This window comes from Pseudomonas macauensis, assembly GCF_047902425.1.
Lineage (GTDB): Bacteria > Pseudomonadota > Gammaproteobacteria > Pseudomonadales > Pseudomonadaceae > Pseudomonas.
The window spans coordinates 2,189,673-2,243,951 of record NZ_CP138377.1; the positions used below are offsets into that span (position 1 = coordinate 2,189,673).

56 protein-coding genes (1 of these 56 cut by a window edge) are annotated in these 54,279 nt (G+C 65.6%); 35 read left to right on the forward strand and 21 right to left on the reverse strand.

Features of this window, described 5'->3' with window-relative positions; all coding sequences use genetic code 11:
- On the reverse strand, positions 1-588 hold the 5' portion of the coding sequence (locus SD196_RS10415; RefSeq protein WP_416311401.1) for an alpha/beta hydrolase. Its footprint begins 456 nt before the window's first position; only the first 588 of its 1,044 coding nucleotides appear in the window; its start codon is at positions 586-588; its stop codon lies off the left edge, out of view.
- 109 nt (positions 589-697) lie between these two features.
- Between SD196_RS10415 and aroC the strand changes: the two genes are divergently transcribed.
- The 6 genes from aroC to SD196_RS10445 all read left to right on the forward strand — a co-directional run bounded on the left by aroC (position 698) and on the right by SD196_RS10445 (position 5,313).
- Positions 698-1,789 (forward strand): chorismate synthase, encoded by a 1,092-nt coding sequence (gene aroC, locus SD196_RS10420; protein WP_370601270.1) that lies wholly within the window; start codon positions 698-700, stop codon positions 1,787-1,789.
- Positions 1,790-1,847: 58 nt separating this feature from the next.
- Positions 1,848-3,011, forward strand: a complete 1,164-nt coding sequence (locus tag SD196_RS10425) for an MFS transporter (protein WP_416311732.1) — start codon at positions 1,848-1,850, stop codon at positions 3,009-3,011.
- The gene (locus SD196_RS10430; protein WP_416311402.1) at positions 2,995-3,618 is read left to right on the forward strand and encodes a methylthioribulose 1-phosphate dehydratase; all 624 of its coding nucleotides are present in this window, start codon (positions 2,995-2,997) and stop codon (positions 3,616-3,618) included. Before SD196_RS10425 ends, SD196_RS10430 begins: the two co-directional genes overlap by 17 nt.
- Positions 3,619-3,646: 28 nt before the next feature.
- The gene (locus tag SD196_RS10435; protein ID WP_416311403.1) at positions 3,647-4,192 is read left to right on the forward strand and encodes a 1,2-dihydroxy-3-keto-5-methylthiopentene dioxygenase; all 546 of its coding nucleotides are present in this window, start codon (positions 3,647-3,649) and stop codon (positions 4,190-4,192) included.
- A gap of 176 nt (positions 4,193-4,368) precedes the next feature.
- Positions 4,369-5,052, forward strand: a complete 684-nt coding sequence (mtnC, locus tag SD196_RS10440; RefSeq protein WP_416311404.1) for an acireductone synthase — start codon at positions 4,369-4,371, stop codon at positions 5,050-5,052.
- A 72-nt stretch (positions 5,053-5,124) separates the two neighbouring features.
- Positions 5,125-5,313 carry a PLD nuclease N-terminal domain-containing protein gene (locus SD196_RS10445; protein ID WP_275611971.1) on the forward strand — a complete coding sequence of 63 codons (189 nt, stop codon included), beginning with the start codon at positions 5,125-5,127 and terminating at the stop codon, positions 5,311-5,313.
- Positions 5,314-5,655: 342 nt separating this feature from the next.
- Here SD196_RS10445 and SD196_RS10450 read toward each other — a convergent pair whose 3' ends face one another.
- Positions 5,656-6,183 (reverse strand): dihydrofolate reductase family protein, encoded by a 528-nt coding sequence (locus SD196_RS10450; RefSeq protein ID WP_416311405.1) that lies wholly within the window; start codon positions 6,181-6,183, stop codon positions 5,656-5,658.
- 66 nt (positions 6,184-6,249) lie between these two features.
- Between SD196_RS10450 and SD196_RS10455 the strand changes: the two genes are divergently transcribed.
- Positions 6,250-6,828, forward strand: coding sequence for a helix-turn-helix domain-containing protein (locus SD196_RS10455; RefSeq protein WP_275607752.1), 579 nt, complete (start codon positions 6,250-6,252; stop codon positions 6,826-6,828).
- Between the two features lie 24 nt (positions 6,829-6,852).
- Positions 6,853-7,386 carry a methylated-DNA--[protein]-cysteine S-methyltransferase gene (locus tag SD196_RS10460; RefSeq protein WP_416311406.1) on the forward strand — a complete coding sequence of 178 codons (534 nt, stop codon included), beginning with the start codon at positions 6,853-6,855 and terminating at the stop codon, positions 7,384-7,386.
- Here the strand turns inward: SD196_RS10460 and SD196_RS10465 are convergent.
- Positions 7,383-7,859 carry a methylated-DNA--[protein]-cysteine S-methyltransferase gene (locus tag SD196_RS10465; protein ID WP_275607750.1) on the reverse strand — a complete coding sequence of 159 codons (477 nt, stop codon included), beginning with the start codon at positions 7,857-7,859 and terminating at the stop codon, positions 7,383-7,385. The genes SD196_RS10460 and SD196_RS10465 overlap by 4 nt on opposite strands.
- A 2-nt stretch (positions 7,860-7,861) precedes the next feature.
- Positions 7,862-8,767 (reverse strand): DNA-3-methyladenine glycosylase family protein, encoded by a 906-nt coding sequence (locus tag SD196_RS10470; RefSeq protein ID WP_275607749.1) that lies wholly within the window; start codon positions 8,765-8,767, stop codon positions 7,862-7,864.
- 181 nt (positions 8,768-8,948) lie between these two features.
- On the opposite strand from SD196_RS10470, the gene speE reads away from it, so the two are divergent.
- The 3 genes from speE (at position 8,949) to SD196_RS10485 (ending at position 13,279) form a co-directional block, all read left to right on the forward strand.
- The gene (gene speE, locus SD196_RS10475) at positions 8,949-9,809 is read left to right on the forward strand and encodes a polyamine aminopropyltransferase (protein WP_275607748.1); all 861 of its coding nucleotides are present in this window, start codon (positions 8,949-8,951) and stop codon (positions 9,807-9,809) included.
- A 325-nt stretch (positions 9,810-10,134) separates the two neighbouring features.
- Complete coding sequence (locus tag SD196_RS10480; RefSeq protein ID WP_275607747.1) at positions 10,135-12,210, forward strand: LTA synthase family protein; 2,076 nt, start codon at positions 10,135-10,137, stop codon at positions 12,208-12,210.
- 283 nt (positions 12,211-12,493) lie between these two features.
- Entirely contained in the window at positions 12,494-13,279 is a 786-nt protein-coding gene (locus SD196_RS10485; protein WP_275607746.1) for a sulfite exporter TauE/SafE family protein, read from the forward strand.
- Positions 13,280-13,334: 55 nt separating this feature from the next.
- On the opposite strand, the gene SD196_RS10490 is transcribed toward SD196_RS10485, so the two are convergent.
- A complete protein-coding gene (locus SD196_RS10490; RefSeq protein ID WP_416311407.1) occupies positions 13,335-14,351 on the reverse strand; it encodes an AraC family transcriptional regulator in 1,017 nt (338 codons plus the stop codon).
- 122 nt (positions 14,352-14,473) lie between these two features.
- On the opposite strand from SD196_RS10490, the gene SD196_RS10495 reads away from it, so the two are divergent.
- The 7 genes from SD196_RS10495 to SD196_RS10525 all read left to right on the forward strand — a co-directional run bounded on the left by SD196_RS10495 (position 14,474) and on the right by SD196_RS10525 (position 20,783).
- Entirely contained in the window at positions 14,474-15,949 is a 1,476-nt protein-coding gene (locus SD196_RS10495; protein ID WP_416311408.1) for a flavin-containing monooxygenase, read from the forward strand.
- Complete coding sequence (locus tag SD196_RS10500) at positions 15,933-16,880, forward strand: alpha/beta hydrolase (protein ID WP_416311409.1); 948 nt, start codon at positions 15,933-15,935, stop codon at positions 16,878-16,880. The genes SD196_RS10495 and SD196_RS10500 overlap by 17 nt, the downstream gene beginning before the upstream one ends.
- Positions 16,877-17,638: an SDR family oxidoreductase gene (locus tag SD196_RS10505; RefSeq protein ID WP_370601280.1), complete on the forward strand. Its 762-nt coding sequence runs from the start codon at positions 16,877-16,879 to the stop codon at positions 17,636-17,638. Before SD196_RS10500 ends, SD196_RS10505 begins: the two co-directional genes overlap by 4 nt.
- Positions 17,639-17,671: 33 nt before the next feature.
- The gene (locus SD196_RS10510; protein ID WP_416311410.1) at positions 17,672-18,346 is read left to right on the forward strand and encodes a hypothetical protein; all 675 of its coding nucleotides are present in this window, start codon (positions 17,672-17,674) and stop codon (positions 18,344-18,346) included.
- Between the two features lie 100 nt (positions 18,347-18,446).
- On the forward strand, positions 18,447-19,355 hold the full coding sequence (locus SD196_RS10515; RefSeq protein WP_275607740.1) for a DMT family transporter: 909 nt from the start codon (positions 18,447-18,449) through the stop codon (positions 19,353-19,355).
- Between the two features lie 227 nt (positions 19,356-19,582).
- On the forward strand, positions 19,583-19,924 hold the full coding sequence (locus SD196_RS10520; RefSeq protein ID WP_275607739.1) for a ribonuclease E inhibitor RraB: 342 nt from the start codon (positions 19,583-19,585) through the stop codon (positions 19,922-19,924).
- 154 nt (positions 19,925-20,078) lie between these two features.
- Complete coding sequence (locus tag SD196_RS10525; RefSeq protein WP_370601283.1) at positions 20,079-20,783, forward strand: type 1 glutamine amidotransferase; 705 nt, start codon at positions 20,079-20,081, stop codon at positions 20,781-20,783.
- Positions 20,784-21,170: 387 nt separating this feature from the next.
- Here the strand turns inward: SD196_RS10525 and SD196_RS10530 are convergent, their stop codons facing one another.
- From SD196_RS10530 to ydcS, 5 genes are all read right to left on the reverse strand, one after another.
- Positions 21,171-22,595, reverse strand: a complete 1,425-nt coding sequence (locus tag SD196_RS10530) for a gamma-aminobutyraldehyde dehydrogenase (protein WP_275607724.1) — start codon at positions 22,593-22,595, stop codon at positions 21,171-21,173.
- Between the two features lie 38 nt (positions 22,596-22,633).
- Positions 22,634-23,443 carry an ABC transporter permease gene (locus tag SD196_RS10535; RefSeq protein WP_275607723.1) on the reverse strand — a complete coding sequence of 270 codons (810 nt, stop codon included), beginning with the start codon at positions 23,441-23,443 and terminating at the stop codon, positions 22,634-22,636.
- The gene (locus SD196_RS10540; protein ID WP_416311411.1) at positions 23,433-24,344 is read right to left on the reverse strand and encodes an ABC transporter permease; all 912 of its coding nucleotides are present in this window, start codon (positions 24,342-24,344) and stop codon (positions 23,433-23,435) included. The genes SD196_RS10535 and SD196_RS10540 overlap by 11 nt, the downstream gene beginning before the upstream one ends.
- Positions 24,341-25,360, reverse strand: coding sequence for an ABC transporter ATP-binding protein (locus tag SD196_RS10545; protein WP_275607721.1), 1,020 nt, complete (start codon positions 25,358-25,360; stop codon positions 24,341-24,343). Before SD196_RS10545 ends, SD196_RS10540 begins: the two co-directional genes overlap by 4 nt.
- Before the next feature lie 197 nt (positions 25,361-25,557).
- The gene (gene ydcS, locus SD196_RS10550) at positions 25,558-26,730 is read right to left on the reverse strand and encodes a putative ABC transporter substrate-binding protein YdcS (RefSeq protein WP_416311412.1); all 1,173 of its coding nucleotides are present in this window, start codon (positions 26,728-26,730) and stop codon (positions 25,558-25,560) included.
- A 348-nt stretch (positions 26,731-27,078) separates the two neighbouring features.
- Here ydcS and SD196_RS10555 point away from each other — a divergent pair, with 348 nt between their 5' ends.
- The 4 genes from SD196_RS10555 (at position 27,079) to SD196_RS10570 (ending at position 31,329) form a co-directional block, all read left to right on the forward strand.
- On the forward strand, positions 27,079-28,488 hold the full coding sequence (locus SD196_RS10555; RefSeq protein WP_275607719.1) for a circularly permuted type 2 ATP-grasp protein: 1,410 nt from the start codon (positions 27,079-27,081) through the stop codon (positions 28,486-28,488).
- 270 nt (positions 28,489-28,758) lie between these two features.
- Entirely contained in the window at positions 28,759-29,709 is a 951-nt protein-coding gene (locus SD196_RS10560; RefSeq protein WP_416311413.1) for an alpha-E domain-containing protein, read from the forward strand.
- On the forward strand, positions 29,706-30,515 hold the full coding sequence (locus SD196_RS10565; protein WP_275607717.1) for a transglutaminase family protein: 810 nt from the start codon (positions 29,706-29,708) through the stop codon (positions 30,513-30,515). The genes SD196_RS10560 and SD196_RS10565 overlap by 4 nt, the downstream gene beginning before the upstream one ends.
- A 79-nt stretch (positions 30,516-30,594) precedes the next feature.
- Positions 30,595-31,329, forward strand: coding sequence for a peptidase (locus tag SD196_RS10570; protein ID WP_416311414.1), 735 nt, complete (start codon positions 30,595-30,597; stop codon positions 31,327-31,329).
- A 296-nt stretch (positions 31,330-31,625) separates the two neighbouring features.
- On the opposite strand, the gene SD196_RS10575 is transcribed toward SD196_RS10570, so the two are convergent.
- Positions 31,626-32,429: a c-type cytochrome gene (locus SD196_RS10575; protein WP_416311415.1), complete on the reverse strand. Its 804-nt coding sequence runs from the start codon at positions 32,427-32,429 to the stop codon at positions 31,626-31,628.
- Between the two features lie 673 nt (positions 32,430-33,102).
- On the opposite strand from SD196_RS10575, the gene SD196_RS10580 reads away from it, so the two are divergent.
- The 4 genes from SD196_RS10580 (at position 33,103) to SD196_RS10595 (ending at position 38,139) form a co-directional block, all read left to right on the forward strand.
- Positions 33,103-34,308: an acetyl-CoA C-acetyltransferase gene (locus SD196_RS10580; protein ID WP_275607714.1), complete on the forward strand. Its 1,206-nt coding sequence runs from the start codon at positions 33,103-33,105 to the stop codon at positions 34,306-34,308.
- A gap of 15 nt (positions 34,309-34,323) precedes the next feature.
- Positions 34,324-36,468: a 3-hydroxyacyl-CoA dehydrogenase NAD-binding domain-containing protein gene (locus tag SD196_RS10585; protein ID WP_416311416.1), complete on the forward strand. Its 2,145-nt coding sequence runs from the start codon at positions 34,324-34,326 to the stop codon at positions 36,466-36,468.
- 175 nt (positions 36,469-36,643) lie between these two features.
- Complete coding sequence (locus tag SD196_RS10590) at positions 36,644-37,198, forward strand: cysteine hydrolase family protein (protein WP_275607712.1); 555 nt, start codon at positions 36,644-36,646, stop codon at positions 37,196-37,198.
- A gap of 203 nt (positions 37,199-37,401) precedes the next feature.
- Positions 37,402-38,139, forward strand: a complete 738-nt coding sequence (locus SD196_RS10595; protein ID WP_275607711.1) for an amidotransferase — start codon at positions 37,402-37,404, stop codon at positions 38,137-38,139.
- Between the two features lie 183 nt (positions 38,140-38,322).
- On the opposite strand, the gene SD196_RS10600 is transcribed toward SD196_RS10595, so the two are convergent.
- Positions 38,323-39,294: a magnesium and cobalt transport protein CorA gene (locus tag SD196_RS10600; protein ID WP_275607710.1), complete on the reverse strand. Its 972-nt coding sequence runs from the start codon at positions 39,292-39,294 to the stop codon at positions 38,323-38,325.
- Positions 39,295-39,401: 107 nt separating this feature from the next.
- Positions 39,402-39,623 (reverse strand): hypothetical protein, encoded by a 222-nt coding sequence (locus tag SD196_RS10605; protein ID WP_416311417.1) that lies wholly within the window; start codon positions 39,621-39,623, stop codon positions 39,402-39,404.
- 278 nt (positions 39,624-39,901) lie between these two features.
- Between SD196_RS10605 and SD196_RS10610 the strand changes: the two genes are divergently transcribed.
- The gene (locus SD196_RS10610; protein WP_275607708.1) at positions 39,902-40,399 is read left to right on the forward strand and encodes a macro domain-containing protein; all 498 of its coding nucleotides are present in this window, start codon (positions 39,902-39,904) and stop codon (positions 40,397-40,399) included.
- Positions 40,400-40,494: 95 nt separating this feature from the next.
- On the opposite strand, the gene SD196_RS10615 is transcribed toward SD196_RS10610, so the two are convergent.
- Entirely contained in the window at positions 40,495-40,680 is a 186-nt protein-coding gene (locus SD196_RS10615; RefSeq protein ID WP_275607707.1) for a hypothetical protein, read from the reverse strand.
- 177 nt (positions 40,681-40,857) lie between these two features.
- Positions 40,858-41,547, reverse strand: a complete 690-nt coding sequence (locus SD196_RS10620; protein WP_275607706.1) for a crotonase/enoyl-CoA hydratase family protein — start codon at positions 41,545-41,547, stop codon at positions 40,858-40,860.
- Between the two features lie 208 nt (positions 41,548-41,755).
- Between SD196_RS10620 and SD196_RS10625 the strand changes: the two genes are divergently transcribed.
- Both SD196_RS10625 and SD196_RS10630 read left to right on the forward strand, forming a co-directional pair.
- Positions 41,756-43,030, forward strand: coding sequence for a hypothetical protein (locus tag SD196_RS10625; protein WP_416311418.1), 1,275 nt, complete (start codon positions 41,756-41,758; stop codon positions 43,028-43,030).
- 21 nt (positions 43,031-43,051) lie between these two features.
- Entirely contained in the window at positions 43,052-43,336 is a 285-nt protein-coding gene (locus SD196_RS10630; RefSeq protein ID WP_152222548.1) for a GNAT family N-acetyltransferase, read from the forward strand.
- Positions 43,337-43,559: 223 nt separating this feature from the next.
- Here the strand turns inward: SD196_RS10630 and SD196_RS10635 are convergent, their stop codons facing one another.
- Together SD196_RS10635 and SD196_RS10640 are read right to left on the reverse strand one after the other, a co-directional pair.
- The gene (locus tag SD196_RS10635) at positions 43,560-44,636 is read right to left on the reverse strand and encodes a 3-deoxy-7-phosphoheptulonate synthase (RefSeq protein WP_275607704.1); all 1,077 of its coding nucleotides are present in this window, start codon (positions 44,634-44,636) and stop codon (positions 43,560-43,562) included.
- A 179-nt stretch (positions 44,637-44,815) separates the two neighbouring features.
- Entirely contained in the window at positions 44,816-45,235 is a 420-nt protein-coding gene (locus SD196_RS10640) for a PilZ domain-containing protein (protein WP_275607703.1), read from the reverse strand.
- Between SD196_RS10640 and SD196_RS10645 the strand changes: the two genes are divergently transcribed.
- The 5 genes from SD196_RS10645 (at position 45,234) to cysB (ending at position 49,221) form a co-directional block, all read left to right on the forward strand.
- Entirely contained in the window at positions 45,234-45,620 is a 387-nt protein-coding gene (locus SD196_RS10645; protein ID WP_416311419.1) for a thioredoxin, read from the forward strand. The genes SD196_RS10640 and SD196_RS10645 overlap by 2 nt on opposite strands.
- Positions 45,620-46,567 (forward strand): putative 2-dehydropantoate 2-reductase, encoded by a 948-nt coding sequence (locus tag SD196_RS10650; RefSeq protein WP_416311420.1) that lies wholly within the window; start codon positions 45,620-45,622, stop codon positions 46,565-46,567. The genes SD196_RS10645 and SD196_RS10650 overlap by 1 nt, the downstream gene beginning before the upstream one ends.
- A 21-nt stretch (positions 46,568-46,588) precedes the next feature.
- Positions 46,589-47,500: a 5'-nucleotidase gene (locus SD196_RS10655; protein ID WP_275607700.1), complete on the forward strand. Its 912-nt coding sequence runs from the start codon at positions 46,589-46,591 to the stop codon at positions 47,498-47,500.
- Positions 47,501-47,594: 94 nt separating this feature from the next.
- A complete protein-coding gene (locus SD196_RS10660; RefSeq protein WP_416311421.1) occupies positions 47,595-48,080 on the forward strand; it encodes a universal stress protein in 486 nt (161 codons plus the stop codon).
- Positions 48,081-48,246: 166 nt separating this feature from the next.
- Complete coding sequence (gene cysB / locus SD196_RS10665) at positions 48,247-49,221, forward strand: HTH-type transcriptional regulator CysB (protein ID WP_331314069.1); 975 nt, start codon at positions 48,247-48,249, stop codon at positions 49,219-49,221.
- A gap of 50 nt (positions 49,222-49,271) precedes the next feature.
- Here cysB and SD196_RS10670 read toward each other — a convergent pair whose 3' ends face one another.
- The 3 genes from SD196_RS10670 to SD196_RS10680 form a co-directional block, all read right to left on the reverse strand.
- On the reverse strand, positions 49,272-50,456 hold the full coding sequence (locus SD196_RS10670; protein ID WP_416311422.1) for an MFS transporter: 1,185 nt from the start codon (positions 50,454-50,456) through the stop codon (positions 49,272-49,274).
- Between the two features lie 75 nt (positions 50,457-50,531).
- Positions 50,532-50,876 carry a hypothetical protein gene (locus SD196_RS10675; RefSeq protein ID WP_416311423.1) on the reverse strand — a complete coding sequence of 115 codons (345 nt, stop codon included), beginning with the start codon at positions 50,874-50,876 and terminating at the stop codon, positions 50,532-50,534.
- Positions 50,877-50,960: 84 nt separating this feature from the next.
- Entirely contained in the window at positions 50,961-51,695 is a 735-nt protein-coding gene (locus tag SD196_RS10680; RefSeq protein ID WP_331314084.1) for a phosphoadenylyl-sulfate reductase, read from the reverse strand.
- 188 nt (positions 51,696-51,883) lie between these two features.
- Between SD196_RS10680 and thrH the strand changes: the two genes are divergently transcribed.
- Entirely contained in the window at positions 51,884-52,501 is a 618-nt protein-coding gene (gene thrH, locus SD196_RS10685; RefSeq protein WP_275607696.1) for a bifunctional phosphoserine phosphatase/homoserine phosphotransferase ThrH, read from the forward strand.
- Between the two features lie 345 nt (positions 52,502-52,846).
- Here the strand turns inward: thrH and pabB are convergent, their stop codons facing one another.
- Positions 52,847-54,190 carry an aminodeoxychorismate synthase component I gene (gene pabB, locus SD196_RS10690; RefSeq protein WP_416311424.1) on the reverse strand — a complete coding sequence of 448 codons (1,344 nt, stop codon included), beginning with the start codon at positions 54,188-54,190 and terminating at the stop codon, positions 52,847-52,849.
- Between the last annotated feature and the right edge of the window lie 89 nt (positions 54,191-54,279).

Below are 54,279 nucleotides of genomic sequence, written 5' to 3' on the forward strand. Positions count from 1 at the left end.
CTGCAGGGGCGGCGGCAGGCGGCCCTGCAGTTGCTCGCGCAGCACCTCGCCGATGGGGCGGGAGCTGCCGGAGATCGATACCAGCTCGTCGGCGTGGGATCTGGGCGCCGCCAGGCTGGCGATCAGCGCTCCCTCGCTGTGGCCGATCAGCACCTGGCGGCCGAAGCGCGGGTCGCGCGCCAGCCGGTCGCTCCAGGCGATCACGTCGGCGACGTAGCCGTCAACGCTGAGTTCCTCTTCCCGAGGTGCCGCCGGCAGGCTGCGGGCCACGCCGCGCTTGTCGTAGCGCACGCTGGCAATGCCGTTCTCCGCCAGTGCCTCGGCCAGTTTGCGCAGGTAGCCGTTGTTGCCGCCCTCGGGGTTGTTGCCGTCGCGGTCGGTGGGGCCGGAGCCGGCGATCAACAGGGCGACCGGCGGCGGGGTGGCGCTTTGCGGCAGCAGCAAGGTACCGCGCAGCACGCCGTGGCCGGTGTCCAGGTCGTAAGGGCGCTGCAGGATGCTGCTGGGAGCGGCTTGCGCGGTCGAGCCGAGCAGGCTGGCGAACAGGCAGAGGCAGAGGAGGGCGAGGCGGCGCATCGATGACTTCAAGAGACGGGTGATGGCGCTTTGATCCTCAATGTCCGGGAAGGTTCGCAGGGCGGATTGACGCAGGTATACTGCCGGCCTTTTCGATTTCCTGTCTTCCGCGGAGCCTCGCATGTCCGGCAACACCTACGGCAAGCTGTTCACCGTCACCACCGCTGGCGAAAGCCACGGCCCGGCGCTGGTCGCCATCGTCGACGGCTGCCCGCCCGGCCTGGAGATTTCCCTGGAAGACCTGCAGCGCGACCTGGACCGCCGCAAGCCCGGCACCAGCCGCCACACCACCCAGCGCCAGGAAGCCGACGAGGTGGAAATCCTCTCCGGCGTGTTCGAGGGCAAGACCACCGGCACCCCGATCGGCCTGCTGATTCGCAATACCGACCAGAAGTCCAAGGACTACTCGGCGATCAAGGACCTGTTCCGCCCGGCCCACGCCGATTACACCTACCACCACAAGTACGGCATCCGCGACTACCGTGGCGGCGGCCGTTCCTCGGCGCGCGAGACCGCCATGCGCGTGGCCGCCGGCGCCATCGCCAAGAAGGTCCTGGCAGGCATGGGCATCAGCGTGCGCGGCTACATGAGCCAGCTCGGCCCGATCGAAATCCCCTTCAAGACCTGGGACAGCGTCGAAGACAACGCCTTCTTCAGCCCCGACCCGGACAAGGTGCCGGAGCTGGAGGCCTACATGGACCAACTGCGCCGCGACCAGGATTCGGTCGGCGCGAAGATCACCGTGGTCGCCGAAGGCGTGCCGCCGGGCCTGGGCGAGCCGATCTTCGACCGCCTGGACGCGGAACTGGCCCATGCGCTGATGAGCATCAACGCGGTGAAAGGCGTGGAAATCGGCGCCGGCTTCGCCAGCGTCGCCCAGCGCGGCACCGAGCACCGCGACGAGCTGACCCCCGAAGGCTTCCTGTCGAACAATGCCGGCGGCATCCTCGGCGGCATTTCCAGCGGCCAGCCGATCATTGCCCACCTGGCGCTCAAGCCGACTTCCAGCATCACCACCCCCGGTCGTTCCATCGACGTGAACGGCAACCCGGTGGACGTGATCACCAAGGGCCGCCACGACCCGTGCGTGGGCATCCGCGCCACCCCCATCGCCGAGGCGATGATGGCCATCGTGCTGCTCGACCACCTGCTGCGCAACCGCGCGCAGAATGCCGACGTGAAGGTCGGTACCCCGGTCCTCGGCCAGCTTTGAGTGACCTGAACCTCCCGCGAGCCGCCCGGTTCGCGGGAGCGTCACGTGCCTCCCGCCGCTGATGGCTCAGGTTCCCTACTGGCGGCTGTCCAGTTTCTACTTCTTCTACTTCTGCCTGCTGGGTGGGACGGCGCCGTTCCTCGCGCTGTATTTCCATCACCTGGGCTTCTCCAGCGCGCGCATCGGCGAGCTGGTCGCCATTCCCATGCTGATGCGCTGCGTGGCGCCGAACCTGTGGGGCTGGCTGGGCGACCGCAGCGGCCAGCGGCTGGCCATCGTGCGCTTCGGCGCGGTGTGCACGGCGCTGTGTTTCGCCGGCATCTTCCTGGATCACAGCTACGCCTGGCTGGCGCTGGTGATGGCCGGGCATGCGTTCTTCTGGCATGCCGTGCTGCCGCAGTTCGAGGTGATCACCCTCGCGCACCTGAGCGGGCGCACCGAGAGCTACAGCCGCATCCGCCTGTGGGGCTCCATTGGTTTCATCTGCACCGTGGTCGGCCTGGGCTGGCTGTTCGAGCGCGCCAGCCTGGATGCCTACCCGTTGGCGCTGCTGGCAATCATGCTGGGCATAATCGGCGCCAGTTGGTGGGTGCCCAATGCGCAACCGCTGGCGCGCCATGACGAGGCCGATGCCGGCGGCTTCCTCAAGCAACTGCGCAGCCCCGGCGTATTGGCGTTCTACCTGTGCGTATGCCTGATGCAGCTGTCCCACGGCCCGTACTACACCTTCCTGACCCTGCACCTGGAAGCGCTCGGCTACGCCCGTGGCCTGATCGGCCAGCTCTGGGCGCTGGGCGTGGTGGCCGAGGTGTTGCTGTTCCTGGTCATGCCGCGCCTGCTCAAGCGCTTTTCCCTACGCCAGGTGCTGGCGGCAAGTTTCCTGCTGGCGGCCTTGCGCTGGCTGCTGCTGGGCACGCTGGCCGGGCACCTGCCGGTGCTGCTGTTCGCCCAGTTGCTGCATGCTGCCACCTTCGGCAGCTTCCATGCCGCCGCGATTCATTTCGTCCAGCGCAGCTTCCAGGCCCGCCAGCAGGGACAGGGCCAGGCGCTCTACGCCGCGCTGGCGGGGACGGGCGGTGCGCTGGGTGCGCTTTACTCCGGCTACAGCTGGGGTAGCCTTGGCCCGGCCTGGACCTTCGCCATTGCGAGCGTGGCCGCGCTGGCCGCCGCCTTCATCATCTGGACCCGTCTGAACGAGGACCCGCATGAACGACACCCGTGAACAGCTGACCCAGCAGATCATCGAAGCCGGGCGCTTCCTCTACGGCCGCGGTTGGTCGCCGGCCACCAGCAGCAACTACTCGGCGCGCCTGGCGGCTGACCGCGCGCTGCTCACCGTCTCGGGCAAGCACAAGGGCCAGCTCGGTATCGACGACGTGCTGGAAACCGATCTGGCCGGCAACAGCCTGGAGCCGGGCAAGAAGCCCTCGGCGGAAACCCTGCTGCATACCCAGCTCTATGCCTGGCGCCCGGAGATCGGCGCGGTGCTGCACACCCATTCGGTGAATGCCACCGTGCTTTCGCGTCTCACGCCCGGCGATCGCCTGGAGCTGGAAGACTACGAACTGCAGAAGGCCTTCGCCGGCGTCACCACCCACGAAGGCCGCGTCACCGTGCCGATCTTCGACAACGACCAGGACATCGCCCGCCTGGCTGCCAAGGTGCAGCCCTGGCTCGACGCCCATCCCGACTGCCCCGGTTATCTGATCCGTGGCCACGGCCTGTACACTTGGGGACCGCGCATGAGCGACGCGCTGCGCCAGATCGAAGCCTTCGAGTTCCTCTTCGAGTGCGAGCTGAAGGTGCTGAGCCTGCGTGGCGCCCGCTGAACAACCTTGAGAATCGAGTAGCCCGACCATGAGCAGCCTGACCGTCTACCACGAATCGAGCCCCGAGCAGCCGCTGAAGCTGCTGACTCATGCCGAGGACATCGCCTCGACCCTGAACGCCGTCGGCGTGCGCTTCCAGCGCTGGCAGGCCAACGCACCCATCGCCCCCGGCGCCAGCCAGGAGGAGGTGCTCGCCGCCTACCAGCACGAGATCCGCCGCCTGCAGGAGGAGGAGGGCTACGTCACCGTGGACGTGGTCAGCCTGACCGCCGATCACCCGCAGAAGGACGAACTTCGCGCCAAGTTCCTCGACGAACACCGCCACGGCGAGGACGAGGTGCGCTTCTTCGTCGCCGGTCGCGGGCTGTTCACCCTGCACATCGAGGATTACGTCTACGCCGTGCTGTGCGAGAAGAACGACCTGATCTCGGTGCCGGCCGGCACCCGCCACTGGTTCGACATGGGCGAGCGTCCGCACTTCGTGGCCATCCGCCTGTTCAACAATGCCGAGGGCTGGGTCGCCAAGTTCACCGGCGACGACATCGCCAAGCGCTTCCCGTTGCTGGAAGACTGATCCAATGGGGAATTTGCCCTAGTCGCCACTGGCAGGCGGGGCGTTATTTGCTCTTCGTAGGAGCGAGCTTGCTCGCGAACAATCTCGCCGGTCAGTTCAGTGGCATGCGGTTCGCGAGCAAGCTCGCTCCTACATATCTTCCCGCCTACGCCAGAGGCGGACCTTTGGAGTTTTCCATGCCGATCAAAGCCATCCTCACCGACATCGAAGGCACCACCAGCGCGGTCAGCTTCGTCTTCGACGTGCTCTTCCCCTATGCCGCCGCGCACCTGCCGGACTTCGTCCGCGAGCACGCCAGCGAACCGGCCGTGGCCGAGCAACTGGCCGCCGTACGCGCCGACAGCGGTGAAGTCAGCGCCGACACCGAGCGCTGCATCGAGATTCTCCTGGGCTGGATCGCCGAAGACCGCAAGGCCACGCCGCTCAAGGCGCTGCAGGGCATGGTCTGGGAGCAGGGCTACCGCGCCGGCCAGCTCAAGGGGCACGTCTACCCGGACGCCGTGGACGCGCTGCGCCACTGGCATGCCGAGGGCTTCAAGCTCTACGTCTATTCCTCCGGCTCGATCCAGGCACAGAAACTGATCTTCGGCTGTTCCGAGGCGGGCGACCTGACGCCGCTGTTCTCCGGCTATTTCGACACCACCAGCGGGCCCAAACGAGAGGCCGAGTCCTACCAGCGTATCGCCGCCGCCATCGGCCTGCCCGGCGAGGAGATCCTGTTCCTCTCCGACGTAGTGCAGGAACTGGACGCCGCACAGCAGGCCGGCCTGCAGACCATCGGCCTGGCCCGCGAAGGTGGCGTGCTGGAAGGGCACGACACCGCGGCCAGTTTCGCGGTGATCGACCCCTCGCGGGTCTGAGCCGTCGCTCGCGCTGTCGGGGTGCGGGACGCTATCATCAGCGCACCAACTTTCTATAGAGGGATCTTGAATATGGGTTTCCTGCGCGAACTGATCGCCCTGGTTATCTTCGTCGTGGACATCTGGGCCATCCTCAACGTGGCGAGAAGCGACGCCGACATACCGAAGAAGATCATCTGGGTTCTGGTGATCGCCGTTCTGCCGGTGCTGGGGCTGATCGTTTGGGCATTCGCCGGGCCGCGCAGCAAAGTTCGCACCTGAGAGCGAACGCGTAGGGCGTATAACGTTCGACGTTATACGCCGTTTGATCTTGGTTCCCGGCCCTACGGGAGCACGATGGTTGTCCCTGCAATCTTGGCAGTTTCCGTAGGAGCAGCTGTCTTCTACCGGGTTAATCCCTGCCTGCGCTTCCCCCTCACCCCAGCCCTCTCCCTCAGGGAGAGGGAGCCGTCCGTGCCGGCTGACACTACGGTTTCATCCTGCACCGAACAGTCCCCTCTCCCGCTTGCGGGAGAGGGTTAGGGTGAGGGGCCTTTGATCTTGTAGGAGCGGACTCTGTCCGCGAAATCCCTCCACCTACTCCATGACAACCGGCTATCCCCCTCAACCAAACCGGTAATGCATCCGCACGCACCCTGGCTCGATCATCTTCGCCGACACCAATGTCGGTGAAGCTTGGAAGCCGGTGGCCGGAAAGAGCGGAATGCCGCCCCCGATGATTTCCGGTATCACATAGACCTCCAGCTCATCCAGCGCCCCGCGCTGCAGAAAGGCCATCTGCAACTGGCCGCCGCCAAGCATCCACACGTCCCCGTCGTCCAGCGCACGCAGTTCCGCCACCAGTGCGTCGATATCGCTGCGGGTTTCCAGCGGGCCCTTCGGGTTTTCGATAGGCCGTGACGTCATCACCAGCACCCGCTGCTGACCGTACGGCCAGGGACTGGGGTCGGCTTCGAGGAAGTCATAGGTGCCACGCCCCATGACCAAGGTGCGAATGCGCTGGATGAACAGGTCGTAGTGGTGCTCGCCCAGTTCCAGCTTGTCGTGCCGGAACAACCAGTCCAGGCCGTGCTCCGGGGTGGCGATGTAGCCGTCGAGGCTGCTGGCGATGTAGCCGAGAATCCTGGCCATGCTGAATCTCCTTCGGTAGGATTCGCTCAATATATAAATGAATGTTCATTTATAAAAGAGGATTGCATGGCCAGAACCAAGACGGTCAGCGACGAAGCGATACTCGACGCCGCCATGGCGCTGATGGTGCGCGAGGGGCCGGAGGCGGTGACCTTCGCCGCCGTCGGGCGGGAAGTGGGGCTGTCCGCCGCGACGCTGGTGCAACGCCACGCGACCAAGGCCGACTTCCTCCGCGCCGTGCTGCTGCGCGCTTGGGACCAGCTGGATGCGCAGACGGCGCGGCTCGATGAGACAACCGAGCTCAACCCGGAAGGCGCGGTGCGGATGCTGGTGGCGATGTTCCCGGTGGGCGAGGGCGAGACCGATTACGCGGAAGGGCTGCTGATCCTGCGTGAGGACATGCGCGATCCGCTGTTGCGCAAGCGCGGTGCGCAGTGGGGCGAGGCGCTGGCGAAGGCACTGGGCCGGCGCTTGAGTGGCGATCCGGCGCGACAGCCGCTGCTCGGGCGCCTGATGGCCAGCCAGTGGCAGGGCGCGCAGCTATGGTGGGCCTTCGAGCGCAAGGGCGACCCCGCCAACGCCATCGGCGCCGAGCTGCGCCGCTGGTGCGAGGTCATGCTGGCCGGCGAAAGACTTGCGGGATAGCACCCGGGGGCGGACACTCGAGCGATGCATTACTGCCTGATCGAAACAGCACTCGGCTGGTTCGGGCTCGCCTGGAGCCCGCGGGGAATCGTGCGCACCTATCTGCCGGGTGATTCCGTGCATTCCATGCGCGAACGCTTCGACAGACTCGGCACCGAGACCGCCCACTGGCCGGCGTTCATCGACGAGGCGCGCCAGTTGATTCTTGGCTATGCGCGGGGCGAGGCGGTGTCCTTCGACGGCCTGCCGCTCGACCTGTCGGCCGTCAGCGATTTCCATCGCCGCGTCTATGACGACATCCTGCAGCTGGGACGCGGCGAGACCACCACCTACGGCGAGATCGCCCGCCGCCTGGGCGATGTCGGATTGTCCCGTGCCGTGGGGCAGGCGATGGGCAGCAATCCGATTCCCTTGATCATCCCGTGCCACCGCGTGCTGGCCAGTGGCGGCAAGACCGGTGGTTTCTCCGCGCCGGGCGGGAGCACGTCGAAGCTGCGCATGCTGGCGCTGGAGGGCTTCGAGGACCCGCAGGCCGCACAGACCGCCTTCGACTTCTAGCCCCTTTCGATTGCGCCCTCCAGACGCAGCAGCAGCTCCTTGCGCGGCAGGCCGCCGGCGTAGCCGGTGAGGCTGCCGTTGCTGCCGATCACCCGGTGGCAGGGCACGATGATGCTGATGGGGTTGGCGCCATTCGCCGCGCCCACCGCACGGATCGCCTTGGGCCGGCCGATGCGCCGCGCCAGTTCGGCATAGACGGTGGTGTAGCCGTAGGGAATCTCCAGCAGCGCCTGCCAGACCTGGCGCTGGAACTCGGTGCCGCCGGTGTTCAGGCGCACGTCGAAGCGCTGGCGCTTGCCGGCGAAGTACTGGTCGAGCTGGCGCGCCACCTCGTCCAGCAGCGGGCTGCCCTGTTGCCAGTCCGGCTCGGGGTAATGCCGCTGCTCCAGGTCCATGTAGAGCATCCTTAGCCCGCTTTCGTCGCCAGCCAGCAGCAGGCGGCCGGTGGGGCTGTCGTGGTAGCGGTAGTGCATGGTCATCCTCCGGTGCGGCCGCCCTGGGAGTAAGCGTGCCACAGATAGACGGCGGCGTAGGCGCGCCACGGCCGCCAGGCTTCGGCGCGGCGTTGCAGGTCGCGGGCGTTGATGCCCTCCACGCCCCAGACCGGCGACTTGAGCAGGCCCAGATCAGCCGTGGGGAAGGCGTCCGGATCGCCGAAGGCGCGCAGGGCGACGTACTCGGCGGTCCAGGGGCCGATACCGGGCAGGGCGCAGAGACGCTTCACCAGGTCGTCGGCGCCGTCGTCGATATGCAGGGCCAGGGTGCCGTTGGCGCAGGCGGCGGCGAAGCGTTGCAGGGTTTCCACGCGCTTGCCGGGCATGCCGATGCCGGCGAGATCGGCGTCGGCCAGGGCTTGGGGCGTGGGGAACAGGCGGCTCGGCTGGCCCTCGGTTTCACCGGGCAGCACCTCGCCCAGGCGCTGGACAAGCCGGCCGACGATGGTCACCGCCGCCTTCACGGTCACCTGTTGGCCGACGATAGCGCGCACTGCCTGTTCGAACGGGTCGAACGCGGTGGGCAGGCGTAACCCCGGCGCTTGCCGGATGAGCGGGCTGAGCAGCGGGTCGTTGCCCAGGTGCTGGGCGATATGGCCGGGGTCGCTGTCCAGGTCGAACATCTTGCGCACCCGTGCCGCCAGTGTTTCGGCATGCTGTGGGGCGAGGTGGATTTCCAGTTCCAGCTCGGCGCGGTCCTCCAGCGGGCGCACGCTGAACCAGCCGGCCTCATCGCCGATGCGCACGCTACGGGCGTAGCGCTCGGGCGACAGGCACTCCACGCCGCCCAGGCTGCGCAGGGCGAAGTGCTCGTGGAACTGCTGCCAGCTCCAGGGGGCGCGGTAGGGCAGGTGGATGATCCGGGGTGTCGGGGATGTGTTTTTCATGCAGCGACCTTACCTGTTGCGGGCATGGCTGTCCTCCCGGCGCTGACTTTCAAACTGCCGGTCATGAGTTCGGCTGACGACGGGGTTCGACCTGTCATCGTCGGGCACGTAGAATGCGCGCCTCTTTCGGGGCGGCGCGGCCGTCCCCTCCTATTGTCTTGTCCCGACGGGAGCCCAGCCCATGCACGATTACCAGGAAACCCTCTACGACGGCTATGGCCAGCGTTTCAGCGTCGACAGGATGCTCCACGAGGTGCGCACCGAGCACCAGCACCTGGTGATCTTCGAGAATGCCCGCATGGGCCGGGTGATGGCGCTGGACGGGGTGATCCAGACCACCGAGGCCGACGAGTTCATCTACCACGAGATGCTCACCCACGTGCCGATCCTCGCCCATGGCGCGGCCAAGCGCGTGCTGATCATCGGCGGCGGCGACGGCGGCATGCTGCGCGAGGTGTCCAAGCACGCCAGCGTCGAGCACATCACCATGGTCGAGATCGACGGCACCGTGGTCGACATGTGCAAGGAGTTCCTGCCGAACCACTCTCAGGGCGCCTTCGACGATGCGCGCCTGAACCTGGTGATCGACGACGGCATGCGCTTCGTGGCCACCACCACGGAGAAGTTCGACGTGATCATCTCCGACTCCACCGACCCGATCGGCCCGGGCGAGGTACTGTTCTCGGAGAACTTCTACCAGGCCTGCCATCGCTGCCTGAACGAAGGCGGCGTGCTGGTGACCCAGAACGGCACGCCCTTCATGCAACTGGACACCGTGCGCAACACCGCCGGCCGCATGCACGGCCTGTTCGCCGACTGGCACTTCTACCAGGCGGCCGTGCCGACCTATATCGGTGGTTCGATGACCTTCGCCTGGGGCGCGACCAACCCGGCCCTGCGCCACGTCGATGTTACTACCCTGGCCCAGCGCTTCGCCGCCAGCGGCATCCAGACCCGCTACTACAACCCGGCCATCCACCAGGGCGCCTTTGCCCTGCCGCAGTATGTGCTGCAGGCCATCGGCAAGCCGGCCAACGACTGATTTCCGCGCAGCCGGCGGCAAGGCTATGCGCCGTTTCCCCCAGCGGGTTGCGGCGCCATACCGGCAGGCCGGCGGTCGGTCATGACAGTTTCTTCACCCGCCGTCCGGCACTGTGCCCGCCATCCGGCGGTCGTAGCGCTGTTGCCGGGCGCTCGTATCATTCCGAAACGATTGTTCGCGTCGCCTTAATGTCGGCTTCAGCGGCGCCGAATAGAATGCGCCGCCGCTGCTTTTGCGGTGTAATGCCGCAGTTTTTTCGCGCTTACGCAGGGCCCCGCACGGGCGGCGCGCCTTCGAACCCACACGTTCAAAACGGAACCTAGAAATGGGCCAACCAGAAGTCCTGACCAATCGCCAGAACGGTGCGAGCCTCACGCGGCCCACCGTCTCCAGCCATCTGGCGTTCACTGCGCTCAGCGTCCTTGCGCTGATGGCGATGTTCTCCCTGACGCGTCTTGCGCTGTTCATCTACAACCGCGAGCTGATCGGCACCACGCCGGCCTCCACCTTCGTCGAAGCGTTCATCACCGGCATGCGTTTCGACATCCGCGTGGTGGTCTACATCGTTGCCCCGCTGGTCTTCGCCCTCCTCAGTGCCCGCGCCATGGGTTGGCGCTGGCTGTGGAAGGCCTGGCTGACCCTGACCGCGAGCGTCACGCTGTTCCTCGGCGTGGTGGAGATGGACTTCTACCGTGAATTCCACCAGCGCCTGAACAGCCTGGTGTTCCAGTACATGGCCGAAGACCCCAAGACCGTCATGAGCATGATCTGGTACGGCTACCCGGTGGTCCGCTACCTGCTGGCCTGGGCCTTCGCCACCTGGCTGCTGTACCTGCTGTTCCGCGGCATCGACCGTGCGACCCGCCCGAGCGCCGCAGGCTCCGCCGTTGCCGCCTGGTACATCCGTATCGCCGTGATGCTGGTGGTGGTCGTGCTGTGCGTCGTCGCCGCCCGTGGCACCCTGCGTCAGGGCCCGCCGCTGCGCTGGGGCGATGCCTTCACCACCGACTCGATGTTCGCAAACCACCTGGGCCTCAACGGCACCATGACGCTGATCAAGGCCGCCGAGGACCGCTTCGGCGAGGACCGCGCGAATATCTGGAAATCCACGCTGCCCAATGACCAAGCCCGCGACACCGTGCGCCAGATGCTGCTCACGGCGAACGACAAGCTGGTCGATGCCGATACCGCCGCCATTCGCCGCGACTTCACCCCGCCGGCCGGTGGCACCCTGCCGGTCAAGAACGTGGTGGTGATCCTGCTGGAAAGCTTCGCCGGCCACTTCGTCGGCGCGCTGGGCGGGGAGGGCAACATCACTCCGTACTTCGACAAGCTGTCGAAGGAAGGCCTGCTGTTCACCCAGTTCTTCTCCAACGGCACCCACACCCACCAGGGCATGTTCGCCACCATGGCGTGCTTCCCCAACCTGCCGGGCTTCGAATACCTGATGCAGACGCCCGAGGGTGGCCACAAGTTCTCCGGCCTACCGCAGCTGCTGTCGGCGCGCAAGTATGAAGATGTCTACGTCTACAACGGCGACTTCGCCTGGGACAACCAGTCCGGCTTCTTCGCCAACCAGGGCATGACCACCTTCATCGGCCGTAACGACTTCGTGAACCCGGTGTTCTCCGACCCGACCTGGGGTGTGTCCGACCAGGACATGTTCGCCCGCGGCAACGAGGAGTTGGACAAGCTCGAGTCCACCGGCAAGCCGTTCTACGCCCTGCTGCAGAGCCTCTCCAACCACGTGCCCTACGCACTGCCGAAGGACCTGCCGGTGGAGCGCGTGACCGGCCACGGCAGCCTCGACGAGCACCTGACCGCCATGCGCTATTCCGACTGGTCGCTGGGGCAGTTCTTCGAGAAGGCCAAGAAGTCGCCGTACTACAAGGACACCCTGTTCATCGTGGTGGGTGACCACGGCTTCGGCGCGCCGGACCAGCTGACCGAAATGGACCTGTTCCGCTTCAACGTGCCCTTCCTGATGATCGCTCCGGGCATCCAGGAGAAGTTCGGCGCCACCCGCGACACCGTCGGCACCCAGATCGACATCGTGCCGACCATCATGGGCCGCCTGGGCGGCGAGACTCGCAACCAGTGCTGGGGCCGCGACCTGCTGAACCTGCCCGAAGGCGACAAGGGCATCGGCGTGATCAAGCCATCCGGCAGCGAGCAGGTGGTGGCGATCATCAACGGCAACCGCATCCTGATCAAACCCAAGGAAGGCGATATCCGCGTCTACGACTACAAGGTCGGCAAGGACTTCGGCGTGACCCGCGTGGAAAACGCGCCGGACCAGGAGTCCCTGCGCCTGCGCCTGGAGTCCTTCATCCAGACCGCGACCAAGAGCCTGCTGGACAACACCGCTGGCGTGGTGGATCCCAAGTCGGGCACCAAGTGATCGCCGGGTGAGAGGAAAAGGGGGCCTTTGGGCCCCTTTTTCATGCCTGCTGATTTCCTGCAGGAGCGAGCTTGCTCGCGAACCTTTGGGACCCGGCGCCGGTGTTGTTCGCTCCTACGTGGAAAACCTCGTGCCAGACTCTCGGGGCGGGGATTTTCCTGCAGAAGCTTCCGTATAAACCGGTTATAAATTAAGACCACAACGGTCTAATGGATTATAAGAAAAGTCGTTATCCTGCCGCCCACACCACGAGGTGATCAGTTACGCCAGTCAGGACTCGCAGATGGATGTTGGCAATATCGGTTTCGTAATCGCGGGTCTTGTTGTGGGTTTCATCGTCGGTATGACCGGCGTTGGCGGTGGCTCGCTGATGACCCCCATCCTGCTCTGGTTCGGCATCAATCCCGCCGCGGCGGTCGGCACCGACCTGCTGTATGCCGCCATCACCAAGTCCGGCGGCGTCCTGGTTCACCGCAAGAACGACAACATCGACTGGCGCATCACCGGCTGGCTCGCCCTCGGCAGCGTGCCGGCAGCGGCGCTGACCCTGCTGTTCCTGCACAGCCTGAATGCCGATACCGCGGCGATGAACAGCATCATCAAGCATGCCCTGGGCATCGTCCTGCTGCTCACTGCGCTGGCGGTGCTGTTCAAGAAGCAGGTGCTGGCCTTCGCCCAGCGCCATGCCGGCGACAGCTTCCACTTCAGCGGCCCGAAGCTGAACACCCTGACCGTCGTCACCGGTGCCATCCTCGGCGCCATGGTCGCGCTGACTTCCATCGGCGCCGGCGCGCTGGGTACCGTGGCGCTGTTCATGCTCTATCCCTTCCTCGCCACCCGCCGTCTGGTGGGCACCGAGATCGCCCACGCCGTACCGCTCACCCTGGTCGCCGGCCTCGGCCATGCCAGCATGGGCAACATGGACTGGGGCCTGCTCGGCTACCTGCTGATCGGCTCGCTGCCGGGCATCTACGTCGGCAGCCACCTGGCCGGCCGCATTCCGGATGGCGTGCTGCGTCCGTGCCTGGCGGTGATGCTGGCATCGATCGGCTACAAGCTGGTCTTCTGAAACCTCTCGACGATCTGCTGCGGCCTTGGCTCGCAGGATCGTCGACTGCTCTTCGCTAGCCGCGGCGGAAACGCCCCGGCGTCACACCTTTCCAGCGGCGGAAGGCGTGAATGAAGTTCGACACCTCCCCATAGCCGAGCCGCTCGGCGATCTCCTCCAGACGAATCACGCCCGTGGCCAGCAGTTCCTCGGCCAGCGCCTGGCGCACCTCGTCCACCAGCGCGCGGAAGCTGCTGCCTTCGGCCTCCAGGCGACGGCGCAGGGTACGCGAGGTCATGTGCATGGCCTCGGCCATCTGTTCCATGTCCGGCAGCCGGCCTGGCGTGGCCAGCAAGCGGTCGCGGATCTGCCCGGACAGCCCGGTGCGCACCTGGCGGCGGGCGAGCAGGGCGCGGCATTGCTCCTCGCAGCGCAGCGCCACCTCCGGGTTGGCGCCCGGTAGTGGCAGTTCGAGGATGCGGCTGTCGAAGACGATGCGGTTCTCCGCCTGGCCGAACAGCGGCCGTACGCCCAACTCATCGATGTAGGGCTGCACGTCGCTGGGGGCTTCGCGGCGGAAGCTGACCTGGCGCACGGGCGCCGGCTGGTTGGTCAGGTCGCGCTGGATGCGCAGCACGCCGCCGCCGTCGCGCTCGATCAGGAAGTCACGCAGGTCCTCCGGGATGGCGGTGTCGTCCAGCAGCAGGTGCGCCTCGCCGTCGTGCTCCTCCAGGCGCATGCGGTGGAAGGCGTAGGTCAGGTCGAGGTAGCGCAGCCCCAGGCGCGCGGCGCTGAGGAAGGTGGCGCTGCTGAGCAGGGCGAAGCCCCAGATACCATAGGTGTTGAGGTGGTAGCGCAGCCCGGCTTTGAGGCCGATGCCGGGGATGTGCCCCAGGTGCCGGGCCAGGTTGCGCACCAGGCTCAGCTCCTGCTCCGCGTCCACGTCCGCGCCGGGATCGGCGAGCACGCCGATGTCCAGGCCGGTGCCGCCCAGGCACTGTTCCAGGTTCAGGCCGTGGTCCAGGGCGAACTGCGTCAGCAGTTGCACGCTGACAGCGCTGCGGCGGGGCGACCAGGGGGGAGTGGCGGACATGGGGTTTCTCGTTGACCGAAAGTCACAATTTTATGTCCGACTATGCCATAACCCAGTGACGAATGAAGCCCTAGGATGTTCCCATCCGCCATCGGGCGGGAAACACCACCGGGAGCACAACAATGACAAACACTTCCCCCGGGTCGGCTGCCGTGCGCGTGCTGATCATCGGTGCCGGCTTCGCCGGCCTGGGCCTGGCGATCCGTCTGAAACAGGCGGGTATCGACGACTTCCTGATCCTTGAGAAGGCCGGCGACGTCGGCGGCTGCTGGCGCGAGAACCGCTATCCGGGCGCCGCCTGCGACGTGCCTTCGCACCTGTATTCCTTCTCCTTCGAACCCAAGGCCGACTGGTCGCGCAAGTTCGCGCCGCAGGCGGAAATCCTCGACTACGCCCGGCACTGCGCGGACAAGTACGGCCTGCGCGAACGTATCCGCTTCCACTGCGAGGTCAGCGCGGCGAGCTTCGACGAAGCGGCCGGGGAGTGGCGGGTGACCTGCGCCAATGGCGAGGAGTTGCGCGCCCAGTCGCTGGTCTGCGCGCTCGGCCAACTGAGCCGTCCGCTGATTCCGCACTTGCCGGGTATCGAACGCTTCAAGGGCAGGGCCTTCCATTCCGCGCAATGGGACGCCGATGCGCCGCTGGAAGGCAGTCGTGTAGCGGTGGTTGGCACCGGTGCCAGCGCCATTCAGTTCGTGCCGCAGATCGCGCCGAAGGTCGCCGAGCTGCTGCTGTTCCAGCGCAGCGCGGCCTACGTGATTCCCAAGCCGGACCGCCCCTACGCCGACTGGGAGCGCCGCCTGAAGGCGCGCCTGCCATGGCTGCAACGCCTGGACCGGGGGCTCAAGTATGTCCAGCACGAAGCGCGGGCGTTGGCCTTCACCGTGTTCCCGCCGCTGATGAAGGTGATGCGCCTGAGCTTCCATCGCCACCTGCAGCGCGGCATTCCCGACGCGGGCCTGCGCGCGCGGTTGGAGCCGGATTACCCGCTGGGCTGCAAGCGCATCCTGATCAGCAACGACTACTACCCGGCGCTGGCGCGCAGCAATGTGAAGCTGGTCGATACGGGCATTCGCGAAGTCACCGAGGACGCCATCGTCACCCGCGACGGCCAGCGCCATCCGGTGGATACCCTCATCTACGGCACCGGTTTCGCCGCCACCGAGTTCCTGGCGCCGATGCGTGTCCAGGGCCTGGGCGGGCGCGAGCTGAATCAGGCCTGGAAGGATGGCGCGGAAGCCTACAAGGGCATCAGCGTCAGCGGCTTCCCCAACCTGTTCATCCTCTACGGGCCGAACACCAACCTGGGGCACAGCTCGATCATCTACATGCTGGAAAGCCAGTTCCCCTACGTGCTGGCCTGCCTGCAGCGCATCCGCCGCGAGGGCCTGAAGTACCTGGACGTGAAACCCCAGGTGCAGCAGCGTTTCAACCAGCACCTGCAACATGAGCTGGGCCACACCATCTGGGAGCGCGGTTGCAGCAGCTGGTACAAGACCGCCAGCGGCCGCAATACCGTCAACTGGCCGGGTTTCACCTTCCGCTACCGTCAACTGACCCGTCAGCCGGAGTTCGCCGACTATGACTGCATCCGTTGAGCCCGTGATGCCGCTGTCCCTTGGCCAGAAAGTCCTGACCGCCGCCTTGCGCGGCCTGCTCAACCTGCTGTTCCGTGGCCTGATGGGCCCGCAGCTGCCGGTGAAGGCGCAGCGCGCATTGCTGCGCGGGCTGACCGCCGCGACCCTGACGCCCCGTGGCCTGCTGCGCGAGCAGACGACCCTGGGCGGGCTGCCCTGCGAGGTCTGGCGGCCCCGCGAGGGTGGGGAGGGAAGGGTGATCCTCTACCTGCACGGCGGCGCCTACCTGGTGGGGTCGCCGGCCACCCACCGCGCCATCACCGCCAACCTGGCGCGGCGCTGCCGGGCGGAGGTCTGGGTGCTGGATTACCGCCTGGCGCCGGAGCACCCGTTCCCGGCCCAGCGTGACGATGCCGTGGCGGCCTACCGCGCGCTGCTGGACAAGGGTATACCGGCGGCGGCCATCGCCATCGCCGGGGATTCCGCCGGCGGCCACCTGACCCTGCAGCTCGCGCTGCAAGCCAAAGCGCTCGGCCTGCCGGCGCCCGGCGCGCTGGTGACCTTCTCGCCGGTGACCGATCTGTCCTCCGAGCACCTGCACGTGCCGGCGGCGGGCGACCCCTTGATCACCCGCGCCTGGATGGACAGCGCCATGGCGATGTTCTGCCCGCCTGGAGTGCCCCGGACCGACGCGCAGCTGTCGCCGCTGTACGCCGATCTCAGCGGCCTGCCGCCGTTGCTGATCCAGGTTGGCGAGGATGAAGTGCTGCGCAATGACAGCCTGCGTTTCGTCGATGCCACGCGGCGCTACGGTGCCGTGGTGAAACTGCAGCGCTTTGCCAACTGCTGGCATGTGTTCCAGGCCCATGCCGGGGTGCTGAAGGTGGCCGACCGCGCGCTGCAGGACGCCGCCGATTTCGTTGCCCAACATCTGCAGGGAGTGCGTCGATGAACAACATCCTGATCAGCGGCGCCGCCTCGGGCATTGGCGCCGCCACCGCGAAACTGTTCCACCAGCGCGGCTGGCGCGTGGGCCTGATCGACCAGAATCCCGAGCCGCTGGCGGCGCTTGCCATGGAGCTGGGTGGCGCCTGGCGGCGAGCGCTGGATGTCACCGATGCCGAGGCGGTGGCTGCCGCGGTGCGTGAGTACGCCGAAGACTGCGACGGGGGTCTGCGCCTGCTGTTCAATTGCGCGGGCATCCTGCGTTTCGGCCGCTTCGAGGACATCAGCCTGGCCGATCACCAGCGCATCATCGCGATCAACGTGCAGGGCGTGCTCAACTGCTGCTACGCCGCGCTGCCGTACCTCAAGCGCACGCCGGGCGCGCAGGTGCTGAACATGGGCTCGGCCTCCGGGCTGTATGGCGTGCCGCAGATGGCCAGCTACTCGGCGTCGAAGTTCGCCGTGCGCGGGCTGACCGAGGCGCTGGAGCTGGAATGGCGCGAACATGGCATCCGCGTCGCCGACCTGATGCCGCCCTTCGTGCGCACGCCGATGGTCGCCAGCCAGATCGTCGAGCCGCCGGTGCTACGCCGCCTGGGCGTGACCCTGAGTGCCGAGGACATCGCCGAAGCGGCCTGGCGCCAGGCCGGGAGCAGGGCGGTGCACCGTCCCATCGGCGCGCTGTTCCGGGCGATGTACTGGTCCGGCCAGTTGTCGCCGCCATCGCTTAACCGCTGGGTGATGGCCTGGCTCAGCCGCGCCTGAGTAGACTGCACGGGCGGCGAAGGAGGCCGACCCATGCAGGAACCCCACGACAGCGCCTGGCAGCGTGTGCTGCAGGACATCACCACACCCTTCGACCGGGTCAGCGAGATGACCTACGGGGTGATCATGACCCTGACCATCATCTCGGTGATTTCCGCCGCCAGCGGCGGGGCGAGCCGGCAGGACCTGATCGTCGCCGCGCTGGGCTGCAACCTGGCCTGGGGCCTGGTGGACGCGCTGATGCTGCTGGTGCGCCTGCGGGTGGAGAGGACTCACCGGCATGGCCGCCTGCGGGCCTTGCGTGGCATCTCGAACGACACGGATTTCCGCGACGGACTCGACGACTTCCTGCCGCCCCGGCTGGTGGCCGTCCTGCAACCGGACGAGGTCTGGCGCCTGCGCCAGCGCCTGATGGGGTCGTCTCTGGGGACTGGCGAGCCGCCGCGCGGCGGCGCCGAGGTGTGGTTGGCGGCCCTGCTGATCGTGCTGCTGGTCACAGGAATCACCCTGCCGATGATCCTGCCGCTCTGGTTGGTGCCGGACGACCTGCTGGCGCTGCGGCTGGCCCAGGCTATCGGCGTGGTCATGCTGTTCATGCTCGGCTGGCTGCTGGCGCGTTGGGCCGGCGATTCGCCCTGGCCGGGGGCGCTGGGTTTCACCGCGCTGGGCGTGGCGATGACCGGGCTGTGCATTGCCCTGGGGGGATAGTGTTTCAGGTTGTTTCCGTTCTTGCGCGCAGAGGTGCCGGCCCGGATGCTGGAACGTCGTCCCGCCGGGACGGTCCACCACCCGATGCAAGGATGCCGTCATGCCATTCGCCTATGCCTGCCTGGCCCTGTCGATGCTGCTCGTCGGGGGCAATATCGCCATCGGCAAGCTGATCCTCGCCGAAGTCCCGCTCTACCTGTTCGCGGCCTTGCGCTTCCTCATCGCCAGCCTGGTGCTGCTGCCGGGCATGTTCCTCCGCGACGCCCGCCGGGGGCTGGATCGCCGGGCCTGCGGCGGGCTGTTCCTGCAGGCGTTCTTCGGTTGCTTCCTGTTCAGCCTGTGCATGTTGCACGGCGTGCTGCTGACCTCGGCGACCAGCGCCGGAATCATCACCAGCGCCACGCCGAGCGTGATCGCGCTGCTGGCCTGGCTCTGGCTGCGTGAGCGGATCAGTGCACCGCAGTTGCTGGCGATCGTGCTGGCGGTGTCGGGCATCGCCGCGCTGAACCTGCTGGAACACCCGGAAACCGGCAGCGGCAGTGTCGCCGGCAACCTGCTGGTGCTCGGCGCGGTGCTGGCCGAAGCGCTGTTCGCGGTGTTCTCGCGCCGGCTGTCGCTCAGTGTGCGGCCCTGGGCCATGGCCTTCGGCGTCAACCTGGCCGGGCTGCTGCTGTTCCTGCCGCTGGCCGTGCCGCAGGCGCTGGAATTCGATTGGAGCCTGCCTGGTGCGGCGACCTGGGGTTGGCTGCTGTTCTACGCGCTGAGCGCCAGCGTGCTGTCCTTCCTGCTCTGGTACCGCGGTATCGCACAGGTGCCGGCCAATGTCGCCGGGCTGTTCACCGGCCTGATGCCGGTCAGCTCCGCGCTGGTCGGGGTGTCGCTGCTGGGCGAGCATTTCAGTGTCGGCCACGCTCTGGGCATGCTGCTGGTGCTCGCCGCGCTGGTGCTGGGCACCCGTCGTGCCGAATTGCCGCCTGTCGCCGTTGCCGGGGCCGACGCGGTGAAGTAGCGGCAACTCGCCGGTAGAGACGCTACGCTGGTGAAGTGGCCTTGGGAATCCGCCAAGGGAAAGTGCCTTTCAGCGTGTTCGGCGGATTTGGCTGCAATTGGGGGACGTTGATTCGCTTGGCGTTTCCCGTGGCACATAGAGGTGCCCGGAACGCATCCTTGCCCCAGGTCGGGGTGCGTTCGTTGGCGGGGAATAAACTCTGAACGTCTCGAAAGGAGGTGCGTACCATGGAAAAGCCCCTCTCGGAGGATATCAGCGTCAACGTGTTGCGCCGGATGAAGGAAGGTGGCTTCGATTTCGCTCGTATACATCCCATCGACTTTTTCGCCATCTTTCCCGATGAACAGAACGCCCGTAAGGCCGCCCGGCAATTCCGGGGCGAGTCGCTGAGGGCGCAGGTCGAAGCCCGCGACGATGGCGGCTGGAGCCTGCAGATCAGCAAGGTGATGTTCGCGACCCATGCGGGCATCGGCGCTTTCGAGCACGACCTGGAGGAAGTCGTGGCGCCGCTGGGAGGTGTTCTGGACGGCTGGGGCGTGACCCAGGAAGTGAACTCCCTGCGTCCCTAGCAGCAACGCGTTCCGAGCCGTCGGTCGACGGCTGTGATTGTCTACCCGCAACCGCATACGCGCCGTCACCCACCATGACGGCGCGGTTTCCGCGCGGGTACGCCGGGGTTTATGACACCTCCCCGATGCGGCAGACTGCCGTGCGGAGGTGACCATGACCGATATTCTGATTCTGACCCACGTCGATTTCTGCCCGCCGGGCCACCTGGCCACGGTGCTGGACCGTTGCCGCCTGTCGTTCGAGGTGCGCCGCGCCGACCTCGACGAGCTGCAGGGCTATGACCTGGAGCGGCCGAAGGCGGTCGCCATCATGGGCGGGCCGATGAGCGTCAATGACGATACGCCGTGGCTGCGCACGGAGATCGCGGCGATCCGCCGGTTCATCGAGCGCGACGTGCCGATGATCGGCCATTGCCTGGGCGGCCAATTGCTGGCCAAGGCGCTGGGCGCGGACATTCGCCGCCTGCCCTATACCGAAATGGGTTGGCAGCCGATGCGTCGGCTGGAGTCGCAGAGCCCGTGGCTGGCGCACCTGCCGGACGAATTCCCGATCTACCAGTGGCATGGCGACACCTTCGACCTGCCCGAGGGCGCGACGCACCTGCTCTCCAGTCCCTGGTGCGAGAACCAGGCGTTCAGCTTCGGCGAGCGCATCCTTGGCCTGCAGGGGCACCCGGAGATGACCGAGGAGCTGGTGAGCGGTTGGATCAAGGGTTGGCCGGAATATCTCGACCCCAGCCAGCCGAGCCAGGAAAGCGCGGAGGTAATGCTGGCCGAACTGCCGCAGAAGGTCGCGGCGATGAACCGCGTGGCGGAAGGGTTCTACAGCCATTGGTTGAAGCTGGCCGGGTTGGTTTGATCGTCGCTGCGTCGTTGCGTTGCGGACGGAGTCCGCTCCTACGAGATCAAGAGCCCCTCACCCTAACCCTCTCCCGCAAGCGGGAGAGGGGACCGTTCGGTGCAGGATGAAACCTTGGCATCAGCCGACACGGTCTGCCCCCTCTCCCTGAGGGAGAGGGCTGGGGTGAGGGGAGGCACCGGCACAGACTGTCCAGAAACGTAGGGCGTATAACGTTCGACGTTATACGCCGTTTGACCTTGGCTTCCGGTCGCACGGACTTCAATCGGAACACCTGTCACCCAGCGCTTCGAGCTCGACCATGAGCCAGCCGACGTTCATGGTGTATCGGCGTACAACCGCGAACGGTTGTACGCCCTACGAATGCGCAGGCAGTTCCCCAGTGCTTCAATGCTTGATCATGATGTGCCGCGCCACCGTGTAGTCCTCCAGGCCGTACATCGACAGGTCCTTGCCGTAGCCCGACTGCTTGAAGCCGCCGTGGGGCATCTCGCTGCACAACATGAAGTGGGTATTCACCCAGGTGCAGCCGTACTGCAGGCGCGCGGCCACCCGTGAGGCGCGGCCGACGTCGCGGGTCCAGACCGAGGAGGCGAGGCCGTAGTCGGAGTCGTTGGCCCAGCGGATCGCCTCGTCCGCATCGCTGAAGGGCGTCACCGAGACCACCGGACCGAATACCTCGCGGCGGACGATCTCGTCGTCCTGCTCGGCATTGGCCACCACCGTTGGCTCATAGAAGAAACCCTTGCCGCTGACGATATTGCCGCCGGTAGCGATGCGGATGTGCGGGCTGGCCTTAGCCCGTTCGACGAAGCCGGAGACGCGTTCGCGCTGTGCTGCGGTGATCAGCGGGCCGAGCTCGGTGTTCGGGTCGTTCTGCAGGCCGGTCTTCAGGCTACCGACTGCGCTGGCCAGGTCGGCGACGAAGTTGTCGTAGATCTTCTTGCCGGCGTAGATGCGGCAGGCGGCGGTGCAGTCCTGGCCTGCGTTGTAGAAGCCGAAGGTGCGGATGCCGGCCACCACGTCCGCCAGGTCCGCGTCGTCGAAGACGATCACCGGGGCCTTGCCGCCCAGTTCCATGTGCAGGCGCTTTACGCTGTCGGCGGCGCTCCGGATGATTGCCTTGCCGGTGCCCACGGAGCCGGTGAGGGAAACCATGCGCACCAGGTCGTGGCTCACCAGCGGAGAGCCCACGGTCGGGCCGCGGCCGAAGACCAGGTTCACCACCCCGGCGGGGAACAGTTCGGCAATGAATTCGGCCACCCGCAGGGCGGTCAGCGGGGTCTGCTCCGAGGGCTTGAGTACCACGCAGTTGCCAGCGGCCAGGGCCGGGCCGAGTTTCCACGCGGCCATCATCAGCGGGTAGTTCCAGGGGGCAATGGAGGCTATCACGCCCACCGGGTCGCGGCGGATCATCGAGGTGAAGCCGGGCAGGTATTCGCCGGCGGCGGAGCCGGGCATCACGCGGCAGGCGCCGGCGAAGAAGCGGAACACGTCGGCGATGGCCGGGATCTCGTCGTTCAGCGCGGCGGCGTAGGGCTTGCCGCAGTTGTCGGATTCCAGGCGGGCCAGTTCCTCGGCGTGTTCCTCGATGCGGTCGGCCAGGCGCAGCAGGAGCATGGCGCGGTCTTTCGGCGCGCTCTGCGACCAGCTGTCGAAGGCCTTGTCGGCGGCGCGCACGGCGGTGTCCACCTGGGCTTCGCTGGCCTCGGCGATCTGGCCGAGCACCTCGCCGGTGGCGGGGTTGAGGATGTCCAGCTTCTCGCCTTCGCCGGCGACGAACTGGCCATTGATCAGGAGTTTGGTTTGCATCGCGTCCTCCGTGCAGGTGCGGTTGATGGATTCGCGGGTTACTTGCCGCTCCCCGCCACGTCGCTGGTGCCCCGGGTCAGGTAGTAGGCACCGAGGATCGGCAGCATGGTGGCGAGCATCACCAGCATGGCGACGACGTTGGTGATCGGCACGTCGCGCGGGCGGGTCAGCTGGTTGAGCAGCCACAGTGGCAGGGTGCGCTCGTGGCCGGCGGTGAAGGTGGTGACGATGATCTCGTCGAAGGACAGGGCGAAGGCCAGCATGCCGCCGGCCAGCAGCGCCGTGGCGATGTTCGGCAGGATGATGTAGCGGAAGGTCTGCCAGCCGTCGGCGCCCAGGTCCATGCTCGCTTCGATCAGGCTGAAGGAGGTGCGGCGGAAGCGGGCGATCACGTTGTTGTAGACGATCACCACGCAGAAGGTGGCGTGGCCGATGACGATGGTGAGGAAGCCGGGGTCGATGCCGAGGGTCTTGAACGCCGAGAGCAGGGCGATACCGGTGATGATGCCGGGCAGGGCGATCGGCAGGATCAGCATCAGCGAGATGCTCTCCTTGCCGAAGAAATCGCGGCGGTACAGCGCGCCGGCGGCCAGGGTGCCGAGGACCATGGCGATCAGCGTGGCCACGCAGGCGATCTTCACCGACAGCCAGATGGCGTCGAGCACGTCGCCGCGGGCGAAGGCGATGCTGAACCACTTCAGGGTGAAGCCCTGCAGCGGGAAACTGTAGGCCGACTCCTCGGTGTTGAAGGCGTAGAGCAGGATCACCAGGATCGGGAAATGCAGGAACACCAGCCCGCCCCAGGCGGCCAGGCGCAGGAACCAGGAGGGCCGATCGTCAGAGCGCATCGAAGGCCCCCAGCCGCTTGGCGATGGACAGGTAGACGGCGATCAGCACGATGGGCACCAGGGTGAAGGCGGCCGCCAGGGGCATGTTGCCGATCGCGCCCTGTTGCACGTAGACCATGGTGCCGATGAACAACCCGCTGGGGCCCACCAGCTGCGGGATGATGAAGTCGCCCAGGGTCAGGCTGAAGGTGAAGATCGAGCCGGCCACCACGCCGGGGAAGGCCAGCGGCAGGACCACCTGGAAGAAAGTCTGCCGCGGGTGCGCACCGAGGTCCGCCGAGGCCTGCAGCAGCGACGGCGGCAGGCGCTCCAGCGACGCCTGGATCGGCAGGATCATGAACGGCAGCCAGATGTAGGTGAACACCCAGAAACGCCCGATGTGCGAGGTGGACAGGGTGTTGCCGCCCACGCCGGGCACATCCAGCAGCAGGCCCAGCGCGCCAAGCAGGTGCAGGCGCTCGATCACCCAGTAGAGGATGCCACCCTTGGCCAGGATCACCGTCCAGGCGTAGGCCTTGACGATGTAGCTGGCCCACATCGGCAGCATCACCGCGATGTAGAAGAAGGCTTTTTCCTTGGGCCCGGCGAACCGCGCCATGTAGTAGGCGATGGGGAAGGCGAGGATGGCGCTGGCGATGGAGACGCTGATGGCCATGCCCAGGGTGCGCAGCACGATGTCGTAGTTGGCGGGGTTGATCAGCGCCTTGTAGTTGGCGAAGGTCAGCTCCGGCGTCACCGCCATGGTGAAGTCGTCGAAGGTGTAGAAGCTCTGCCAGAGCAGGGCGAACAGCGAGCCGATGTAGATCACCCCGAACCACAGCAGCGGCGGTATCAGCAGCATCAGCAGATACAGCGTGCTGCGCCGGTAGAGGAAGCTGGAGATGCCGCGCATCGGGCTCATGGCGCCGGTTCCTCCAGCAGCGGCACCAGTGCGCTGCGCGCCCAGCAGGCGGTGACCGGCTCGCCCGGCTGCGGCCGGCGTTCCTCGCGCTCGCCGTTGGGCAGCGCGGCGACCAGGCGGCCGCCGTTGTCCAGCTCGATCTCGTAGCGGCTGCTGGCGCCCATGTACTGCACGTCGAACAGGGTGCCGCTGACTTCCAGTTCGCCGTCGCCGGCGCGGCCGAAGCGTACGTGTTCGGGGCGCAGCGAGTGCGGCCGGGTTTCGCCGAGCAGGCGCTGGGCCAGGTCCCCGCGCAGCACGTTGGCGGTGCCGACGAATTCGGCGACGAAGCGCGTGGCCGGTTTCATGTAGAGGTTGCGCGGGGTGTCGACCTGCTCGATGCGGCCCTTGTTGAACACCGCCACGCGGTCGGACATGGACAGCGCCTCGCCCTGGTCGTGGGTGACGAAGATGAAGGTGATGCCCAGCTGGCGCTGCAGTTTCTTCAGCTCCACCTGCATTTGCTCGCGCAGCTTGAGGTCCAGCGCGCCGAGGGGTTCGTCCAGCAGCAGCACACGGGGGCGATTGACCAGGGCGCGGGCTAACGCGACGCGCTGGCGCTGGCCGCCGGAGAGCTGCGCCGGCTTGCGACTGCCGTAGCCGCCCAGGGCGACCATGCCCAGGGCCTCTTCGGCGCGCTTCAGGCGTTCGGCCTTGCCGACGCCTTTGACCTTGAGCCCGTAGGCCACGTTGTCCAGCACGTTCATGTGCGGGAACAGCGCATAGTCCTGGAACACCGTATTGACGTCGCGCTCATAGGGCGGCAGCCCGGCGGCTTCCTGGCCGTGGATGCGGATGGAGCCTGAGGTTGGCTGCTCGAAGCCGGCGATCAGGCGCAGGCAGGTGGTCTTGCCGGAGCCCGACGGGCCGAGCATGGAGAAGAACTCGCCGTCACGGATCTCGATGGACACCCGGTCGACGGCGCGCACGTCGCCGTAGTGACGGCTCACCTCGGTGAACTGGACGGCTGTGGTCATGCTGCTGGCTACCTGAGTGGCGGGGCTGCATCAGAAAAGGTAGCGCATGGGGGCGAGGGCGTTTGCCAGCGTGCGGAGGAGATGACGGCTCTTGTAGGATCGAGGGGGACGCCTAGTCCTTGCTCGCGAACCAACTCCCACTACGGGGCTGTTCGCGAGCAAGCTCGCTCCTACAGGTCAGGCGTAAAGCTGTATCGCTATCTCCCACCCATGATCGCGATGTAGTCCTGCGTCCAGCGGCTGTACGGCACGCACTGCCCCTGGGCGCATTTGGCCTGCGGGGTCTTCCAGAAGGCGATGCGGTCGAATTGGTCGTAGCCATTGGTGGCGCAGCCCTGCGGGCCGAGCAACTGGCTGCCGGTGCAGCCGGTGGGGGAGGCGGGTACCGAGCCGAACCAGGCGGCCACGTCGCCCTGCACCTTGGGCTCCAGCGACCAGTTCAGCCACTTGTAGGCGCAGGTCGGGTGCTTGGCGTCGACGTGCATCATGGTGGTGTCGGCCCAGCCGGTCACCCCTTCGACCGGGATGGTCGATTCGATCGGCTGCTTCTCGCCCACCAGCGCGTTGACCTGGTACGGCCAGGAGCCGGAGGCGGCGACGCCCTCGTTCTTGAAGTCGCTCATCTGCACCGTCGCGTCATGCCAGTAGCGGTGGATCAGCTTCTGCTGGTCGCGCAGCAGCTTGAGGGTGGCGGCGTACTGTTCCTCGTTGAGTTCGTAGGGGTCCTGGATGCCGAGGGCAGGGTTGGTGGTCTTCAGGTACAGGGCGGCGTCGGCGATGTAGATCGGTCCGTCGTAGGCCTGCACGCGGCCCTTGTTGCTCTTGCCGTCGGGCAGCTTCTGCTCGCTGAACACCACGCTCCAGCTCAGCGGCGCCTTGGGGAAGACCTTGGTGTTGTACATCAGCACGTTCGGGCCCCACTGGTAGGGCGTGCCGTAGTGCGTGCCGTCCACCGTGTGCCACGGCGCGTTCTGCAGGCGCGGATCGACGTTTTTCCAGTTGGGGACCAGGGCGATGTTGATCGGCTGCACGCGCTTGCCATAAACCAGGCGCAGCGAGGCATCGCCCGAGGCGGTGACCAGGTCGTAGCCGCCCTTGGCCATCAGGCTGACCATCTCGTCGGAGGTGGCGGCGGTCTTCACGTTGACCTTGCAGCCGGTGTCCTTCTCGAACTGCGTCACCCAGTCGTAGTTCTTGTCGCTCTCGCCGCGCTCGATGTAGCCGGGCCAGGCGATGATGTCGAGGGCGCCTTCGGGCTGGCCCAGTTGCTTGAGCGCCTCGGCGGCCTGGAGGGAGGCGCTGCTGAGCAGGCTGATGCCGGCGAAGGCAAGCGCCGCGACTTTCCCTGAAGACAATTGCACTGATGACATGAATCGACTCCTGTTGTTCTTCGTTGTCGGAGCCTCTGCGGCCGAACCGCGCCGTAAGGTCGGCATCTGGTTGATAGCGATGTGCCCTATCGGGAGGGGGCTCTTGCAGCGTAGTTCCGGCCCCAGAGACTGACAAGAAAGCCCCCTGCACCCTGCAAAGCCCCGCCCGTTGGCCTTTGCGGCCCCAAACGGGGCGTGCCGGGACGCACCGGCCGACAAAGCGCACCAAGGGGGTGCGAGGCGTTCGGTTGGTCTTTGCAAACCGTTGAATCAAAAGGAAATCGACCTCTGGCACGGGCCTTGCGATGGTCTTCCCAACCGAGGACAAGCGGCAGCAAGGAGTAGAAGATGGCTCGGGTGTTCTATGACGAAATGCATGACGCCGCTGGCGCCTGCCGACCGCACTACACGGAGTTCGCCCGCTGGCTGGCGGACATGCCCGGAGAACAGCTGCAACAGCGTCGTCGCGAGGCCGACCTGCTGTTCTATCGCGCCGGGATCACCTTCACCCTCTACGGCGACGACCAGGGCACCGAACGCCTGATTCCCTTCGACACCATCCCGCGCAGCATCCCCGCCAGCGAGTGGAAGACCATCGAGTCCGGCTGCATCCAGCGCGTGCAGGCACTCAACCTGTTCCTCGCCGACCTTTACCACGACCAGCGCATCCTCAAGGAAGGCCTGATCCCGCCCGAGCAGGTCCTGGCCAACGACCAGTACCAACTGGCCATGCAGGGCCTGGACGTGCCCGGCAACGTCTACGCACACATCGCCGGTATCGACCTGGTGCGCGATGGCAACGGCGCCTACTACGTCCTCGAAGACAACCTGCGTACCCCCAGCGGCGTCTCCTACATGCTGGAGAACCGCAAGATGATGATGCGCCTGTTCCCCGAGCTGTTCGGCGCCCAGCGCATCGCGCCCATCGACCACTACCCGAACCTGTTGCTCGACACCCTGCGTCAGGCCAGCCAAGTGGAGCAGCCCTGTGTGGTGGTGCTGACGCCCGGCCGCTTCAACAGCGCCTATTTCGAACATGCCTTCCTCGCTCGCGAAATGGGCGTGGAGCTGGTGGAGGGCGCCGACCTGTTCGTCCGCGACGAGCGCGTCTACATGCGTACCACCGCCGGCCCGATGCCGGTGGATGTGATCTACCGCCGGGTCGACGACGACTTCCTCGACCCGCTGGCCTTCAACCCCGACTCCATGCTCGGCGTGCCCGGCCTGCTGGCCGCCTACCGCGCCGGCAACGTGGTGCTGGCCAACGCCATCGGCACCGGCGTGGCCGACGACAAGTCCATCTACCCCTACGTGCCGGAGATGATCCGTTTCTACCTGGACCAGGAACCCATCCTGCACAACGTGCCGACCTGGCAATGCCGCCGCCCGCAGGACCTGTCCCACGTGCTGGCGCACCTGCCCGAACTGGTGGTCAAGGAAGCCCAGGGTTCCGGCGGCTACGGCATGCTGGTCGGCCCGGCGTCGAGCACGGCCGAGATCGAAGCCTTCCGTGCGCGGCTGATGGCGCGTCCGGAGGCCTACATCGCACAGCCAACGCTGAGCCTGTCGACCTGTCCGACCTTCGTCGAGAACGGCATTGCGCCGCGCCACATCGATCTGCGGCCCTTCGTGCTGTCCGCGCCGGACAACGTGCGCCTGGTGCCCGGCGGCCTGACCCGCGTGGCGCTGCGCGAAGGCTCACTGGTGGTCAACTCGTCGCAGGGCGGCGGTACCAAGGACACCTGGGTGGTGGAGTAGGCGGTGCGTCCTCACAGTTAATGACGACCCCGCTGCGCCCCAAAAGACGCAAGGCGCAGATGAGAAGGAGGTTTCAGTGAATACCGATGAAACAGGAGTTTTGCCAGCTTGCGCCTTTTGGGGCACAGCCCTGCGGGTTGGCGCTGTGAGCCTGCCATGCGTCGTTGCGGAACTAGGTGAGGGGCCGGCCATCACCGGCGTCCCGCGTCTAGCCTGGCAGGCCCCCATCACCAACGTGGTTCGCCATTAACTGTAAGGACGCACCGCATCATGCTGAGCCGTACCGCTTCCGACCTGTACTGGATGTCGCGCTACCTGGAGCGTGCCGAGAACCTCGCGCGCATGCTCGACGTGTCCTACTCGCTGTCGCTGATGCCCCAGGACGACCGTGGCAATGGCCTGGAGGAACTGGCCATGCCGCTGCAGATCACCGGCAACCTCGACGCCTACCTCGCCCGACACGGCGAGCTGCACGCCGAGCGCATGCTGAGTTTCTTTGCCCTGGATGCGCAGAATCCGGCGAGCATCTACTCCTGCTTCGGCGCCGCACGCGCCGGCGCCCATGCGGTGCGCGGGCGCATCACCACCGACATGTGGGAGAACATCAACGCCACCTGGCTGGAGATGCGCGACATCGCCCAACAGGGTCTGCTGCGCTACGGCATCAGTCACTTCTGCGAATGGGTGAAGGACCGCTCCCACCTGTTCCGCGGTGCCACCCTCGGCACCAGTATGCGCAACGACGCCTTCCACTTCATCCGCCTGGGCACCTACATCGAGCGCGCCGACAACACCCTGCGCCTGCTCGATGCGCGCCAGCAGGTGCTGGGCGAGCGCGGCGCCGGCCCGGCCGAGGGTTCGGCGCGCGGCTATTACCAATGGACGGCGCTGCTGCGCGCGCTGTCGGCCTTCGAGGGTTACACCGAGCTTTACCGCGATGCGCTCAACGTACGGAACATCGCCGAACTCCTGCTGCTGCGCGAGGACGTGCCGCGCTCGCTGCTGGCCTGCGCCGAGGAGCTGCGCCAGATCCTCGCCAGCCTGCCCGGCGCCAACGGCCGCCCGGCCCAGCGCCTGGCCGCCGAGCTGGAGGCGCGGGTGCGCTATACCGGCATCGACGAGGTGCTGGGCAGCGGCCTGCATCCCTGGATCACTGATCACATTGGGCTGGTACGCCAGCTCGCCAACGCCATTCACAGCTCGTATCTGGAGGCCGCATGAAACTCTCCATCCGCCATGACACCACCTACCGCTACGAAGACCAGGTGCGCGCGAGCATCCAGTACCTGCGCCTGACCCCGCAGGAAAGCGAACGCCAGCACGTGCTCGACTGGCAGTTGCACCTGCCGCGCCCGGCACATCCGCAGCGCGATGCCTACGGCAACATCCTCCACGTACTGACCCTGGACGAGCCCCACGAAGCCATCGTCATCGCCGCCCATGGCCACGTGGAGATCGACGTGGAGAACGAACGTGAGCACGATCACCTGTCGCCGCTGCCCTTCCTGCGTAGCACCCGCCTGACCCTGGCCGACGGCGCGCTGCAGGAATTCGCCCGCGCCCAATGCGCGGAACAACGCGACCGCAAGGCGATGATCAAGCTGATGCAGGCGTTGCACGAGCGCATCGTCTACGTGCCCGGCTCGACCCAGGTCGACAGCACCGCCGCCGAAGCCTTCGCCGCGGGGCAGGGCGTCTGCCAGGACCATGCCCACGCCTTCCTCGCCTGCCTGCGTCACCTGGGCGTGCCGGCGCGCTATGTCTCCGGTTACCTCTACACCGACGCCGAGGAGCACCTGGCCAGCCACGCCTGGGCCGAAGCCTGGTTGGATGACGCCTGGTACAGCTTCGACGTGACCAACGTGCTGGATCGCCCCGAGCGCCACCTGAAACTGGCCGTCGGTCTGGACTACCTCGACGCCTGCCCGGTGCGCGGCATGCGCCGGGGCGGCGGCGGCGAGCAGATGCACGCCCGCGTCACCGTGGCGCCGGGGCACCTGCAACAGATGCAGCAGGCGCAGCAGTGAGGATGCGTGGCGCGCGGACCGGCACCGGCATAAGATCGGTGCCAGTTCCCTCCGCCAAAAAGACAGTCATGAGACCGCTATGACCTATTGCGTCGCCATGAACCTCGCCCAGGGCCTCGTCTTCGTCTCCGATTCGCGCACCAACGCCGGCGTCGACAACATCGCCGTGTTCCGCAAGCTGCATATCTTCGGCTCGCCCGGCGAGCGCCTGATCGTGGTGCAGAGCGCCGGCAACCTGGCTACCTCTCAGTCGGTGATCAGCGTGCTGCGCCAGCGCATGGGCAGCGACGAGCCGAACCTGGGCAATGTCCAGAATCTGTTCGAGGCGGCCCGGCTGGTGGGCTCGACGCTGCGCGAGGTGGTCGACCACGACGAGAACATCGGGCAGAACCAGGGGGTCGACCTGGGTAGCTCCTTCCTGGTCGGTGGGCAGATAGGCGAAGAAGTGCCGCGCCTGTTCAACGTCTACCCGCAGGGCAACTTCATCGAATCCACCCGCGACACGCCGTACTTCCAGATCGGCGAGAGCAAGTACGGCAAGCCGATCATCGACCGCGCCATGAGCTACGCCACCCCGCTGGAGCAGGCCCTGCGCTGTGCGCTGATCAGCTTCGACTCGACCATCCGCAGCAACCTTTCGGTGGGCATGCCGCTGGACCTGCTGGTGTACCGCGAGGGCAGCCTGCAGGTGCCGGCGGGGTACCGCATCCAGGAGGGCGACCCGTACTTCGAGGGCATCCGCGGGCAATGGGGCGCAGGGTTGCGGCAGTTGCTGGGCGAACTGCCGGCGCCGCCGGGGGATTACTGGCACTGACGCTCGGTGTTCGGGCGGGTTCGCGAGCGGACCTCCGCCACTCCGCGTGCTTTCGTAGGAGCAACTGTCTTTCTCTGAGAGTCCGTGCCTGGATTGCCCTCTCCCTAACCCTCTCCCTGAAGGGAGAGGGGACTGGTTTGGCGCCGGCTGAAACTTTAGAGTCAGCCGGCACGGATAGCTCCCTCTCCCTTCGGAGCGGGGCGCGCAGCCAGGGCGGGGGAGAGGGTTAGCCCTGGCACGATATTTCAGGTAGGAGCGAGCTTGCTCGCGAACCGTCGCCGCACCGACCTTGCCGATCAGCTCCCGGCCTTCACCTTCCGCCCCGCCATGTGCTTGAGGTAAGCCACGATCTGATCCAGCTCCTGGTCGCTGATCACTTCCGGCGCGAAGCCTTTCATCCGCGCTTCCGGCCAGTGCCGAAGGCTCTGCGGGTCGCGGATGTACTGCTTCAGATAGCCGCTGGCGAAGTACTCGGTCGGGTTGTGCGGCACGTTCAGGTCCGGGCCGAACTGCGAGTCGCCGGCGCCATTGAGGCGGTGGCAGGCCAGGCAGTTCTTCTGGAACTGGGCGAAGCCCGAGCGCACCTGCTTCGACGCGTCCTTGGCCGGCAGCAGGGCGGGGAAGCGTTCGGCCAGCGGCTTCAGGTAGCGGATGCTGGCGACCTGGAAGGGCCACTGCTCGGGCCCGATGCCAGCGACCTTGGGGGCGGTCCAGACCAGGTAGAACGGGCCGGCCGAGGGCTTGCCGGCGGCCAGCTCCGGCCAGGGCTTGTTCGGCTCCTCGATGGCCAGCCAGGCGCGCGAGCCCTGGCTCGCCAGCAGCGGCGCGGCCGGCAGTTCGGCGGCGAAACCATCCAGCGCCACGGCTTGCAGGTGGTCGCTGGACTTCACGCCCTCCAGCAGCGCGGCCAGGGGCACGGCGCGGTAATGCATGGTGCGGTTGTAGGAGACGTCAGCGGGAATCTCGATGTCCTGCGCCTTGGGGTTGGCCAGCAGCTCTTCGGTGCTCAGGCTGTGCTGGCCAGCGGGCAGTTCCAGGGTCAGGGTGGCGGCGAAAGTCGTGGGGCAGAGCAGCAGCAAGGACAGCAGCAGTGGGCGCATGGAGGTTCGGTTCCGTGAGCGGAGTGGGCGGCCGAACCATAGCAGAAGGTGGGGGAGAAGGAAGTGGCACCCGCGCTGCGTTGACCGTGGCTCGCGAGTGGCGGCACGCGGTGCGCAGCAACGGGATCGCCGGTTTGTTGTCCCTAGCCGACCAGACGACTCAGATTGGGGATGATCAGCACCACTGTGGTGGCAAAGACGATCAGGCTAGCCTGACGCCATTTTCTTGATTGTTGATGATCCATCATGGCCTTCCGCCTTTCTTGTTGTTGGCGCGGTTCCGATCCGCACTCACGGCCTGTCGGCAGTGGAGACTGCGCCCTGGCTTCTGACCGCCCCGGCAAAACCCGGCAGCGGCACTTTTCGCAGTGTCTGCAAAATGGAGTCTAAGCCTAGTGCGACGTGGGCTTAGACCATCTGGCAACAAATCCTGCAGTTCCAGGCATATTCCATCTATATGACCCCGGTGTGACAGCTCTGGCCCGCAGATCGACCGTTTGTCCGGCTTCTTGCGCAGGCCTTTTCCAGAGCCTCCGACCCCAGGGCCGCCGGTCGGAGGTTGAGCGTGACGGTCAATGCGCCTGAGCGCTGCGGTCATTGTCGGTGTCCGCCACGCCGCTAAGGTAGGCCGACACGCCACGCCTGCGTGACGACAACTCTAAGAGAGAACGCCATGACCGAAGCATTCATTTACGACGCGGTGCGTACTCCCCGCGGCAAAGGCAAGAAGGACGGCGCGCTGCACAGCGTCAAGCCGGTCAACCTGATGGCCGGCGTCCTGCGCGCGTTGCAACAGCGCAACCAGCTCGATACCGCCCAGGTCGACGACATCGTCCTGGGCTGCGTGACCCCGGTGGGCGACCAGGGTGCGGACATCGCCAAGACCGCCGCGCTGGTGGCCGACTGGGACGAGCAGGTTGCCGGCGTGCAGATCAACCGCTTCTGCGCCTCGGGCCTGGAAGCGGTCAACCTGGGCGCCATGAAGGTGCGCTCGGGCTTCGAGGACCTGGTGGTGGTCGGCGGCGTGGAATCCATGTCCCGCGTGCCCATGGGCTCCGACGGCGGTCCCTGGGCGCTGGACCCGGAAACCAACCTGCACACCAGCTTCGTGCCCCAGGGCATCGGCGCCGACCTGATCGCCACCCTGGAGGGCTTCAGCCGCGCCGATGTGGATGCCTTCGCCCTGCGCTCCCAGCAGAAGGCCGCCAAGGCCCGCGCCGAAGGACTGTTCGGCAGGTCCCTGGTGCCGGTGACCGACCAGAACGGCATCGTTCTGCTCGACCACGATGAATTCATCCGCGGCGACTCCACCCTCGAAGGCCTTGGTGCGCTCAAGCCCAGCTTCGAGATGATGGGGCAGATGGGTTTCGACGCTACCGCGCTGCGCAAATACAGCTTCGTCGAGCGCATCGAGCACGTGCACACGCCGGGCAACAGCTCCGGCATCGTCGACGGCGCCGCCGCCATGCTCATCGGCTCCGAAGCCAAGGGCCGCGAGCTGGGCCTGAAGGCGCGCGGGCGCATCGTCGCCACCGCGGTGACCAGCACCGACCCGACCATCATGCTCACCGGCCCTGCGCCGGCCACCCGCAAGGCGCTGGCCAAGGCGGGCCTCAAGGCCGAGGACATCGACCTTTATGAGGTGAACGAAGCCTTCGCCTCGGTAGTGATGAAGTTCATGAAGGACATGGGCGTGCCCGAGAGCAAGGTCAACGTCAACGGCGGCTCCATCGCCATGGGCCACCCGCTGGGCGCCACCGGCTGCATGATCCTCGGCACCCTGCTGGACGAGCTGGAGCGGCGCAACCTGCGCTACGGCCTGGCCACCCTCTGCGTGGGCGGCGGCATGGGCATCGCGACGATTATCGAAAGGGTTTGAGGCCGGAGAATAAAAATGACCGACGCCATCCGCTTTGAAAAAGGCCAGGACAACATCGTCGTCCTGACCATGGACATGCCCGGCCAGAGCGCCAACACCATGAACGGTGCGTACCGCGAGGCCATGGCCGCCACCGTGGCGCGCCTGGAAGCCGAGCAGGATTCGATCGCCGGCGTGGTGATCACCTCCGCGAAGAAGACCTTCTTCGCCGGCGGCGACCTCAACGAACTGATCAAAGTCACCCAGCTCGATGCCCAGGCTTTCTATGACGGCATCCTGGTCCTCAAGGGCCAGCTGCGTCGCCTGGAAACCCTCGGCAAACCCGTGGTCGCCGCCATCAACGGCGCGGCCCTGGGCGGCGGCTGGGAAATCTGCCTGGCCTGCCACCACCGCATCGCTCTGGACGAAAGCCACGTCCAGCTCGGTCTGCCGGAAGTCACCCTGGGCCTGCTGCCCGGCGGCGGCGGGGTCGTGCGCATGGTGCGCCTGCTCGGTCTGGAGAAGGCCCTGCCGTACCTGGCCGAAGGCAAGAAAGTGCGCCCGGAACAGGCGCTCAAGGCCGGCCTGATCCACCAATTGGCCTCCAGCCGGGAAGACATGCTGGCCAAGGCCCGCGAGTGGATCGCCGCCAACCCGGCCGCCAAGCAGCCGTGGGACACCGCCGGCTACAAGATCCCCGGCGGCACGCCGGCAAGCCCCAGCGTGGCGCAGATGCTGGCCATCGCTCCGTCCGTGCTGCGCGACAAGACCAAGGGCTGCTTCCCGGCGCCGGAGAAGATCATGTGCGCCGCGGTCGAAGGCGCGCAGGTGGACTTCGACACCGCGCAGCTGATCGAGGCGCGCTACTTCACCGAGCTGACCACCGGCCAGGTGGCGAAGAACATGATTGGCACCTTCTGGTTCCAGCTCAACGAGATCAACGCCGGCAAGTCCCGTCCGCAGGGCTATCCGGTCACCCAGACGAAGAAGGTCGGCGTCATCGGCGCCGGCATGATGGGCGCGGGCATCGCCTACGTCTCGGCCGCCGCCGGTATCGAGGTAGTGCTCAAGGACGTTTCCCTCGAAGCGGCCCAGAAGGGCAAGGCCTACTCGGCCGGGCTGCTGGACAAGAAAGTGGGCAAGGGCCAGATGACCGCCGAGAAGCGCGATGCCTTCCTCGCACGCATCCAGCCGACCGCCAGCGACGCCGACTTCGAAGGCTGCGACCTGATCATCGAAGCCGTATTCGAGGACCGTGGCCTGAAGGCCAAGGTCAGCGCCGCCGCCGAATCCGCCGCGCTGCCCGATGCAGTCATCGCTTCCAATACCTCGACCCTGCCAATCACCGGCCTGGCCGAGGCCGTGGCACAGCCGCAGAAATTCATCGGCCTGCACTTCTTCAGCCCGGTGGACAAGATGCCGCTGGTGGAGATCATTCGTGGCGGGAATACTGACGATGCCACCCTGGCCCGCGCCTTCGACTACGTCCTGCAGATCAAGAAGACCCCGATCGTCGTCCACGACAGCCGTGGCTTCTTCACCTCCCGTGTGTTCGGCACCTTCACCAACGAAGGCCTGGCCATGCTGGGCGAGGGCGTGTCGGCGGCAATGATCGAGAACCAGGCCCGCCAGGCCGGCATGCCGGTGGGCCCGCTGGCGATCAGCGACGAAGTGTCCATGAGCCTGATGAGCCACATCCGCGAGCAGACCCGCAAGGACCTGGAGGCCGAAGGCAAGCAACTGCCCAAGCACCCGGCCTTCGCCGTGGTGGATCTGATGGTCAACGAGTACAAACGCCCGGGCAAAGCCGCTGGCGCCGGTTTCTACGACTATCCCGCCAATGGCAAGAAGCACCTGTGGCCGGAGCTGAAGCAGCGCTTCGAGAGGGCTGACGCACAGATTTCCGCCGAGGACGTGCGCGACCGCATCCTCTTCGTGCAGGCCATCGAGACGGTACGCTGCGTGGAGGAGGGCGTGCTGACCTCCACCGCTGACGCCAACATCGGTTCGATCTTCGGCATCGGCTTCGCGGCCTGGAGCGGCGGCGCGCTGCAGTTCATCAACCAGTACGGCCTGAAGGACTTCATCGCCCGCGCCGAGTACCTGGCCGAGCAGTACGGCGAGCGCTTCCTGCCGCCGGCGCTGTTGCTGGAGAAGGCGGCGCGGGGGGAGTCCTTCTGAGGTGATCTTCGTAGGAGCGAGCTTGCTCGCGAACCACCCCCGCTGCGGGGCCGTTCGCGAGCAAGAACTAGGCGTCCCCCTCGCTCCTACAGAAAGCAACCGGCCCGAGTGGCCGGTTTTTTCTTGCCGGTGCAAGCCGTAGGATGGCGCCTTCCGACTCGCAAGGACCGCACCGATGACCGTTCCCGCCCTGTTGATCATCGACCAGCAGCAAGGCATGCGCGAAAGCCCTGAGCCGCGCAACAACCCGCAGGCCGAACAGCGTATCGGTGAGTTGCTGGCAGCCTGGCGCCAGGCCGGCTGGCCGGTGGTTCACGTGCGGCACATCTCCCGTACACCGGGCTCGCCATTCTGGCCGGGGCAACCGGGGGCGGAGTTCCAGCCGGAGCTGGCACCGCTGGACCACGAACAGGTGCTGGAGAAGAACGTCCCTGATGCCTTTATCAACAGCGGCCTGGAGCGTTGGCTGCGGGTGCGCGGCATCGACTCGGTGGTGATCTGTGGCGTCAGCACCAACAACTCGGTGGAGGCCACGGCGCGTTCGGCGGGCAACCTGGGCTTCGTCACGCAGGTCGTGGCAGACGCCTGCTTCGCCTTCGACAAGCGCGATTTCAACGGCGTGCTGCGCAACGCGGAGGAGGTCCACGCCATGTCCCTGGCCAACCTGCAAGGCGAATATGCCCAGGTGCTGGACGCGAACTCGATCCTGCGAGCGCTGTCCCTGAGCTGAATCCTTGCCAACCGGCCGTCACCCCTGTGCGTCCGTGCAATTGAAGGAAGTCGGTTTTTCCGGTATTTCCCCTGAAATTCCTACGCAAGAATCGGCCACGGCATCTTGCGTGGTGAAAAAATAGGGCGTAATTTTCACGCGCGTTCCATCAGTGCCAGGATAACCATTCTTATCAGCCGCTAACCCCCAGGAATCACCCCTGCATGTCGTTGCACATCTGCATTCTGGAAACCGACATCCTCCGCCCCGAGCTGATCGACCAGTACAAAGGCTATGGCTGGATGTTCCAGCAACTGTTCGCCAAGCAACCCGTTCCGGCCGAGTTCAAGGTCTACAACGTGGTGGAAGGGCATTATCCGCCCGAAGATGAGAAGTTCGACGCGTACCTGGTGACAGGCAGCAAGGCGGACTCGTTTGGCACTGATCCCTGGATCCAGACCCTAAAGGACTACGTGCTGAAGCTCTATGAGCGCGGTGACAAGCTGCTGGGCGTGTGCTTCGGCCACCAGCTGCTGGCGCTGGTCCTCGGCGGCAAGGCCGAGCGTGCGGATCAGGGCTGGGGCGTGGGCATCCACGACTACCGCATCGAGGAACAGCCGGAGTGGATGAGCCCGTCGCTGGGCGATGGCCTGACCCTGCTGGTCAGCCACCAGGACCAGGTCACCGAGCTGCCCCATGGCGCGCGCCGTATCGCGTCCAGTGACTTCTGCCCGAACGCGGCCTACGCCATCGGTGACCAGGTGCTGTGCTTCCAGGGCCACCCCGAGTTCCAGAGCGACTACTCCCAGGCCATCCTGGAACTGCGCAAGCACGTCTTCAGCGAGCCGGTGTTCCAGTCCGGTATCGACAGCCTCGCGCGCCCGCACCAGGGCACTGTGGTGGGCGAGTGGATGATGCGCTTCGTGCAGCAGGGCCGCGAGAAGAAGCAGAACGCCGCCTGATTCCCGCCGTGCCCCATGAAAACGCCGCTCCTTCGAGCGGCGTTTTCGTTTTCCCGGGGCGTAGGGCGTACGACCGCTCGCGGTTGTACGCCGATACACCTTGGTTCGTGGTCGGCGCCGGGATCGAGAGCGGAGTGCCCTGAGATCACGGTCAAACGGCGTACAACGTCCATGCGTCGTCGGCTAGAGCCACTCCGCCTGCTTGAAGCTGATGTACAGCCCGACGCACCCCAGCACCAGCAGCCCCATGATCAGGAAGTAGCCGTAGTGCCAATGCAGCTCCGGGATGTATTCGAAATTCATCCCGTAGATGCCGGCCACCGCCGTGGGAAAGGCGAGGATCGCCGCCCAGGCAGCGAACTTGCGCTGCACCACGCTCTGCCGTGAAGACTCCAGCGCCAGCCCGACCTCGATAGTCTGGGTGGCCACGTCGCGCAGGGTGGTGAGATCTTCCAGCAGGCGATTCACATGGATCGCCACGTCTCGGAAATAGGGGCGCATCTGTTTGTCGATGAAGGGGAAGTCCAGGCGCTGCAGTTCCTGGCAGATCTCCACCATGGGCGCGGCATAGTGCTTGAGCTTGAGCACCTCGCGGCGCAGGCCGTAGATCTTCTCGATCTGCTCCTGGGTCAGCGATTTGCGCAGTACCTGCTGCTCGACTTCCTCGATTTCTCCGCGGATGGCTTCCACCACCGGCTCGTAGTTGCTGACTACGAAGTCCAGCAGGGCATAGAGCACGAAGTCGGTGCCGTGGGCCAGCAGCAACGGCCGAGCCTCGCAGCGCTGGCGCACCTGAGAGTAAGACTGCGAGAAGCCGTGGCGGGCGCTGATGATGTAGCCGACGCCGGCGAACAGGTGGGTTTCCACGAACATCAATCGGCTGTCAGCACGGATTGGCGAATAGATCACCATGAACAGCGCGTCGCCAAAGGTCTCCAGCTTCGGTCGGCTGTGCTTTTCCAGGGCGTCGGAGACGGCCAGTTCGTGCAGGTTGAACTGCCGCTGCAGGTTGAACATTTCTTCCGGTGTCGGCTCCTGTAACCCCGTCCAGACAAAATGGTCGGGCTGGCAAGCCCAGCGGTAACCGTCCTCCAGGGGAATATCGGAGACCTTGCGGCCCTTGCTGTAGACGGCGGATGCGATGACACGGCCCATGGTGAACCCCCCGCAACTGGCTGGCGCGCGGGACAGTTCGTCCCACGACGCAGACTCTCACGCGGACAGTGTTGGACAAGCTCGCCGGCTGCGCCAGCCGAAAGGCATCAGGAGTGGGGATTCAGGGCGCTCTGCAGGCCTTGCAGTGCCACGGGCAGCGCCTGGTTGATGCGGGTGAAGATCCCGGCCCTGTCGACATTGTCCACCGGTGCGCGACGGACGCTGTCGTAGCCGGCAGCCAGCGCCATGACCACCAGGATCACCATGGTGTAGAGCCCCAGGGCGGCGAGGGCGCCGTTGCGAGCGTAGCGGTGGGCCTGGCGATTCATGGTGATGGCTCGGGTGGCGGGAAGCGATGGCTCAGTGTCGCCGTCGTCCTGCCCGTTGAATAACGAAGCCGGTTGCTTTCGAGTATCAGGGAAATTGATGGCGGGCCGGGGTGCATGCCGCCGTGGAGTGCGGGCGGAGTACTCGGAAGTTTCCGAGAGCTGGACAGCATTCATGGGCGTTTGACCCGCGTCAAAAATGGGGAGGCCGCCGGGCGTAACGTGGAAATCAGGGGGTAGCGCAACGCTGCCACGGACATTCCGAACACAAGGAACGCTTCATGATTCGATACGTTGAAGGCGACATTCTGCTCAGCAAGGCCCAGGTCATCGCGCACGGCATTGCACCCCAGGACCACTTCGACTCCGGCCTGGCGCTGGCACTGCGCGAACGCTGGCCGTCGATGGTGCGCGACTATCGCCACGCCGCCCATTCGGATGCGCCGGAGCCGGGTTCGATCTGGGTCTGGTCGGGCGTCGATGCGGACGGTGGCACCCGATGCATCGCCAATCTGCTGACCCAGGACATGCAGGGTTCCGGACGCGGCGCGCGACCGGCGAAGGCGACACTGGAGAATGTCGGGCACTGCCTGAAGGAACTTGCCCGCTACCTGCAGAGCGAACGGGTGAGCAGCCTGGCGCTGCCTTGTCTGGCGACCGGTGTGGGCGGGCTCGACTGGAAGGATGTGAAACCGTTGGTGGAGCGTTACCTGGGCGATCTGGGTATCGCAGTGGTGGTCTACGAGGTCTACCGCAAGGGAGTGGCCGCCGCTGAGTGACGCCGCCCTGTCGCCCTCGAAAAGCCCGGCCGCAAGCCGGGCTTTTCGCATCGGGCTGGAGGGCATGATGTCACCTGCTGCTGGCGAGGTCGGTATCAGCCTTGTTTGGCAGTGGCTTCCACGGTGTGGCTGGCTGCCTGCTCGGCCGGTTGTTGCTGAGCGCTCTGGGTCAGGTTGAGCATGCGGTTCTGCATCAGCGGGGATTCCTCGGCGAAGCTGGCCTGGGCGGCGATGGCAGTGGCAGCGGCGAAGAGGGTTGCGGCGATAACCTTGAGTTTCATGATGAACACCTCCGATGGTGTTGCTTTGGGTTCATCCATAGGTTAATACGCAATAATTTTTGAAAAATAGCAGTTCGGCTTAATGAGTTTTTACAAAAACGCAACAGTTGGCTGGCGCAATGAAAGTCCCGGGCATAAAAAAGCCCGGCGTGGGGCCGGGCTCTTTCTCGCTTGGGGTCAGGCGAGGTGCTGCTTGTCCTGCTCGATGGAGCGGTCGAGGGTCTCCAGCAGTTGCTTGCGCACTTTCAGCTTAGTGTTGCGGTGAGCGGTCATGTTGAGCTTCTTCAGGTGGCGTGCCGCTTCCAGGGCTGCCTCCTGCAGTTGCTCGGCCGGTACCACCTTGTCGAGGAAACCGGCGTCCACGGCATCGCGCGGGTTGAACATCTCGGCGTTGATCACCGAGCGGGTGAAGGCCGAGCGGCGCAGGCGGTCGCGGGCCAGTTCGATGCCCACGTGGTGCATGGTCATGCCGATGGCGACTTCGTTCAGGCCGATCTGGAAGGGGCCGTCGACGCCGATGCGGTAATCCGCCGAGAGCAGGATGAAAGCGCCCTTGGCCACCGCATGGCCGGTGCAGGCGACGATGACCGGGTAGGGGTGGGAGAGCATGCGGCGCGCCAGGGTGGAACCGGCGGCCACCAGGTTCACGGCGTTCTCCGGGCCGGAGGTCATCACCTTCAGGTCGTAGCCGCCGGAGAGAATGCCCGGCTGACCGGTGACGATGACCACTGCCCGATCCTGTTCCGCCTGATCCAGCGCCTGATTGAAGGCCTCGATGACGGCGGGGGAGATCGCGTTCACCTTGCCGTTGTTCAGGGTCAGGGTGGCGATGCCGTCTTCGAGTTGGTAGGTGATCAGCTCACTCATGGCGGTAGTCCTTGGTTGGAAGTGGGCCAGAACATACTGACGGGGGAGGCGGGCGTAAAGCACTTTGGCTGACCGGTGAGTCACCCGGAATCCGGGGCTTGTGGGGAGTCGTACGCATTTCCGGGAGACCGTCGTGGAGGGCGTTCGACAGTGCTGTTAAGCTGCCACTATTGCCCGTGATGCCTCCCGCTCTCGCAAGGACTGCTGCATGTCGAAACTCGTCAAATGGATCTTCCTGGCCCTGGTCGCCGTCGCCGTGATCATCAAGGCGTCGCTGTGGCTGTCCGTGCGCAGCATCGTCGATGATGCGATTGCGCAGCTGTCGCCGATGATGGAGATCAGCTACGGCGGTATTTCCTCGTCCTTCGACGGTCGGGTCGGGCTCAAGAACGTCGTGATCAGGGTGCCCATGGCCCATGACAGCCTCAAGGTGGCCCATGCCCAGTTGAAGTTCAACGGCTTGCGCGAGCTGCTGAGCTTCAAGGAGCGCCTGGCCGAGCGCAAGCTGCCCGAGCAGATGGCCCTGGAGCTGCAAGGCGTGGAGCTGGAGGTGGCCGGCCCGTTCGTGCAGCAGTTGTATGCCGTACCCGCCGAGAAGAGCGCCTTCACCGCGATGAGCGAAGTGGTCTGCGGCAACGTCCGTAATATCGGCGTCGATGAACTGTTGCAGATGGGCTATCGCTCCCTGCAATCGGACCTGGAGTTCTCCTACCGCTTCGAGCCCGGCGCGCAGAAGCTCACCTTCAACCTGCGCAACGACGCCCGCGACATGCTGGACTTGCGCCTGAGCATGTCGCTGATGAATGTGTCCGAGCGCCCGGGTGACATGCGCGTGAACCCGCCACGAGTCCAGCAGGTCACCGTGGAGATGGACGACAACCAGTACCAGCGCCGGGTCACCGAGTTCTGCCGCAGCAAGATGGGCCTCGATCAGAAGGCTTATCTGGCGCTGTCGCTGGAGCAGTTCGACAAGTCCCTGCGCCAGCAGCGCATCGCCCTCGACAAGCCGGTGCTCGAGGCCTACGGCCGCTACCTGAGCGATCCCCGTTCGCTGCGCATCGAACTGACTCCCAGCGAGGGGATGGCCTGGGATGGTCTACAGTTCTTCGAGCCCAAGGATGTCATCGGGATGCTGCGACCGAGCGTTCTGGTCAACCAGGAGGCGGTGACCCAGTTGGGTTTCAGCTGGGTCGATCCGCTTAAACACAAAATCACGCCGGAAAACGACCTTCAAAAGGTTTCGGCTGAAGAAACGGTTGAGTCGGAAGCTAGAACGCAGCAATATGAGTTCGTTAATGTTGACAGCCTTGCCCAGTACACCGGCAAGCGCCTGCAGTTCATCACGTTTGATGGTGCCTATTACCAGGGTGTGCTGCACAAGGTGGAGAACGGTCGAGCCTATATCACTGTCCTGATCGGGACCGGCTCGGCGGAAATGTTCCTCCGCCTGAACAAGATCAATCAGGTGCGGGTCATGTTGTGAGGCCCCAGAAGGAGAGAGCAAGTGAGTGAGTCGTTGTCCATCCATCACGATGAAACCAGCCACCAGTTCGTCACGACGGTGGACGGCCATCGCGCCTATCTGGCCTATATGGATCTGGGCAAGCAGACGCTCGACATCTACCGCACCTTCGTCCCGGATACCCTGCGCGGCCGCGGCATCGCCGCTGCTCTGACCGAGCACGCCCTGCAGTACGCCGAGCGCAAGGGCTACAGCGTGATCCCGTCGTGCTCCTATGTGGAGCGCTACCTGGAACGCCGCCAGCGTCATACCGATACCGCGCTCTGATTCGCGGATCGCAGAAATGAAAAAAGCCGGGCTCATTGCCCGGCTTTTTCTTTGCCATATGCCCGCCCCATCAACTTGTAGGGCGGATAACGCCTCAAGCGTTATCCGCCATCATGGGTATCGCTTCGCTCCACGCCATCCTACAAAAACACCTCATGGCAGGCGCGGATGCCTGGGCACGAAAAAGCCGGGCATCGGCCCGGCTTTTTCATTACCGCAAACCTCAGCCGCGCTGACGCTTGGGCAGGACGTCCTTGAGCTTGGCATGCATGCTGCGCACGGCCTTCTCGGTGGTGTCCCAGTCGATGCAGGCGTCGGTGATGGAAACACCGTACTGCAGCTGGCAGAGATCTTTCGGGATCGGCTGGCTGCCCCAGCCCAGGTGGCTTTCCACCATCAGGCCGACGATGGAGTTGTTGCCTTCGGCGATCTGGTTGGCGACGTTGTCCATCACCAGCGGCTGCAGCGCCGGGTCCTTGTTGGAGTTGGCGTGGCTGCAGTCGACCATCACGTTCAGCGGGATCTTCGCCTTGGTCAGTTCCTGTTCGCACAGGGCGACGCTGACCGAATCGTAGTTCGGCTTGCCGTTGCCGCCGCGCAGCACCACGTGGCCGTAGGCATTGCCCTTGGTGGTGACGATGGAGACGCCGCCTTCCTGGTTGATACCCAGGAAGCGGTGCGGGCTGGAAACCGACTGCAGGGCGTTGATCGCCACGGTTAGGCTGCCGTCGGTGCCGTTCTTGAAGCCGACCGCCGAGGACAGGCCCGAGGCCATCTCGCGGTGGGTCTGGGATTCGGTGGTGCGCGCGCCGATGGCCGACCAGCTGATCAGGTCCTGCAGGTACTGCGGGGAGATCGGGTCGAGCGCTTCGGTGGCGGTGGGCAGGCCCATCTCGGCGAGGTCGCGCAGCAGCTGGCGGCCGATATGCAGGCCGTCCTGGATCTTGAAGGAGTCATCCAGGTAGGGGTCGTTGATCAGCCCCTTCCAGCCCACGGTGGTGCGCGGCTTTTCGAAGTACACGCGCATCACCAGGAACAGGGTATCGGAGACCTCCGCGGCCAGTACCTTCAGGCGCTCGGCGTATTCGTGGGCGGCCTTGATGTCGTGGATCGAGCAGGGGCCGATCACCACGAACAGGCGGTGGTCCTTGCCATCGAGGATGTCGCGGACGACCTGGCGGCCGTTGGCGACGGTGCGCAGGGCGGCGTCGGTCAGGGGGATTTCGCGCTTGAGCTGCTCCGGCGTGATCAGGGTCTCGTTGGAGGCAACGTTAAGGTCGTCGATCTGTAAATCAGCCATCGTGGTACTCAATCAGGTCACGGGTGCCGGCCGCCAGAAATCCCCGTGCGATGGGGCGCAGGCAGATATTCGCTAAGGGGAACCCGAACCTTAACCGGTCCGACGCTGGCTCGACAATGGCCTTTGGCAGGAAAATGCCCGGACCACGGGCATTTGCGCGACTTTCTGCGCGAGCGGCGTCAGACTGCGCAAAACAATGGGAAGTCCTGGGCGTTGTGCGCGATCCATTCCAGGGCGAGTTCCTCGAACGACAGCGCGGCGCCCGTCTCCTGTTCGCGCTGCCGCCGGTAGCGCTCTATCTGGCATACCTGCTCGACCATGCGGGCGCGGAACAGCGTGTCTTCGTCGATGAAGGCGATGCCGACGATGTAGTCGCTGTTCTGCTTGCGACTCCAGGCCACTACGCCCGGGTAGCGCGCCGAGTCGCCCAGCAGGGGAATGCGCAGCTCGATGGACGTGCCGCGGCGAAAGCCCCGTGGCGAGTTGCACGCCACACCGCCGAGGCTGATATTGTGCAGTCGCTGGCGCGGCAGGAAGGTCTGCTTGCGAATGACCAGTTCAACCGGAAGGTCACAGGGGTGACGCAGGAACTGCCGCATGACGGAATGCTCCGACCGCAATCTTTCTAGTATTGGCCACTTGAGTATAGTGCCGGCCCTTGAGCTGACCGACCTGGACGCCGACCGCCGGCTGCTTTCCCTTCCAGGCGTGTCGCTGGTTGTGTTCACCAGCGAGGGTTGCTCGTCCTGCCGATGGGCGCGGGCGAAGCTGCCGGAGTTCGGCCTTCCTGTGGACCGCCTGTGCTGGATCGACGCCGGCCGCAGCGGCGGGCTGGTGGCGCGCTATGGCGTGTTCCACCTGCCGGCGACGTTCCTGGTGCGTGACGGCCATTTTCTCGGCCCGATACACGCCGCCCTGCGTCCCGAATCCCTGAACGACGCCGTGCGCGCTGGCCTGTCGCGCCCGGCTGAGGAGTTGCCTTGATGAATCTGCGAATCGGCATCATTGGAACCGGCGCCATCGGCGGTTTCTATGGCCTGATGCTGGCCCGCGCCGGCCATGACGTGCATTTCCTGCTGCGTAGCGAGTACCCGGCGGTGGTGGAGAACGGTCTGCGCCTGAACAGCCAGGTGTATGGCGAGCTGAGCCTGGCGCCGGTGAACGCCTATGACGACGCCGCGCGCATGCCGCCTTGCGACTGGCTGCTGGTCGGCGCCAAGACCACCAGCAACGCCAGCTTGGCGCCCCTGATCGCCCAGGCGGCCGCCCGGGGTGCCAAGGTCCTGCTGCTGCAGAATGGCCTGGCGGTCGAGGATGAACTGCGGGCGCTGCTGCCCGACCACCTGCATCTGCTGGGTGGCCTCTGCTTCATCTGCGTGCACCGCAGCGCGCCGGGTGTCATCGAGCACCAGGCTTTCGGCGCGGTGAACATCGGTTACCACTCGGGCCCCGCAGTGGGTGAGCCGGAGCGCCTGGCCATCGTCGAGGAGGGCGTCGAGCTGTTCCGCAGCGCCGAACTGGGCTCCAACGCCATGCCCAGCCTCGAATATGCACGCTGGCAGAAACTGGTGTGGAACATCCCCTACAACGGTCTTTCGGTACTGCTCGACAGCGGCACCCGGGCGATCATGGACAACCCCGACAGCCGCGCCCTGGTGGCCGAGCTGATGGAGGAGGTAGTGGCCGGCGCGAAGGCTTGCGGGCATTCGCTGCCGCCGAACATCGTCGGCGCGATGTTGGCCTCGACCGACGCCATGCCGGATTACCTGCCGAGCATGTATCACGACTTCGCGCAGCATCGACCGCTGGAGCTGGGCGCGATCTACGCCGCGCCCCTGGAGGCTGCACGCAAGGCCGGGCGCGAGCTGCCGAAAATCGAGGCGCTCTACCGCGCCCTGCGTTTCATCGACGCGCGCAACCAGGCTCATTGAGCCAATACCTCGGAGAGCGACATGGCGAAGGGACTGGGCGATAAGCTGGTGGTGGCGATTTCCTCGCGGGCGCTGTTCGACCTGCGCGAGAGCCACCAGGTGTATGAGCGCGAGGGCGTTGAAGCCTATCGCCAGTACCAGATCGCCCGAGAGGACGAAGTGCTGCCGCCCGGCGATGCCTTCGCCCTGGTGCAGAAGCTGCTGGCGCTCAACGGCGACTCGGACAGCGCACCGGTGGAGGTCATCCTGGTTTCGCGCAACAGCGCCGATACCGGCCTGCGGGTGTTCAACTCGATCCAGCACTACGGCCTGGGCATTTCCCGCGCCGCCTTCGTCGGTGGCCGCAGCCCCTATCCCTACCTGAAAGCATTCAACTGCCACCTGTTCCTCTCCACCCATATCGACGACGTACGCAGTGCCTTGGATGCCGGTTTTGCTGCTGCCACCATCCTTTCCGGTGGGACCCGGCGCGAGAGCAATGGGGAGCTGCGCTTCGCCTTCGATGGCGATGCGGTGCTGTTCTCCGACGCTTCCGAGCGCGTCTACCAGCAGGGCGGGCTGGAGGCGTTCCAGACCCATGAGCGCGAGTCCGCCCGCGAGCCCCTGGGCGGCGGTCCGTTCAAGCCCTTCCTCGCCGCGCTCAACCGGGTGCAGCAGGCGTTCCCGCAGGAGTCCTGCCCGATTCGCACCGCGCTGGTCACCGCCCGTTCGGCGCCGGCGCATGAGCGGGTGATCCGCACGCTGCGCGAATGGGATATCCGCCTCGACGAGTCGCTGTTCCTCGGTGGCCTGGACAAGGCCGCGTTCCTCGAAGCCTTCGCCGCCGACGTGTTCTTCGACGACCAGGCGGGGCATTGCGAGAAGGCTCGCGAGGTGGTCGCCACCGGGCATGTGCCGCACGGCGTAAGCAACGAAAAGCAGACCGCCGGATAGCCGCCAGGCCGCGACAGTCGGTCCCTGCGGAGCGCCGCGCGTTCTGCTGCTACGCTGCTGATAGGCCCGCCGCGCAGGCAGTCGAGGAGGCCGCATGATCCGATCGATTCTTTACGCTACCGACCTTGGCCTCTACGCGCCTTATGTCCTCCAGCATGCCCTCTCGCTGGCCCGTGCCTATGGGGTCCAGTTGTACGTGGTGCACGCCGTGGAGCCGCTCGGACTGTTCGCCGAGTCGGTGCTGCAGACCTACCTGGACGAGAACACCCTCAACGAAATGCGCACCAATGGTTTGCACAACGTCATGGGCAGCATCGAGCAGCGCGTGATGGAAGGGTTCCGCGACGAGCTGGGGGAGCTGCGTCAGGATGCCGAGCTGATCCACTCCGTGCGGGTCATCCAGGGGGACCCGCCGATGGTGATCCTCGACGAGGCGCGGCGTCTGGGTGTGGACCTGATCGTCGCCGGCAGCCACAGCCACGGGGAGGGGCTGAACACGCCGCTGGGGCGCACCGCGGGGCGTCTGGTGCAATTGGCGGAGGTGCCGGTGTACCTGGTACCGATGCTGCTGCACCGTTGAACGCAGTGTGACAATGCGTCGGATAAGACCGGAATTTCCGTATGGCTTTAGACGAATGGCATGCAGAGCTAAAAAAAACGTCTAGTTTTATTCCTTAAACCATTAATATGGTTATAAAACATAAGCCCCTGATCGCGGGTCGCGACATTCTTTCCGAGGAAATTCCATGAAGCTTCAGCAACTGCGCTATATCTGGGAAGTCGCGCACCACGACCTGAACGTTTCGGCCACTGCTCAAAGCCTGTATACCTCCCAGCCCGGCATCAGCAAGCAGATCCGCCTGCTGGAAGACGAGCTGGGCGTCGAAGTCTTCGCCCGCAGCGGTAAGCACCTCACCCGCGTCACCCCGGCCGGCGAGCGCATCATCAACACCGCCGGCGAGATCCTGCGCAAGGTCGAAAGCATCAAGCAGATCGCCCAGGAATTCTCCAACGAGAAGAAGGGCACCCTGTCCATCGCCACCACCCACACCCAGGCGCGCTATGCGCTGCCGGGTGTGATCAGCGGCTTCATCAAGCAATATCCGGACGTCTCCCTGCACATGCACCAGGGCACGCCGATGCAGATCGCCGAGATGGCCGCCGACGGCACCGTCGACTTCGCCATCGCCACCGAGGCACTGGAGCTGTTCGGTGACCTGATCATGATGCCGTGCTACCGCTGGAACCGTTGCGTGATCGTGCCCCAGGGCCACCCGCTGACCAAGGTGCCGAAGCTGACCCTGGAACTGCTGGCCGAACAGCCCATCGTCACCTACGTGTTCGGTTTCACCGGTCGTTCCAAGCTGGACGAAGCCTTCAACCAGCGTGGCCTGGTGCCGAAGGTGGTATTCACCGCCGCCGACGCCGACGTGATCAAGACCTACGTGCGCCTGGGCCTGGGCGTGGGCATCGTGGCTCACATGGCGGTCGATCCGAAGCTCGACAGCGACCTGGTGATGCTCGACGCCAGCCACCTGTTCGAATCCAGCGTGACCAAGATCGGTTTCCGTCGCGGCACCTTCCTGCGCGGTTTCATGTGCGACTTCATCGAGAAGTTCGCCCCGCACCTGACCCGCGACCTGCTCTCCAAGGCCGTGCAGTGCCACAACAAGACCGAGCTCGACGAGCTGTTCGACGGCATCGAATTGCCGGTTTACTGATTACTGCTCGCTCCAACGAAGAAGCCCGGCATCTGCCGGGCTTCTTCATTTCAGCGAATACGCCAGCGCAACAGCAGCAACGCGACGAAAGCCAGGCCCGCCCCTGTGAGGAACGTGGAGCTGGCACCGAAACTCTGCCAGAGCCAACCAGCCAGCACACTGGCCAGCAGCATGGCGAGGCCACTGGCGAGGTTGAACACGCCGAAGGCGGTACCTTTCAGATCGGCCGGTGTGGTGTCGGCGATCAGGGTGGCCAGCAGGCCCTGGGTGAAGCCCATGTGCAAACCCCAGACAGCCACGCCAAGCAGCATCAAGGGAGTGGAGTCTGCCCAGGCCAGCAGCAGGTCCGCCGCCACCAGCAGAAGCATGCCGATGGCCAGCAGACCGGTGCGGTCGGTGCGGTCCGACCACCATCCCACCGGGTAGGCCGAGAGCATGAACAGCAGCGACATCACCACCATCACCACCGGCGTCCAGGCCATCGGCAGGCCCAGGTTCTGCGCGCGCAGCACCAGGAAGGCCTCGCTGAAGCGGGCGAGGGTGAACACCGCGCCGATCCCGACCACCCACCAGTAGCGCGCCGGGAAGCTGCGCAGCGCATCGCGATGGATCGGTGAGCGGAAGCGGTGACGGCCGGCGGCATGCTCCGGCTCCTTGACGAAGAAGATGATCGCCAACACCGCGAGGCCCGCCGGGATGCAGGCGAACCAGAACACCAGCGGCAGGTTGTTGCCCAGCCAGAGCATCAGGGCGATCGCCAGCAAGGGGCCTGCGAAGGCGCCGACGGTATCCATCGATTGACGCAGGCCGAAGCAGGCGCCGCGGATGGAAGGCGGCGCCACATCGGCGATCAGCGCATCGCGTGGGGCGCCGCGAATGCCTTTGCCGATGCGGTCGAGCAGGCGCGCGGTGAAGATGGCTTCGCCGGAGGTGGCCAGCGGAAACAGAGGCTTGGACAGCGCAGCCAGGCCATAGCCGAACAGCACCAGACCCTTGCGCCGGCCTAGGAAGTCGCTGATGGCGCCGGAGAACACCTTGACGATCAGCGCGCTGGCCTCGGCGATGCCTTCGATCAGGCCGACGGTGAGCATGCTCAGCCCCAGGCTGCCGACCAGGAACAGCGGCAGCAGGCTGTGCAGCAGCTCCGAGGAGACGTCCATGAACAGGCTGACGAAGCCCAGCGCCCAGACGGTGCCGGGGATGCGGGGGCGGGAAGGTTCCGAACCGTCGGGCATGGCCGACATCCTTGTGCGCTACAGGGGCGCTCAGTATTGCCCGGAGGGGATCAAGAAAGCGTCAAGTATGCCGCTTCAGAGACGGTCGAGATCGTCCCGGCCGGCCAGCTCCGCCAGCGCCTCGCGGGAGTCCAGCGGCAGCTCGCCACGGCCTTCCAGCACTTCGTGGAGGAAGCTCATGAACACGGTGTAAACGACCTCGCGACCGTCATCGTGGCGGACCACGAAGAAGGGGGCGGTGTCCACGCCGTACTGCGCGGCAACCATCCAGCCGGCACTGCCGGGGTTGCGCTCGTCGGCGACCAGGGTGCGGTCGATGCGGTCCAGATAACCGCCTTTCTCCAGACGTTCGTGCACTTCGCGGCACTTGCGGCAGTCCTGGCCGTTGGCCAGGACTTTCTTCACCAGGGTGATGCGCATGGGATCGGCTCCGCCGCAGGCATGCAGGCGTCCGATCCTGGCTGCGGGCTGACGTAGAAATTTCCGTCAGCCGAGGGTAAGGCCTCAGGCCTTGCTGATCAAATTGCCAGCGTGCAGACCGCATTCCTTCTGCGTGGCTTCCTCCCACCACCAGCGGCCTTCGCGCTCGTGCTGGTTGGGTAGTACCGGGCGGGTGCAGGGCTCGCAGCCGATGCTGATGAAGCCGCGCTCGTGCAGGCTGTTGTAGGGAATTTCCAGCATGCGGATGTAGGCCCAGACTTCCTCGCTGCTCATGTTGGCCAGCGGGTTGAATTTGAACAGCGGCTTTTCCGGGGTGGAGAAGGCGCTGTCGAGTTCCACCACCGCGACCTGGCTGCGGGTGCCGGGGCTCTGGTCCTTGCGCTGGCCGGTGGCCCAGGCGGTGACGGTGGATAGCTTGCGCTTGAGCGGCTCGATCTTGCGGATGCCGCAGCACTCGCCGTGGCCGTCCTTGTAGAAGCTGAACAGGCCCTTTTCCTTGACGAAGGCTTCCAGCAGGCGCGGGTCGGGCGACATCACTTCGATGGCGATGCCGTAGTGCTCGCGCACCTGCTCGATGAAGCGGTAGGTCTCGGGGTGCAGGCGCCCGGTATCCAGGCTGAAGACCTTCACGTTCTTGTTGAGCTTCCAGGCCATGTCCACCAGCACCACGTCCTCGGCGCCGCTGAAGGAGATCCACAGGTCGTCGCCGAAGTGCTCGAAGGCGAACTTCAGAACGTCCTGGGGGGATTTGCTGGCATAGCTCGCGGCGATTTCCGCGATGTCGAACGGATGGCTCATCAGGCGGTATTCCTAGTTTTGGTGGCGCGGGGCGCTCTTTGCCGGGATGGTAGCAAAGAGGTGGATATGCCCCTAAATAACCTTCGGAAAGGTGCACTGTAGTTTTTGGGTATAAGTGCCGCGTTGCGCCGTCCCGGGCGAGCGGCTAGAGTGCCGCCTCTCAAGTCAAACCTGCGGGGAAATCGTTCGTGGAAATCGCCTGTCTCGACCTGGAAGGGGTTCTGGTTCCGGAAATCTGGATCGCCTTCGCTGAAAAAACCGGTATCGATGCGCTCAAGGCGACGACTCGCGATATTCCGGACTACGACGTGCTGATGAAGCAGCGTCTGCGCATCCTCGACGAGCATGGCCTGAAGCTGTCCGACATCCAGGAAGTGATCGCCACCCTCAAGCCGCTGGAAGGTGCGGTGGAGTTCGTCGACTGGCTGCGCGAGCGCTTCCAGGTGGTGATTCTCTCCGACACCTTCTATGAGTTCTCCCAGCCGCTGATGCGCCAGCTCGGCTTCCCGACCCTGCTGTGCCACAAGCTGATCACCGACGAGACCGACCGCGTGGTCGGCTACCAGCTGCGCCAGAAGGACCCGAAGCGCCAGTCGGTCATCGCCTTCAAGAGCCTGTACTACCGCGTGATCGCCGCCGGCGACTCCTACAACGACACCACCATGCTCAGCGAAGCCCATGCCGGCATCCTGTTCCATGCGCCGGACAACGTGATCCGCGAGTTCCCGCAGTTCCCGGCGGTGCACACCTATGAGGACCTGAAGAAGGAGTTCCTCAAGGCGTCGAACCGTCAGCTCAGCCTGTAAGAGCGGCTGTGACGAAAAAGCCCCGCGAATGCGGGGCTTTTTGTTTTCCGGGAGGGTGGCTGACATACGTAGGAGCTGACTTTGTCCGCGATGCCTTTCGGACCGGCCTGTTGGTCGGATCGCTGATGAAATCCGCTCCAGCGGGGATTTTCAGACGTGCTGCGCAGTTGGTCGCAGGTCTGGCGAAACGGCGTACAACCGCGAACGGTTGTACGCCCTACGGGGCTTTACGGCGGTTTTTCGTAGGAGCGAGCTTGCTCGCGAACCGCTTAACTCCGCAGCTGCCGGAGAGTCTGTTCGCGAGCAAGCTCGCTCCTACAGACGCCCCATGAACCCTCGCGGGGTTTACAGGCTCTCCAGGGTCCGCAGCAGCACGCCGACCTTGGTCAGCGACTCCTCGTACTCCTCCTGCCAGTCCGAGTCGGCGACGATGCCGCCGCCGCCCCAGCAACTGACCTGATCGTCCTTCACCAGCAGGGTGCGGATGGCGATGGAGCTGTCCATCTCGCCGCGCACGTCGAGGTAGAGCAGGCTGCCGCAGTAGATGCTGCGCCGGGTCGGCTCCAGTTCGTCGATGATCTGCATGGCGCGCACCTTCGGCGCGCCGGTGATGGAGCCGCCGGGGAAACTGCCTTCGAGCAGGTCCAGGGCGTCCTTGCCGTCCGCCAGCTCGCCCGTGACGCTGCTGACCAGGTGGTGGACGTTGGGGTAGGTCTCCAGCGCGAACAGTTCCGGCACCCGCACGCTGCCGGGGCGGCAGCTGCGGCCCAGGTCGTTGCGCAGCAGGTCGACGATCATCAGGTTCTCGGCGCGGTCCTTCTCGCTGGCCAGCAGGGTCTCGGCGTTGGCCTGGTCGGCCTCTGGCGTCATGCCGCGCGGGCGGGTGCCCTTGATCGGGCGGGTTTCCACCTGGCGGCCGTGGAGCTGGATGAAGCGCTCGGGCGACAGGCTCAGCACTGCGCCTTCGGGCAGTTCCAGGTAGCCGGCGAAGGGCGTCGGGCAGGCTTCGCGCAGCGCCCGGTAGGCCAGCCACGGCGAGCCGCTGCAGGGCGCGCGGAAGCGCTGGGTGTAGTTCACCTGGTAGCAGTCGCCGTCGAGGATGTAGCGGTGCACCTGGTCCAGGGCGTCGCGGTACTGCTCGCGTGTGAGGTCTGGTCTGAATGGCGAGCCGAGGCGGAAGGGCGGCAGTGTGTCTGCCTGGGCTTCGTTCTCGAACAGCGCAATCAACCGCTCGCGCTCGCTCGGCTCCAGGGTCGGGTGGAACACCAGCTGGCTGGTGCGCTCCTGATGGTCGGTGACCTGCGCCCAGGCATAGAGACCGAGGCGGGCGTCGGGCAGGTCGAGGTCGTCGAGTGCGGGAGCGGCCAGGCGTTCGATGCGGCGGCCGAAGTCGTAACTCAGATAGCCGATGATTCCGCCGACGAATGGCAACTTCCGGTCGTCCGGCAGCCGGGCTTCGCCCAGGCTCTGCAGCGCGCTTCTTACCCGGGCGAAAAAGCGCTTGGCCGATTCGTCGGCGGTCGGTGCCAGTTCTGCCAATGGCCAGGCGCTCAGAAGGTCATAGCGTCCACGGGTGGCAAAAGGGCGGCCGGCGTCCAGCAGAACGGCGCCAGGTGCGCGATGGATCAAGGCGAAGCGATCACCAGGGTCTTCCTGATAGGGAAGAGGGTGTATGAAACAGTGAGGCATGAGTGAAAGCGTGCAAGGCGAATGGGAGGTTTCAGATCGTCTGAAGCGTCGATCCTAGAGCCATTTCTTCAGTTTACGTAGGAAACGCA

Excerpts from the sequence above, each read along its gene's own strand:
- aroC (WP_370601270.1), top strand. The coding sequence starts at position 698 with ATGTCCGGCAACACCTACGGCAAGCTGTTCACCGTCACCACCGCTGGC.
- SD196_RS10430 (WP_416311402.1), top strand. The coding sequence starts at position 2,995 with ATGAACGACACCCGTGAACAGCTGACCCAGCAGATCATCGAAGCCGGG.
- SD196_RS10435 (WP_416311403.1), top strand. The coding sequence starts at position 3,647 with ATGAGCAGCCTGACCGTCTACCACGAATCGAGCCCCGAGCAGCCGCTG.
- mtnC (WP_416311404.1), top strand. The coding sequence starts at position 4,369 with ATGCCGATCAAAGCCATCCTCACCGACATCGAAGGCACCACCAGCGCG.
- SD196_RS10445 (WP_275611971.1), top strand. The coding sequence starts at position 5,125 with ATGGGTTTCCTGCGCGAACTGATCGCCCTGGTTATCTTCGTCGTGGAC.
- SD196_RS10450 (WP_416311405.1), bottom strand. The coding sequence starts at position 6,183 with ATGGCCAGGATTCTCGGCTACATCGCCAGCAGCCTCGACGGCTACATC.
- SD196_RS10455 (WP_275607752.1), top strand. The coding sequence starts at position 6,250 with ATGGCCAGAACCAAGACGGTCAGCGACGAAGCGATACTCGACGCCGCC.
- SD196_RS10460 (WP_416311406.1), top strand. The coding sequence starts at position 6,853 with ATGCATTACTGCCTGATCGAAACAGCACTCGGCTGGTTCGGGCTCGCC.
- SD196_RS10465 (WP_275607750.1), bottom strand. The coding sequence starts at position 7,859 with ATGCACTACCGCTACCACGACAGCCCCACCGGCCGCCTGCTGCTGGCT.
- SD196_RS10470 (WP_275607749.1), bottom strand. The coding sequence starts at position 8,767 with ATGAAAAACACATCCCCGACACCCCGGATCATCCACCTGCCCTACCGC.
- speE (WP_275607748.1), top strand. The coding sequence starts at position 8,949 with ATGCACGATTACCAGGAAACCCTCTACGACGGCTATGGCCAGCGTTTC.
- SD196_RS10480 (WP_275607747.1), top strand. The coding sequence starts at position 10,135 with ATGGGCCAACCAGAAGTCCTGACCAATCGCCAGAACGGTGCGAGCCTC.
- SD196_RS10485 (WP_275607746.1), top strand. The coding sequence starts at position 12,494 with ATGGATGTTGGCAATATCGGTTTCGTAATCGCGGGTCTTGTTGTGGGT.
- SD196_RS10490 (WP_416311407.1), bottom strand. The coding sequence starts at position 14,351 with ATGTCCGCCACTCCCCCCTGGTCGCCCCGCCGCAGCGCTGTCAGCGTG.
- SD196_RS10495 (WP_416311408.1), top strand. The coding sequence starts at position 14,474 with ATGACAAACACTTCCCCCGGGTCGGCTGCCGTGCGCGTGCTGATCATC.
- SD196_RS10500 (WP_416311409.1), top strand. The coding sequence starts at position 15,933 with ATGACTGCATCCGTTGAGCCCGTGATGCCGCTGTCCCTTGGCCAGAAA.
- SD196_RS10505 (WP_370601280.1), top strand. The coding sequence starts at position 16,877 with ATGAACAACATCCTGATCAGCGGCGCCGCCTCGGGCATTGGCGCCGCC.
- SD196_RS10510 (WP_416311410.1), top strand. The coding sequence starts at position 17,672 with ATGCAGGAACCCCACGACAGCGCCTGGCAGCGTGTGCTGCAGGACATC.
- SD196_RS10515 (WP_275607740.1), top strand. The coding sequence starts at position 18,447 with ATGCCATTCGCCTATGCCTGCCTGGCCCTGTCGATGCTGCTCGTCGGG.
- SD196_RS10520 (WP_275607739.1), top strand. The coding sequence starts at position 19,583 with ATGGAAAAGCCCCTCTCGGAGGATATCAGCGTCAACGTGTTGCGCCGG.
- SD196_RS10525 (WP_370601283.1), top strand. The coding sequence starts at position 20,079 with ATGACCGATATTCTGATTCTGACCCACGTCGATTTCTGCCCGCCGGGC.
- SD196_RS10530 (WP_275607724.1), bottom strand. The coding sequence starts at position 22,595 with ATGCAAACCAAACTCCTGATCAATGGCCAGTTCGTCGCCGGCGAAGGC.
- SD196_RS10535 (WP_275607723.1), bottom strand. The coding sequence starts at position 23,443 with ATGCGCTCTGACGATCGGCCCTCCTGGTTCCTGCGCCTGGCCGCCTGG.
- SD196_RS10540 (WP_416311411.1), bottom strand. The coding sequence starts at position 24,344 with ATGAGCCCGATGCGCGGCATCTCCAGCTTCCTCTACCGGCGCAGCACG.
- SD196_RS10545 (WP_275607721.1), bottom strand. The coding sequence starts at position 25,360 with ATGACCACAGCCGTCCAGTTCACCGAGGTGAGCCGTCACTACGGCGAC.
- ydcS (WP_416311412.1), bottom strand. The coding sequence starts at position 26,730 with ATGTCATCAGTGCAATTGTCTTCAGGGAAAGTCGCGGCGCTTGCCTTC.
- SD196_RS10555 (WP_275607719.1), top strand. The coding sequence starts at position 27,079 with ATGGCTCGGGTGTTCTATGACGAAATGCATGACGCCGCTGGCGCCTGC.
- SD196_RS10560 (WP_416311413.1), top strand. The coding sequence starts at position 28,759 with ATGCTGAGCCGTACCGCTTCCGACCTGTACTGGATGTCGCGCTACCTG.
- SD196_RS10565 (WP_275607717.1), top strand. The coding sequence starts at position 29,706 with ATGAAACTCTCCATCCGCCATGACACCACCTACCGCTACGAAGACCAG.
- SD196_RS10570 (WP_416311414.1), top strand. The coding sequence starts at position 30,595 with ATGACCTATTGCGTCGCCATGAACCTCGCCCAGGGCCTCGTCTTCGTC.
- SD196_RS10575 (WP_416311415.1), bottom strand. The coding sequence starts at position 32,429 with ATGCGCCCACTGCTGCTGTCCTTGCTGCTGCTCTGCCCCACGACTTTC.
- SD196_RS10580 (WP_275607714.1), top strand. The coding sequence starts at position 33,103 with ATGACCGAAGCATTCATTTACGACGCGGTGCGTACTCCCCGCGGCAAA.
- SD196_RS10585 (WP_416311416.1), top strand. The coding sequence starts at position 34,324 with ATGACCGACGCCATCCGCTTTGAAAAAGGCCAGGACAACATCGTCGTC.
- SD196_RS10590 (WP_275607712.1), top strand. The coding sequence starts at position 36,644 with ATGACCGTTCCCGCCCTGTTGATCATCGACCAGCAGCAAGGCATGCGC.
- SD196_RS10595 (WP_275607711.1), top strand. The coding sequence starts at position 37,402 with ATGTCGTTGCACATCTGCATTCTGGAAACCGACATCCTCCGCCCCGAG.
- SD196_RS10600 (WP_275607710.1), bottom strand. The coding sequence starts at position 39,294 with ATGGGCCGTGTCATCGCATCCGCCGTCTACAGCAAGGGCCGCAAGGTC.
- SD196_RS10605 (WP_416311417.1), bottom strand. The coding sequence starts at position 39,623 with ATGAATCGCCAGGCCCACCGCTACGCTCGCAACGGCGCCCTCGCCGCC.
- SD196_RS10610 (WP_275607708.1), top strand. The coding sequence starts at position 39,902 with ATGATTCGATACGTTGAAGGCGACATTCTGCTCAGCAAGGCCCAGGTC.
- SD196_RS10615 (WP_275607707.1), bottom strand. The coding sequence starts at position 40,680 with ATGAAACTCAAGGTTATCGCCGCAACCCTCTTCGCCGCTGCCACTGCC.
- SD196_RS10620 (WP_275607706.1), bottom strand. The coding sequence starts at position 41,547 with ATGAGTGAGCTGATCACCTACCAACTCGAAGACGGCATCGCCACCCTG.
- SD196_RS10625 (WP_416311418.1), top strand. The coding sequence starts at position 41,756 with ATGTCGAAACTCGTCAAATGGATCTTCCTGGCCCTGGTCGCCGTCGCC.
- SD196_RS10635 (WP_275607704.1), bottom strand. The coding sequence starts at position 44,636 with ATGGCTGATTTACAGATCGACGACCTTAACGTTGCCTCCAACGAGACC.
- SD196_RS10645 (WP_416311419.1), top strand. The coding sequence starts at position 45,234 with ATGACGGAATGCTCCGACCGCAATCTTTCTAGTATTGGCCACTTGAGT.
- SD196_RS10640 (WP_275607703.1), bottom strand. The coding sequence starts at position 45,235 with ATGCGGCAGTTCCTGCGTCACCCCTGTGACCTTCCGGTTGAACTGGTC.
- SD196_RS10650 (WP_416311420.1), top strand. The coding sequence starts at position 45,620 with ATGAATCTGCGAATCGGCATCATTGGAACCGGCGCCATCGGCGGTTTC.
- SD196_RS10655 (WP_275607700.1), top strand. The coding sequence starts at position 46,589 with ATGGCGAAGGGACTGGGCGATAAGCTGGTGGTGGCGATTTCCTCGCGG.
- SD196_RS10660 (WP_416311421.1), top strand. The coding sequence starts at position 47,595 with ATGATCCGATCGATTCTTTACGCTACCGACCTTGGCCTCTACGCGCCT.
- cysB (WP_331314069.1), top strand. The coding sequence starts at position 48,247 with ATGAAGCTTCAGCAACTGCGCTATATCTGGGAAGTCGCGCACCACGAC.
- SD196_RS10670 (WP_416311422.1), bottom strand. The coding sequence starts at position 50,456 with ATGCCCGACGGTTCGGAACCTTCCCGCCCCCGCATCCCCGGCACCGTC.
- SD196_RS10675 (WP_416311423.1), bottom strand. The coding sequence starts at position 50,876 with ATGCGCATCACCCTGGTGAAGAAAGTCCTGGCCAACGGCCAGGACTGC.
- SD196_RS10680 (WP_331314084.1), bottom strand. The coding sequence starts at position 51,695 with ATGAGCCATCCGTTCGACATCGCGGAAATCGCCGCGAGCTATGCCAGC.
- pabB (WP_416311424.1), bottom strand. The coding sequence starts at position 54,190 with ATGCCTCACTGTTTCATACACCCTCTTCCCTATCAGGAAGACCCTGGT.